The sequence below is a fragment of the Paeniglutamicibacter sp. NPDC091659 genome (genome assembly GCF_044756805.1).
In the GTDB taxonomy this organism is placed as follows: domain Bacteria; phylum Actinomycetota; class Actinomycetes; order Actinomycetales; family Micrococcaceae; genus Paeniglutamicibacter.
In genome coordinates this window covers 57,115-112,772 of record NZ_JBIVTO010000006.1, presented here as the reverse complement: position 1 = coordinate 112,772, position 55,658 = coordinate 57,115, and the positions used below count along the sequence as shown (strand labels likewise).

Genomic DNA, 55,658 nt, shown 5'->3' with positions numbered 1-55,658 from the left:
CCTCGCTCCGTTCGGTGTCACGCCGTCCCCGATCGCGCCGTAGCCAAAAGATTTGACGAGTGGGCCAGGGCTCTTGAACCCTGGCCCACTTTTTTCCTGGAGCGCGTGCTGGTGTGCAAGCGGGTGATGGATGGCGGGGCGGCATGCCATTGCGTGTTTCGCCACACCGCTGGCGTCGGTCAAAGCACGGATAGCCCCGGCATTGAACGCGCAGTGCGGTCGCCATCTTGTCCACGCACCGCCCTGGAGGCAGCTCGGCCTCGGTGTTGGTGTGGGCAAACTAACTAAAGTTGGCACCCAAGGGGATTTCCCTTTAAGCCAGCCACCGCGTAGGCTTGACTGTTGGTTGTCTGTTCCTTGGTGCCCAAAACCAATTGTTTTGGTTTACCGGGAGAACTGCGGCCAGAACCATAAACCTGTCGGTGATAAATGTTGCCGACAACAAAAGTTAGCGGAGGATATGGCCAAGAAAGAGGGTGTCATCGAGGTAGAAGGCACCGTATCAGAGGCGCTGCCCAATGCGATGTTCCGTGTTGAGCTGCCCAATGGACACGTTGTGCTTGCAACTATCTCGGGAAAGATGCGTCAGCACTACATTCGAATCCTCCCAGAGGATCGCGTAGTGGTGGAACTCAGCCCGTACGACCTCAACCGCGGCCGTATCGTCTACCGCTACAAGTAAAGACTTTTCATCGTCCAGGTTCCCCTCGGGAATCCGGTCGACGAAGGTAGTTACGCTCCACTGAACCCGTAACCGCAAAAGGAGTAAGCCGTGAAGGTTAACCCTAGCGTGAAGCCGATCTGCGATAAGTGCAAGGTGATCCGCCGTAATGGTGTGGTCATGGTGATCTGCGAAAACCCACGCCACAAACAGCGTCAGGGCTAATTTCCCTCACGGGAAATGCCCTGCGCGTAGTAATGAAATCGGTAGTACAGCATCCAAACGCGCGATGCATCCCTCGGCACGGAGGCCGGGGCCTGGGTAACCAGGATGTACTGCTTAAGACCTCCGCACATCGAAAGGTAGACATAGCATATGGCTCGTCTAGCTGGCGTAGACATCCCACGCGAAAAGCGTGTGATCATTGCGCTCACCTACATCTACGGCGTGGGCAAGACCCGTGCAGAACAGACCATCGCCGAGACCGGGATCAACCCGGACACTCGCGTGAAGGATCTGACCGACGCTGAGCTGGTTCAGCTGCGTGACTTCATTGAAGGCAGCTTCAAGGTTGAGGGTGACCTCCGCCGTGAAGTGGCAGCTGACATTCGCCGCAAGGTTGAAATCGGCTCCTACGAAGGCATCCGCCACCGCAAGGGCCTGCCGGTCCGCGGTCAGCGCACCAAGACCAACGCTCGTACCCGCAAGGGCCCGAAGCGTACTGTCGCCGGTAAGAAGAAGACCCGCTAAATCTAGCGGCCGTCACTAAGCCAAATTTTTCGTAGGAGTAAGAATGCCCCCCAAGACTCGTGGAGCAGCGGTCCGCAAGCCGCGTCGTAAAGACAAAAAGAATATCCCGCTCGGCCAGGCGCACATCAAGAGCACCTTCAACAACACCATTGTTTCCATCACGGATCCATCCGGTGCTGTAATCTCGTGGGCTTCGGCCGGCGAGGTTGGCTTCAAGGGTTCACGCAAGTCCACCCCGTACGCTGCTCAGATGGCCGCCGAGGCCGCCGCAAAGCGCGCACAGGACCACGGCATGCGCAAGGTTGACGTCTTCGTCAAGGGCCCGGGATCGGGACGCGAAACCGCGATCCGCTCGCTGCAGGCTGCTGGCCTTGAGGTTGGGTCCATCCAGGACGTTTCCCCAAGCGCACACAACGGTTGCCGCCCGCCAAAGCGTCGCCGCGTCTAATTGACTGTCTGGCTTTCCTGCCGCCGTGTTCATCATCCTTCGGGTTTTGACACGGCGGCAGGATCGCCACGGCAAGCCAGACCGAACCAGACGAACGCCGACGAGGCTTACGTCGTTTCCACCCCCTGTGTTGCGTCATATAGCGGACGCTCGCCGAAAGGAAATGTAAGTGCTTATTGCACAGCGCCCCACCCTGACCGAAGAAGTCGTAGCGGAGAACCGCTCCCGTTTCGTAATTGAACCGTTGGAGCCTGGCTTCGGCTACACCCTGGGTAACTCGCTTCGCCGTACCCTGCTCTCCTCCATCCCTGGTGCAGCTGTCACCAGTGTTCGGATCGACGGAGTACTGCACGAGTTCACCACCGTAGCCGGCGTGAAGGAAGACGTCACCGAGCTGATTCTTAACATCAAGAGCCTCTCAGTGTCCTCCGAACATGACGAGCCGGTCGTCGCCTACCTGCGCAAGCAGGGCCCGGGCGTCGTTACCGCAGCCGACATCACCCCGCCAGCCGGCGTTGAATTCCACAACCCGGACCTGCACATCGCGACTTTGAACGCGAAGGGCAAGTTCGACATGGAACTGACCATCGAACGTGGCCGTGGCTATGTTTCTGCATCGCAGAACAAGAACGCGGACGCCGAGATCGGTCGCATCCCTGTGGATTCGATTTACTCGCCGGTAATGAAGGTGACCTTCCGCGTGGAGGCCACCCGTGTTGAACAGCGCACCGACTTCGACAAGCTCATTGTCGACGTTGAAACCAAGGATTCGATTGCCCCGCGCGATGCTGTTGCATCCGCAGGCACCACCTTGGTTGAACTGTTCGGCCTGGCACGCGAGCTGAACACTGCCGCTGAAGGTATCGAGATCGGCCCGTCCCCGACGGACGCCGCACTCGCAGCCGACATGGCGCTGCCGATCGAAGACCTCGAATTGACCGTTCGTTCGTACAACTGCCTCAAGCGTGAGGGCATCCACTCCGTGGGTGAACTCGTTGCTCGCTCCGAGGCCGACCTGATGGACATCCGTAACTTCGGTGCGAAGTCCATCGACGAGGTCAAGGCGAAGCTGATCGATCTGGGTCTGGCCCTGAAGGATTCCCCTCCGGGCTTTGATCTGGCCGCACGTGCCGCAGCCATTGGCGACGATGACGTCTACGGTGACGAAGAAGTCTAAGGCTTCTTAGCCACCCGCTACAGAACTTAAACCTTCACACCCGGGCTTGCCCGGGTTGTGGAGGCCACCATATTAGGAGAACACTATGCCTACCCCGCCAAAGGGTCCGCGTCTCGGCGGCAGCGCAGCTCACGAGCGTTTGATGCTCGCGAACCTGTCCGCGCAGCTGTTCGAGAACAAGTCCATCACCACCACGTTGACCAAGGCCAAGCGCCTTCGTCCGCACGCTGAGCGCCTGATCTCGTTCGCAAAGCGTGGCGACCTGGCCTCGCGTCGTCGCGTCCAGGCTGTCATTGCCTCGCGCAGCCGCACCAACAAGTCGATCGTTCACGAGCTGTTCGAGAACATCGCACCGCTCATGGCCGAGCGCCCGGGTGGCTACACCCGCATCACCAAGATCGGCAACCGTAAGGGCGACAACGCTCCGATGGCTGTTATTGAATTGGTAATGGAGCCGGTTTCCCCGAAGCAGGCCGTTGTGAAGGAAGCCGAAAAGGCTGCCGCAAAGGCTGCTCCGGTTGAAGAGGTCGTTGAGACCGAAGCAACCGAAGCTGCAGAGGTTATAGAGACCGAAGCCGCAGAGGAGAACAAGGCCTAGTCCTTGTCTACTCGGCAATAGCTGAATCATTGGCCCGGTGCACTTATGCACCGGGCCAATGTTTTAAGTATTTATCTAAGCCCTCAAGGACGGTTGTCCAAGACTTGATGCCGGCCGAGGGGTATTGGTTTGTGGTTGTCTCCAAGAGCTGCTTGGCAACCGGACGGGGAAAAGGTCAATGAATATTCCGGAGCTGAACATCGCCAACCCGGCCCTTGCGCCGATGGGAAGCGCCGTTGAACCCGCCTTGGTGCGCATGTGCCTTCGCCTGGGATATGACGGCAGCTCGTACAACGGATGGGCGCTGCAGCCGGGCCTGCCAACGGTGCAGGGCATCCTTGAGGACGCCTTGAACATGCTGATTCGGCGCCCCATCAGAACCACCGTTGCCGGACGCACCGACGCCGGCGTCCACGCCCGCCACCAGATGGTCCACTTTGACCTGACCGAGACCGAGTACGCCGGTCTGGCCCGAGGCGCCGCATTGGAGCCCGGATACGCTTTGGTGCGCCGCCTGCGTGGGGTCCTGGGACGCGAAGGCGGAAGCATCCTCGTCCACGAGGCATACAGGGCACCCGAAGGTTTCGACGCCCGCTTCTCAGCGCTGTGGCGTCGATACTCATACCGCATTGCCGATGGCCCGGCCCGGTTCGACCCGCTGACCCGGGCATTCACCATGTGGCACAAGAAGGACGTCGATCTCGACCTGCTGAACGACGAGGCGGAAAGCCTGTTGGGCCGTCATGACTTCCTGTCCTTCTGCAAGCCGCGGGAGCGTGCCACAACCATCCGGACTCTCACCGAATTCAATTTTGACCGAGATGAATCCGGGATCATCGTGGCGCATTTGAAGGCAGACGCCTTCTGCCACAACATGGTCAGGGCCATGATCGGTGCATGCCTGATGGTTGGCGACGGCCGCGAAAGGCCGGGATGGGTTGCACTCAGGTTGGAAGCCGCAGTGCGTGACTCCAAGAACATGCTTGCAGACCCGCGCGCCCTGGTTCTTGAGGAAGTCGCATATCCCGATGACGTGGAAGAAATTGCGATGCGCGCGGAACTGACTCGAACCCGCCGCAAGCCGCACGAGATCACCACCGATCTGCCGGAACTACGCGCAACCAACGAGTAATACATACCGTGCGGTGAGCTGCGCGGGAAACATCCGAGCGGTGATTGAGTTCTCAACACCCTCGGATTACCTGCACTCGTTGCCTCCTCCGGAGAAACGTAGGCGGACTCACGCCACGCGCTTTGGTACACGTGGGGTTAATCCGATAGACTATTGGCTGTTGTGCGTGTCCTTTGTTCGACACAACCTTCTTCGCGTGACGGCTCAGTTGCAGAGCCACTGGTCTGCGGGGATTGCGAACATTCATGGACGGCCGGTCTTTTCAGTCCTCACCTGGCGAACTGGTTACAGCGCATCGAAACACGGCACATTCTAAGGATTGTGGATCTCACAGCCACTTTCCTAAGATGTGCTTGACCAGTAACCAATAAACAAAGGCAATTACAGTGCGTACGTTCACTCCAAAGCCGGCCGACCAGACTCGTCAGTGGCACATCATTGATGCTTCAGACGTTGTACTTGGTCGCCTCGCCGTCCAGGCCGCAACCCTGCTGCGCGGCAAGCACAAGGCTACCTTCGCCCCCCACATGGACATGGGCGATCACGTCATCATCATCAACGCCGAGAAGGTTGCCCTGACCGGCGCCAAGCTCGAAAACAAGCGCGCTTACCGCCACTCGGGCTTCCCGGGCGGCCTGAAGTCCGTTACCTACGCCGAACTTCTTGAGAAGAACCCGGTTCAGGCAGTGGAGAAGGCCATCAAGGGCATGCTTCCGAAGAACTCCCTGGCTGCACAGCAGCTGTCCAAGTTGAAGGTCTACCGCGGTGCCGAGCACCCGCACGCTGCACAGCAGCCGACGACCTTCGAAATCACCCAGGTCGCGCAGTAGCGCTGGGCCCCGAGAAAAAGACTTTAGGAGATTATCGTGGCTCAGAACACTGAAGAGATCACCGAATTCGAGGGTGAAGCTCCGGCTTCGTACACCTCGGAATCCGCATCGGCAGAAGCCGTTGTTGTTAAGGAACGCCCGGCCCTGACCGTTGCAGGCGCAGCTGTTGGCCGTCGCAAGCAGGCTATCGCCCGCGTTCGCGTTGTTCCGGGTACCGGCCAGTGGACCCTCAACGGTCGCACGCTGGAAAACTACTTCCCGAACAAGCTGCACCAGCAGGATGTCAACGAGCCGTTCAAGCTGCTCGAACTGGATGGCGCCTACGACGTCATCGCTCGCATCCACGGTGGCGGCCCTTCGGGCCAGGCCGGCGCTCTGCGTTTGGGCATTGCCCGTTCGCTGAACGAAATCGACCGCGACAACAACCGCGCGCCGCTGAAGAAGGCTGGCTACTTGACTCGTGACGCACGCGTCATCGAACGCAAGAAGGCTGGCCTCAAGAAGGCTCGTAAGGCTTCGCAGTTCTCCAAGCGCTAAATCGCTTGCGTCGGGTTTTCGCCCGACACGAAGGGCCCAGGGATTATTCCCTGGGCCCTTCGGCCGTTAAAACACCTTTGTTGTGGGGAATATCGCTAGCGAATTGGATACTCAGCTGCCGCCGGGGCCTGCACATACCGGCCGCGGGGGAGTTGTGGCCCTATGATGGATGACGATGGCAAGGTTATTTGGGACCGACGGTGTCCGCGGAAAAGCAAACGAACTCTTGACCCCAGAATTGGCGATGGCGCTTTCACAGGCCGCCGCAATGGTGCTGGGGCATGAACAAATAAAAGATGGGCGTAGGCCCATGGCGGTGGTGGCCAAGGATCCCCGGATCAGTGGCGACTTCCTTTCGGCTGCCATCGAGGCGGGGCTTGCCGCGTCCGGCGTCGATGTGCACGAGGCCGGAACACTGCCGACCCCGGCCGCCGCATACCTGGTCGCGGACCTCGGCGCGGACTTCGGCGTGATGATCTCCGCCTCGCACAACCCGGCGCCCGACAACGGCATCAAGTTCCTGGCCCGTGGCGGCAAGAAGCTTGACGACGCGCTCGAAGACGCCATTGAAGCAGCGATGGACAAGCCCAAGTATCGTCCCCTCGGCGGCGACGTGGGACGGGTGACTCGCTTCGCGGATGCCGAAGACCGCTACATCATGCACCTCTTGCAGTCCCTGCCGAACCGCCTGGACGGCATGAAGATCGTCCTGGATTGCGCGCACGGCGCTGCAAGCGGTTGCTCCCCGGAGGTTTTTGCCGCCGCGGGTGCCAAGGTGGTTGTCATCGGTGCCGAACCAGATGGCATCAACATCAACGACGGCTACGGTTCAACACACCTTGAGAACCTGCAGGCAGCTGTGGTTGAACACGGCGCAGACCTGGGAATCGCGCACGACGGCGACGCCGACCGCTGCCTGGCCGTGGACCACGAGGGAACCGTCGTCGACGGCGACCAGATCATGTCAATCATGGCCATGGCCATGAAGGACCTCGGCACGTTGAAGGACAACACCCTGGTTGCCACGGTGATGAGCAACCTGGGCCTCAAGATCGCCATGCGCGAAGCCGGAATAACAGTCAAGGAAACCGGCGTGGGGGACAGATACGTGCTCGAGGGCATGCGCGAAGGCGACTACAACCTGGGTGGCGAACAATCCGGCCACGTGATTTTTGCCGACTACGCCACGACGGGCGACGGCGTGTTGACCGGCTTGCAGATCGCTGCGCGTGTCAATGCAACCGGCAAGACGCTGAAGGAGCTCGCCGGCGCCATGACGGTCTTGCCGCAGATCTTGATCAACGTCAAGGGCGTGGACAAGGCAGCGGCTCCGTCCAATGTGGTGCTTGCCGACGCCGTCGCTGCGGCCGAGGCCGAGCTTGGCGATTCGGGTCGGGTGCTGCTGCGCCCGTCCGGCACCGAACCCGTTGTTCGTGTCATGGTTGAGGCAACCTCACAGTCCGTTGCCGAGGCCATTGCAAAGTCCCTGGCGGATGTAGTTTCGCGAGAGCTTGCGCTCTAGGAAACCAAGTAGTTGGGTGTGGCCGGGCGGGGCGGACGGAGGTCCGTTTCGCCCGGCCACATTGCTGATGGTTGCGCCGCAGAATGCGTGCGCAAGAGTTTGAGAAAGGGTGTCCCACGGGCATGACGTTGAAAATATCGGTGGTGGGCACCGGGTATCTGGGCGCAACCCACGCCGCATGCATGGCTGAATTGGGTTTTGAAGTCATCGGCTTGGATATTGACCAAGCCAAGATTGATTCGCTGGCCCTGGGCCAACTGCCTTTCCATGAACCGGGCTTGCCCGAGCTGCTGCGAAAGCACGTTGCAACCGGCCGGCTGCGATTCACCACCGACTACGACCTGGTCGCCGAATGGGCGGACATCCATTTCGTCGGAGTCGGCACACCCCAGCGGGCTGACGGCCACGGCGCTGACCTGCGCTACGTCGATGCGGCAGTCCGCGAACTGGCCCAACGCATTCGCGGGGAAGCCCTCATCGTGGGCAAATCGACGGTGCCCGTGGGAACGGCGCGACGCCTGAAGTCATTGATAGAGGCCGAGGCGCACCCGGACTCCAAGATCATGTTGGCCTGGAATCCCGAATTCCTGCGCGAAGGCTTTGCCGTGGCAGACACCATGACCCCGGACCGGCTTGTCATCGGCGCGCAGGACACAGAACCTGTGGAGATCCTGCGCAAGGTCTACGCAAAGGCCCTGGCCGCGGACACCCCGTTGATTGTCACGGACTTCGAGACGGCCGAATTGGTAAAGGTGGCAGCCAACGCCTTCCTGGCCACGAAGATTTCCTTCATCAATTCGTTTGCAGAGGTCACCGAGACCATCGGCGGGGACATCACGACGCTTGCCGATGCTCTGGGCCATGACGTGCGCATCGGGCGCAAGTTCCTTAACGCCGGGGTAGGCTTCGGCGGCGGCTGCCTTCCCAAGGACATTCGGGCGCTGCAGGCACGCGTCAGCGAACTTGGACTGACGCACACGATGGGATTCCTGGCCGAGGTCGACGAGATCAATCTCCGCCGTCGCGAACGCGTGGTGCGCTTGACCCATGCAATGCTCAACGACGACTTGGTCGGCAAGAAGATCGCCGTGCTCGGGGTGACGTTCAAGCCGGATAGCGACGACGTGCGCGATTCGCCGGCCCTCGACATTGCCGTGCGACTTTACAACGCCGGAGCCGAGGTGTCCGTCTACGACCCCAAGGGCAACAAGAACGCCGCCGCACGCTTCCCGCGCTTGGCATATGCCAAGGACCTTGCCGATGCCGTCGGCGGCGCCGACGTGGTCTTGCTGCTGACAGAGTGGGCCGAGTTCAGGCAGTTGACACCGGGGGACCTGAACCCCTTGGTCGGTTCACGCCGCATCATCGACGGCCGAATCGTACTGGATCGCAAGGCATGGGAATCGGAAGGGTGGGAAATCATCGGCATGGGCCAGCACTATGCCCCGTTGGACGCGCAACCTTAGTCCATTCCCGAACCCACGACCACCGGATGGACGACGGGCCTTGCATTTGACTTCACGAAGCCAAAAGCAAGGCCCGTCGTTTTGGCTGGAGCAAAAGCGGCTGGAGAGGTATCTCAGAGCCCCAAGTCCCGCGCTGCTCGTGGAAGTGCCCGGAGGAGGTCCACGGCGCTTAGCGTGCCTTCCAGCGCCGCCAGCGCGCCGGCGTGGGCGTGAATGAGCGCCCCGCTTGCAGCTATGTCAGTCAGCCGGTGCATGAGATTGGCCTCGGACTCCTTGGCGGGGAACCGGGTTGCGGCCACCAGCGTTCCAAGCAAACCGGTCAACACGTCACCGCTGCCGGCCGTCGCCAAATCCGGTGTGGCGGCGTGCACGATCAGGGTGTAGCCATCGGGTGCCGTGCAGATTGTCGCCGAACCCTTCAGCAGGATCACGCAGTCGTAGGCGACCGCCGCCCAGCGCGCCCAGCGTACCGGGTCCTCCGCAATGTCTGTTGCGCTCACCCGGACACCGGCCTTGGACAACAGGGTATGCAGCTCGCCGGTATGCGGGGTCAGGATCCGAAGCTGGTGGTTTTCGCCCGGTTCAAGCATGCCCAGCGCCCCGGCATCGACCACGCATGGAGTATCTGCCGCCAAGATCTGTGCAAGCGTATTGCGGTTGTCCGGGGTATCGTCCAGCCCCGGGCCGACTGCCCAGGCGCCGATGCGCTTGGCGCTTTCACGGTCGTTGCGGCGGCTGTGGGTGAGCAATGCGGTGAGTTCCTGCGGCGACAGGGGCACAGCTTCGGGCACGGCTCCGGCCATTGCCGGTGCCACCTGCTCCGGGACCATGGTTCGCAGCAACCCCAGGCCGCTGGAGGTCGCGGCCCGTGCGGTCAGCACCGCCGCCCCCGGGTAGCGCGGGGAACCCGCAAACAGGCCCAGGACGCCCCGTTGGTATTTGTGCTGACCCGATACCTGCCAGTCCGACGGGCGGTTCAACAGCACTTCAAGATCGTCGCCCTGCACCACCCAGGCCTCCGGCACGGGCAGGGTCTTACGCAGTCCGATGTCGACCACGTTGATTTGCCCGGATACCAAATGCCCGGGGCCTACGACCAATCCGGTCTTCAGCGCGCCGAAGCTCACGGTGCGATCGGCGGCAATCACCGTGGGGGCGACTGCTCCGGTATCGGCATCGACACCGCTGGGCAGGTCACACGCCAGTACGGGCACATGTTGCGGAATCTTCGGCAGGACCACGCCTGGGCGGACTCCGGTGCCGTAGACGGCATCAATTAGCAGGTCGCAGTCTTCAAGCAGTCGGGGGAGGTGCGCGGCGTCCGAGGAGCGCCCGCCTGCACGTCCGAATGCTTTCAAGGCTTCGGGATGGGCACGTTCGTCGAGTAAAACTGCGGTGCATCTAACGCCGCGCTTCGCCAGGGAAGCCATGGCGTACAAGCCGTCACCGCCGTTGTTTCCCGGTCCGATGAGTCCGACCACACGTGAGCCGTAGAGTTTCCCCGAATACTCGCGCAACATCAGCACCGCGTGGTGAGCCAGTGCATCCGCTGCCAAACGCATCAGCCGGAATGATCCGGAATCACGCACCAAGGGGATTTCTGCCGTACGTACCTGGGAACCTCTGTACACGGGAATCATATTGACAGAATACCGACTCCGTCCGGTACATGCCCCATCTGTGGCCTTGCGCCTGAAATGAGAAGCCGGTTCCCACCAGCAAATTTGGTGAACCGTCTAGCGTTCGGCGACGACCATGGCGGTGGCAAGATCCCCGTCGTGGCTCATGGAAAGATGCCAATAGAGAATGCCCTTGGCCGCGGCGACTTCGGCGACGGACCCGTCGAGCAGTACATGTGGATCGCCAGCATCGTCCTTGACGATTTGGCAGTGCTGCCAATTCATTCCGGCCGGTGCGCCCAGGGCCTTGGCTATGGCTTCCTTGGCGGCAAAACGGGCAGCCAGGGACCGAACATGCAGATCCCGTTCCGCCGGAACGAAAAGCCGTTCGATGAGTGCAGGCGTGCGTTCCAGCTGCGCCTTGAACCTAGATACCTCGACAACATCTACACCAATTCCCACGATCATGGATTCGAGTTTATCCGTGAACGTCGTGGCGGATCGAAACGGCCATTGAACTCTTAGGAAGGTTGGACGAGTCTTGTTTATTGGACGACGTGAAGATCAGGGGCGTCCGGAATCAAAGGGGCAAGGGACTCATGGAGCATTCAGCGGCATCGGTTACAGAGGCCAACGCACTCCTGCGCGACGGTTTCGCTCGGGTCCTGGAGGGGATCGAAGCCCTGCTTGACCAAGCCGAACCGGAGCTGTTGCGCTTTCGGCCGACGAAGAACACCAACCACATCGGGTGGTTGATTTGGCATCTTAGTCGGGTGCAAGATGACCACTTCGTGCACCTTGCCAACAGTTTGTGGCCCGAGGACCGGGTGGAACAGCGTTGGGTCGTCGACGGTTGGCGTTCAAGGTTTCAGTTGCCCTACAGGGAACTTGATACCGGCTATGGGCACAGCAGCGGGCAGGTGGAAGCGTTCACGATGTTTGAGGGCGAATATCTGCTCGGTTACTACCGTTCGGTACATCGGTTCAGCGGCAGGATTCTTGGCAAACTGGATGACAACGACTTCGACACGATCGTTGATCGGCGTTGGGATCCGCCGGTGACTGCGGGAGTGCGGCTGGTGAGCGTACTCAATGAGACCACCAAGCATTTGGGGCAAGCCGAATTTGTTCAGGGAATTTTCGCGGACCGCGGCTGATCCCTGAAACGGCACCTGGAATGGCCACCGACCAGAACTGGTCGATTGTTCGCCTTTTTTCTCGCCTCACTGCGCGTTCGTTGGCTTCCACTTTATTGCGGTGCCGATCCGCGTCGATCCGTGGTGCGGGCAGGCCCGGGGGTTCAGCGGCCGACAACAGGTTTGTCCGATCCGCGGGGCAGGGGTCGTTAAACGACAACGGTGTTGGTTTCAATCCCCTCGCGGGAAGTGAAACCAACACCGAGCACGTTTGGTCTACTCGACCGTGACCGACTTGGCCAGGTTGCGAGGCTGGTCGACATCAAGGCCCTTGGCCGAAGCCAATTCGCAAGCGAAGAGCTGCAGCGGGACCGTTGCCAGCAACGGCATCAGCAAGGTCGGGGTTTCCGGAACGTAGAAGACGAATTCGGAGAATTCACGCACCGATTCATCGCCGGCCTCGGCAATGACGAGCGTCTTGGCGCCGCGGGCACGTACTTCCTGGATGTTGGAGACGACCTTGGAGTGCAGCGAGTCGCGGCCGCGCGGGGACGGAACAACTACGAAGACGGGCTGTCCTTCGTCGATCAGCGCGATCGGACCGTGCTTCAGCTCGCCGGCGGCAAAGCCCTCAGCGTGGATGTAGGCGATTTCCTTGAGCTTCAGTGCGCCTTCCATGGCGACCGGGTAGCCCACGTGGCGACCGAGGAAGAGCACCGAATTGGCTTCGGCCATGGAGCGGGCCAGTGCCTTGATCTCCTCGCCGCGGTCCAGGATGTCCTGGATCTTTGCGGGGATCTTGCCGAGGTCGGCAAGGATGTCCTTGATCTGTCCGCTGAACAGGTTGCCGCGCAGCTGTGCAAGGTACAGGCCCAGCAAGTAGGTGGCGGTGATCTGAGCCAGGAACGCCTTGGTGGAAGCCACCGCGATTTCCGGTCCGGCGTGCGTGTAGAGCACGGCATCGGATTCGCGCGGGATAGTCGACCCGTTGGTGTTGCAGATCGACAGCGTCTTGGCGCCCTGCTCCTTGGCGTAGCGGAGGGCCATCAGGGTGTCCATGGTTTCGCCGGACTGCGAGATGGACACGATCAGGGTGTTCGCGTCCACGATCGGGTCGCGGTAACGGAACTCGTGGGAGAGCTCGACCTCGACCGGGATGCGGCACCAGTTTTCGATGGCGTACTTGGCGACGGATCCTGCGTAGGCGGAAGTGCCGCAGGCAAGAACGACGATCTTGGTGACCTTGGCGAGTTCCTCGGGGGCGATGCGCATTTCATCGAGCGTCAGGCGGCCGAATGCATCCGAGCGGCCAAGCAGGGTGTCGGCCACCGCGGCTGGCTGGTCGTTGATTTCTTTTTCCATGAAGGACGGGTACCCGCCCTTTTCGGCGCTGGCCGCATCCCAGTCGACCGAGAATTCCTTGCCCTCTGCCGGGTTGCCGAAGAAGTCCGTGATGGTGTGGCTCTCCGGCGTGATGGTGACGATCTGGTCCTGGCCAAGCTCAACGGCACGGCGGGTGAAGTCAATGAATCCCGAGACATCCGAGCCCAGGAAGTTCTCACCGTCGCCAAGGCCCAAGACCAAGGGCGAGTTGCGGCGTGCGGCAACAACGACACCCGGGTGGTCTGCATGAACGGCCAGAAGGGTGAAGGCTCCTTCAAGCTGGCGCGCGGTTAGTTCCATGGAACGGGTCAGGTCGCCTTGGCCGGCGCCACGGTAAACCGAACCGAGCAGTGCTGCCGCGACTTCGGTGTCGGTGTCGGAGAGGAATTCGACGCCTTCCTTGAGCAGCAGCGCCTTCAACTCGGCGAAGTTCTCAATGATGCCGTTGTGGATAAGCGCCAGCTTGCCGTTGTCCGCCTTGTGCGGGTGCGCATTGAGGTCGGTGGGGCCGCCGTGGGTTGCCCAACGCGTGTGGCCAATGCCCGTGACAGATTGTGGCAGTGGGTCCTCTTCGAGGTTCGCGATGAGGTTGGCGAGCTTGCCGGCCTTCTTTCGCGAGTCAACGCCGGCATCGGTGACTACGGCGATTCCGGCCGAGTCATAGCCGCGGTACTCGAGGCGACGGAGGCCTTCGATGATGACTTCGAGCGCGCCGTGAGAGGCCGTTCGTTCTGGGTTACCTACATATCCAACGATTCCACACATGAAAAAAGAGTACATGCCGAAAAGTGCCGAAAAGTGCATTTATGCCGTGAGAGAGCATCGGGGTTTTATGGGCTTTACCATGTCGCCCGAAACGAGCGATCGGTTGAAGTTTGGGTTAATAGGTGCTTTCTTGGCACAATTCAAGGCGTGAATGGACAGCGTACGGTCGACTTCGGTGCGACACCTTTCGTCGAATTAGACCGTCAGACATGGGCGCGCCTATCCAATGAAATGCAGCAGCCCCTCGATGAGGCGGACCTGCAGCGGCTTAGTGGCTTGGGCGAACAGCTAAACCTTGAAGAAATCCGTGAGGTGTATCTGCCTCTTTCGCGATTGCTGAACCTTTATGTCCAAGGTGCAGCGTCCCTTCACCAGGCAACCAACACCTTCCTGGGTGAAAAAACCAGCCGCACCCCGTTCGTGATCGGTGTAGCGGGATCCGTGGCCGTAGGCAAGTCAACGACCGCTCGCGTGCTGCAGGAGCTGCTGCGCCGCTGGCCCGATACCCCCGACGTTCAGCTGATCACCACGGATGGTTTCCTCTATCCAAACGCCGATTTGGAAAAGCGCGGGATCATGCACCGCAAGGGGTTCCCCGAATCGTACGACCGGCGGCGGCTGCTTCGGTTCGTTTCCGAAGTGAAGTCCGGGGCTCCCGAAGTTCGTGCACCGTGGTACTCGCACCTGACCTATGACATTGTGCCGGGCAAGGAGGTCGTGGTCCGTTCGCCGCAGGTACTTATCGTCGAGGGACTCAACGTGCTGCAGCCGGCGCGTGCCCGCATGGATGGCATTGCCGGACTTGCACTGAGTGATTTCTTTGACTTCTCGGTCTTCGTGGATGCACGCACTGCCGACATTGAAGAGTGGTACATCAGCAGGTTCATGAAACTGCGCTCCGGGGCGTTCTCGGATCCTGCATCGTACTTCCACCGCTACGCCAACCTCAGTGATGAGGAAGCAAGGGAAACCGCGCACGGTATTTGGAAGCGAATCAATGAACCGAACCTGCGCGAGAACGTCATTCCAACGCGTGGCCGGGCCCAGTTGGTGCTCAGCAAATCCGCCGACCATTCCATCCGACGAATGCTGCTCCGCAAGATCTAACTCTTGTGGCCTAGATGCCAAAATTTTGTGAAACGGCCGGTCAACCCATGATATTTGGCCTATTTGTATGAAAAGCTGGGCACATGCTTAAGGGATTCAGAGATTTCATAATGAAGGGCAATGTCGTTGACCTTGCCGTCGCCGTTGTCATTGGTGCGGCATTCGGTGCCGTTGTCACCGCGTTGGTTGACAAGATCCTCATGCCGCTGATCGCAGGTCTGGTCGGCTCACCTACCTTTGACGGTTTCCTGGTCTGGACCATACGCGAGGGCGTCAGGGTAGAGTTCGGGGCCTTCCTCACCGTCCTCGTGAACTTCTTGCTCGTGGCCGCGGCCATCTACTTCGCGGTCGTGGTGCCGATGAAGAAGCTCTCCGATATGAGCAAGGCCCGTCTGGGCATCGAAGAACCAGAAGCCAAGGAAGACCCGCAGCTCGCGATCCTCGCTGAAATCCGGGACGAACTCAAGAGCCGAACCAACTAACACGGCCCAAAGCCCCCCGATTCCGATGCTCCGTTGCCTTCCCTTCTGAAGGCAACGGAGCATTTTTCATGTCGGCTCACGCAGGTCCGCGCCCATGGAGAAAGCAGCGGGGCGAAAGTGGGATAATCGTTCGGTGAGTGCGCAATCAAATGAACAGCCCGAGAACCCGACCAGCGACCAGAAGCCGGCAACGACGCCGAACTGGGAACGCCGAGCAATCATCGACCTGGCAAACGTGCGCGAAAACGTCAAACGAGTATCCGAACTTGTGGCCCCCGCAAAAATCATGGCAGTGGTCAAGGCCGACGGGTACGGACACGGTGCCGTCGCGGTGGGTCGCGCGGCTCTTCAGGCCGGTGCCACATGGTTGGGTTGCGCCCACGTCACCGAGGCGCTGAAACTCCGTGAAGCAGGACTCAACGCCCCGCTGCTGGCATGGCTCCACACCGAGGGCACTCCCTTTGAGGAAGCCATTGCCGCAAACATCGACATCGCGGTTTCCGGATGGGAACTGGACTACGTGGCCCGTGCCGCCGAGGCCGCCGCACAGCCCGCCCGCGTCCACCTCAAGATCGACACGGGTCTGGGACGCAACGGCAGCACGCCCGCCGACTGGGATGGCCTCCTGGGGCGTGCCGCGAGCTACCAGGAGGATGGGCTCATGCGCATCGTTGGCGTGTTCTCCCACTTGGCCGTAGCCGATGAACCCGAGCGTCCCGAAACCGACGAACAGCTCACGGCCTTCAACGAAGCCGTGGCGCTTGCCGAGGACGCGGGCTTTGACCTTGAAGTGCGACACATTGCCAACACGCCCGCCATCCTCACCCGCCCCGATGCACACTACGACATGGTGCGGCTGGGTTTGGGGCTCTATGGACTGAGCCCGTTCGAAAACGAAAGCCCCGAGAGCTTCGGCCTACGCCCGGCAATGCGCCTGGTGAGCCGCGTGGCAAACGTGAAGCGTGTTCCGGCGGGACAGGGCGTTGGCTACGGACTTCGCTACCAGACCACCGAAGACACCTACTTGGGGCTTATCCCGATGGGGTATGCCGACGGCATTCCCCGTGTGGCAAGCAATGCGCCGGTCAGCATCAACGGCAAGATCTACCGGGTGCGCGGATCTATCGCGATGGACCAGTTCGTGGTGGACCTGGGGCCAGACGTCGACGTGGAGGAAATCCTTGGGTCGGAAGTCATTCTCTTTGGCGACGGCGGCCCGCAAGTCACCGAATGGGCCGATGCAGCTGGAACTATCAACTATGAAATCGTGACCCGCATTTCCCCGCGCGTGCCCCGCCAGCTGGTTGAAGGAACGTGGGGTGAATCGGGTGAGTGATCCGGTGCGCGGGGGGGCCGCCCTCATGGCGCAGATTGCAGTGGAGGATGTCGCCGAGACGCAACGCTTCGCCCAGCGCTTGGGTGAGCTGCTGCAAGCCGGGGACCTCTTGGTGCTCACGGGAGAACTGGGAGCAGGAAAGACGACCTTCACCCAGGGTCTGGGTCTTGGCCTCGGCGTACGAGAAGGCATTATTTCGCCGACCTTCGTCCTCTCGAGGATCCACCCTTCCCTTGCCCACGGGCCGGACCTTGTCCATGTGGACGCCTACCGGCTCGAAAGTGCGGGGGAGGTGGATGACCTGGATCTGGAAAGCAGCATGGGGTCATCGGTCACGGTGGTCGAGTGGGGGCAAGGAAAAGTCGAACAACTGAGCGACTCCCGCCTGGAAATTACGTTGGTCCGCGCCGGGTCTGCCGACGCCGGCGGGGAACTTGTCTTCGACTTCCACGAAGGTGAAGACGAGGAGCCCCGGACCATCGTCCTTGGCGCATACGGGCCCCGCTGGGAACGCCACGAGGCGCTCGCCGAGCTTCTCAACGACTTCAACAGTTCAAGGAAATAGACAAGTGTATCTACTGGCGATTGACACCTCAGCCAATGCCTCGGCGGCGCTCCTGGATGCCACCAACGTGCACGACGTTCGCGTCATGGATTCATTTACCTCTACGTTCAGCAACGACCACTCCGAGGTTTTGGCTCCGGCCGTTGAACGTCTGTTGAAGAGCGCAGGCATCGGCGGCGACAGTCTCTCGGGCATCGTCGTGGGCGTCGGACCCGGCCCGTTCACCGGCTTGCGTGTGGGACTTGCCACTGCCCGCACACTGGGCTTTGTCTGGAAAATTCCGGTGCATGGGGTGATGAGCCTTGACGCCATTGCGCTTGAAGCCGTGGCAGGCAAACCCGAGACGGAGTTCGTGGTTGCCATTGACGCCCGTCGCAAGGAACTCTACTGGGCCCGCTACACCTGCACTGGCGAACTGCTGGACGGCCCGCATGTCACGGTCGCCGAAGAGCTTCCAGCCCTCCCGGTTTACGGGGCGGGGGCAGGACTCTACGCCGAACGGCTTCAAGCCATCGGGGCAAGCGTGGTTGAAGGGTTTGAAGAATCGCACCCCAATGCCGTGGCAATCGGGACCCGTGCCGCAATACAGCTTGCAAGTGGAGAACGGCCACTCACCACGGAGCCGCTGTACCTGCGTGAATCGGATGCCAAGGTTCCCGCCGTCATGAAGGGGAAGCTGCTGTGAACGAAATCGCGCCGATCGCGGGTCTTCGCACCCGTGCCATGGCCAGCGACGATCTCTCAGAGGTCTGGGCCTTGGAAAAGGAGCTGTTCCCCGTGGACGCGTGGCCCCTTTCAATGTTCGCAGACGAATTGGCCCTCACCGACACCCGCGACTATTGGGTTGTTGAAGACGAGGGCCGAATCGTGGCCTATTGCGGGCTCATGTGCGTGCTGCCCTTGGCCGACGTTCAAACGATTGCCGTCATCCCCGAGTATGAAGGACGTGGAATCGGGACGCATCTGCTGCGCACCATGATTTCACGTGCCATCGACCAAAGTGCAACCGACCTGCTGCTGGAGGTCCGGGCCGACAATCCCCGTGCCCAGGGCCTCTACGAACGCCACGGGTTCGAAGTGATCCACAGGCGCCCGCGCTACTACCGCGACGGAGTGGACGCGATCATCATGCGCAAGGTCTTGATCCCTTCCGAATAGCACCGGCCGGGTGCCCGGCACCCGTCCACTTCGATTAATCAGGGTCAGGAGACCTAAAATTATGGCTATGTCTGTTTCCAATCCCCTTGTTCTTGGCATCGAATCGTCCTGCGACGAAACAGGGGTGGGGATCGTGCGCGGCACCGAGATGCTGGTCAACGCCGTTGCCTCCTCCATGGAAGAACACGTGCGCTTTGGCGGCGTGATCCCCGAGATTGCCTCGCGCGCCCACTTGAACGAATTTGTGCCAACCCTTGAGTCAGCCCTCTCGGCGGCCGGGGTCACGTTGGATGAAATCGACGCAATCGCCGTCACCAGCGGTCCGGGCCTTTCCGGAGCCCTGATGGTGGGGGTGGCCGCCGCCAAGGCACTTGCCCTGGCTAGTGGAAAACCCCTCTATGCGATTAATCATCTAGTTGCACATGTCGGGGTCGGTGTGCTGGACGGCGGAACGCTGCCCGAAAACCTTGGTGCGCTCCTGGTCTCAGGTGGCCACACGGAAATCCTGCAGGTGAATTCACTCTCCGAGGATGTCCGATTGTTGGGTGCGACCATCGACGACGCGGCGGGCGAGGCCTACGACAAGGTGGCCCGCCTCCTTGGGCTGGGCTACCCCGGAGGCCCTGCCATCGACAGGATTGCCAAGGAAGGCGACCCCAAGGCCATCCGTTTCCCGCGCGGGCTGACGATGCCCAAGTTTGTCGGCACCGCTGAAGAGCCCGGCAAGCACCGCCATGACTTCTCGTTCTCCGGTTTGAAGACCGCAGTGGCCCGTTGCGTTGAGCAGTACCAAAAACGCGGAGAGGAAGTGCCGGTGGCGGACATTGCCGCTTCCTTCCAGGAAGCCGTTGTCGATGTCATCACCTCAAAGGCGGTTCGCGCCTGTCAGGAACACGGACTGACCAACTTGTTGCTCGGGGGAGGGGTGGCCGCCAACTCCCGGCTGCGTGAGCTTCTGGCTGCCCGCTGCGCCTCTGCAGGGATTGCGCTTCGGGTGCCGCCCATCAGCCTGTGCACCGACAACGGAGCCATGGTTGCCGCGCTTGGGGCACAGCTTGTCACTGCCGGTGTTAAGCCGACGGGGCTGAAGTTCTCCACGGACTCCGGCCAGCCGGTGAGCCTGATTTCATTGATTGCCTAGTCTCGTGGTTCCGATCCCATCGGGTGGATAAATGAGTTAAACGTTTGGGGGTGTATGCGCCAATGGCGCATACACCCCCAAACGTTTATCGTGGACAGGAATCTAGGCGATGTTCATTCGCCGGATATTGTCCTTGACTACCTCACGCAGATCGCCGCCATGTGCGTCGGCAATCTTGTGCTGCCACTGGTAGCCGGCACCGCCCGTGATAATGCGTTCCACGTCCGCAAGTTCCGCACTGCACCCAAGCTTTTCGGCCACGGGGGCAAGTCGTTCAAGTTCCATGCGCAGATGGTCGGTGACCAGCATTTCATCGCCTTCGGCGTTGAGAATGATGATGGCTTCCATGCCATAACGCGCGGCACGCCACTTGTTCTCCACCCGATACCAAGGCGGCATGACGGGAATCGTGCCACCGTTGTCCAGCGTCGTGGACATGTCATCGACCAAGCACTGTGTCAGGGCGGCAATGGCCCCGATGTCCTGGAGCGAGGAGAGCCCGTCCGAGATGCGCATTTCCACCGTGCCGAAGCGCGGCACCGGGCGCACGTCCCAGCGAATCTCAGAGATGTCATCAATGACGCCGGTGTGCACCATGTCGGCTACGTACGCTTCGTACTGCGCCCAAGTGGAGAAGTGGTACGGAACGCCGGCCGTCGGGAGTTGCTGGAACATCAAGGCCCGTTGCGAGGCATACCCGGTGTCTTCGCCGCCCCAAAACGGGCTGGAAGCCGAAAGTGCCTGGAAATGGGCCTGGTAGTTGATCAACCCGTCCACAATCGGAAGCGCCTTGTCCCGGGAGTCCAATCCAACATGGACGTGGACACCGTAGATCACCATTTGCTGGCCCCACCACTGGGTGCGGTCGATCATCCTGGCATAGCGGTCCTTGTCGGTGACCGGCTGCGACTTGGGTGACGCAAAGGGATGTGATCCAGCACAGTAGAGGTCAATGCCCATCGGGTCCGTGACCTCGCGAATCGACACGATGCTCTCGTGCAGTTCGGTCTTGGCCTCGGCTACGGTGTCGCAGACGCCTGTGACGATTTCCACGGTGTTGAGCAGCAGTTCCTGCTTCACGTGGGGGTGCTCTTCATCCTCTTCGAGGAAACCGTGGCGGGCATGCAGCTGCGCCAAGACGTCGTCGGCAACTGACCGCAGGTCCGCCGTGTTTCGATCCACCAACGCAATTTCCCATTCCACCCCAAGGGTGGACTGGCGTGATGATGCGAATTCAATTTGCATCTAGCCTCCAAATATTTTGCGGTGAACCACCCCAAATTTAATGCACGTTCAATTCTATCGAGTCAGTTGGTGTGGTGGATGACATGAATGTAATAACTGATCCCAACGCCTGACATGAAGAGGAATCCGGCGGCCCTTCCTTAGGCCACGGGCTCCACCTGGATCGCAACACGCTGATCGCCGATGCGGGTGAGGACAAGGGTGGCCTTCTTCTTTGCACTCTTTCCGGAACCGGCAAGAAGCACCTTGCGCAGCTCTTCGGGGGTGACGTCCATGCCGCGTTTCTTGATGTCCAGAACGCCGATCTTTTCCGCCTTGACCCATGCCCTCAGATTCTTGACGTGGTACGGCCGGACTTCCACTACCTTGTATGCCTTGGCCAGCGGCGTTTGGACAAAAGTGTCGGTTCCGAAGTAGGCGATGTGCGGGTCGAGAAGATGCCCGCCGGTGATCTTGAGCAATTCATCGATGAGTCCAGCGCGGATAACGGCTCCATCCGGCTCGTAGATGTACTCAGGAATAGGGCCGACCGGCACATCGCCGCGGAGGGCGGCGTCCGGATCGAAATCGCTGGCACTGGTGATCTCGTTGGCACCGTGCTCGCTGATCACGAGGGCCGCCCGGCGGATGCCGGGGCGTGCAAGCTTGCCGAACCACAGCGCTGCTTCAGTGACATCCCCGTTGACCGAGACCCATTGAACTTCGCAATTGGCGGGTATGGCGTCGTGGGGCAGGCCCGGCCCCATCTTTACGCCAACGGCCAGTCCTCGGTCGGCCAGGTTCTCAACGAACGACAGTGGCGGGCTGAATACCTCGGGATCAAAGATCCGTGAGGTGCCCGAGGTGTCGGTGGTGCGGCGCGCGGGGTCCAGCCACACTCCGTCGAATCCGGTCAGGTCGAATGACGTTGCATCCGCGTTGACCACGCGGGCGTTGGGCCACGGCATGAGGTTGAGGGTTGTTGCAGCGGCCGTGGTTTCATCGAGCTCGACCGCGGTCACATCGATTTCCGCGCTGGCCAGCGCCAAGGAATCCGCTCCGATGCCGCAACCGAGGTCGGCGACCTTCTTGATGCCGGCGCGCGTGTAACGCTGGGCATGCAGGCCGGCAATGTTCAGTCGCGTGGCTTGTTCCAGGCCTGCCTGCGTGAAGACCATGCTGTCGGCAAAGGGCCCGAACTTCGTCCGGGCCTTGAACCGCAGCTGGCTTTGCTGGACGACGGCGGTGGCCAACTCGGCCGGGTGCCCGGCCTTGCGAAGGCTTAGGTTCAGTTGGAAAGCAGCTTCGTTGGTGCCGGCCGACGACGGGTCGACGGAATTCAGCAGCTCCCATCCTGCGGACGTCAACAGGAGTGCAAGCTGGGAACTAGGTACATCGGAACTGTTGGAAGACATGCACTTAAGCCTAGCCGCTCAGGCGGCCGAGCCGTGGCGTGAACCTCCAGCTTCGGCGGCCGGCTTGGAGTTCCTACGCGCCCCGGTAGAGTCGGAATCGGCTAGTGTGGCAGCAGGTGGCGCAGCGGCCATTCCTGGCCCTCGAGAATCACCTGGGCACAATACCCGGTGCCGGCGTTGACCAGAAGGGGCGCGAACAGGTTCACTGTCGCATGGTTGTCCGTGGTGTTCACGATGACCAGGACGCTGTTGTCCCCGGGCGCAGGATCCCCGACCAAGGCCATCTGCTCGTTGGTGAACACAGGGTTGTAGTCGGCAAGGTGGATTGCGGCATCGAGCACAAAGAATCTCAGCTCCGGTGCCTGTGCTGAAACCAGGGAGTAGAGCCCGATTGCTCCCTCAACGGCTTCCAGGGACAGCGTTGTAGCCGTGGGAAAACCCGGAAGTGGAACAACCGGAACCAGCGCGCGGCTCATCGCAGGAAATCCATCAACGAAGGCTGCAGCGTGCGAGCCGCTGCGGAAAGCGCTGCCTGGTAGCCCAATTCCTGTGTCTTGAGCTGAAGAGCAACCGACCCCAAGTCAATGTCCTCAATGAGGCTGCGCTGCGATTCCAGCGACACTGCGTCGCCCAACAGCGTCTCGTCCGCCGCGAGCACGGCGGCATGACTGGCGCCGATGGTTGAATGCACCCCAAGTGCGTTCTGCATGAATTTATCTACTTCCGCTAATCGGTTACCGATATTGGTCCCACCGCGCAAATCGGCAACTATGTTGTTCACCAGCGCAAAAACGCTGGCGTTTCCTTCACCAAAAAGGTCCGCTCCCTCTACATCGACGCGAATGCTGGAGTTGGCTCCGATACGCCGCTCAACGATGCCGGTATTCCCGGTTCCGGAAAAATTGTAGCCCGCGTCTACCGCAGTGGACGCGTCGGAGGTGCCGGCAAAAATGTGCCGCCCCGTGAACTCGGTGTTGGCCACGGCAATCAACGAATCGTGCAGCTGTTCGAGTTCCAACGCGATGGCTTCCCTGGCATTCGGGTCCAAGGCGCCGCTGTTGGCGCCCTTCACGGTGGCGTCACGCAGCTGCTGGAGCAGATCAGTGGTCATGCCCAGGGCCTTGTCGGCTGTGGACAGCCAGCCGTTGGCATCCTGCACATTGCGCACGAGCTGGTCGTTCTGGCGTTGCTGGGCCCGGATGGCCATGGCATTTGCGGTGCCGCTGGGATCGTCGCTCGGACGCCCGATTTCCTTTTGGGTTCCCGCCTTGTTTTGCACGGTGGCCAGGCGGTTCATGGCCACCTGAAGATTGCGTTCCGTCGTGGCGTTCAGCGACGCGGTGGTAATTCTCGTCATGGTCCTTGTTACCTATCGTCCAACGAGTCCGGTGCGGTTGATGAGGGTGTCCAGCATTTCATCGACGGCGGTCATCACGCGTGCTGCACCCTGGAAGGCATGCTGGTGAGCCAGCAATGCGACGTTTTCTTCGTCGAGGGAGACCGCCGACACGGAGTACTGGGCAGCCTGGGCGCTGGCGGCCGAGACCGCCGTGGACACGGCCTGCTGTGCCTCCGACTTGGTTGCAACACCGATCTTGATCACCATGTTCGCCCACAATGCGTCGGGGCCGTCCTTGGCTTTGCCCAACTGGGCCATTGCCGAGGCATTGGACCCGTCCAAGGCTCCGCCGCCGGCCGTACCCGTGGCCAAGTCCTTTGGACCTGTTGCGATCACCTTGATCGACGAGGCAGGGTTGGCCGGGTCGAAACTGAAGAAGTCCTGACCCTGAAGCCCCTCAACAGTGACGCCATTGGACTGGACGTCGTTGACGCGCGTTGCAAGTTCCATGGCAATGGTGTTTAGCGACTTGGCTGACTCCGCAAGGGCGCCACCGGTGCCGGATGCATTGGCAGGTGCAAGGAGGGAGATGACCCCCGCGATTCGACCGGATTCAAGGCCTATCGAATCGCCCGGTCGGTGGGCCCACTGCAGCGTCGGGGCCGCCCCGTCGGCCATCGACAGTCCTCCGGTGATTTCGACGGGTCGTACCGTGTTTCCGCTAACCAGGGCGTTTCCATTAATCAGCACATCAATTGTTCCGTCGGGGGACTCGCGAACCGTGGCTCCGGTAAGTTCCGCGATGCGGTCGCTGAGTAGCGCGCGCTGATCAAGTAGGGCGTTGGGCGTGCCTCCGGCCGCAAGCGAAGAGCGGATCTGGCCGTTCAAATCCGAGATCGCCGTGGCGGCGGCGTTGACTTCGCTGGCCATCGTGTCCAGATTCTGCCTTTGCGCGCCCCATTGGGTGGAGATCTCCGTGTGCGAGACGGAGATCCGATCAACCACGGCCTTTGCCCGTTCCAGCAGGACCGCCGCTGGGGAAGTCGCACCGGGTTGGCCGGCGACATCTTCCCACCCAGCCCAGAAGTCGTTGAGCAATGCGGAAAGCCCGTTTTCTCCAGGTTCGCGGAGGACTCCTTCAAGATTGGAAAGGCCCTCGGCGCGCACGTCGGACTGCGAGGCAAAGGCCGATGTCCCGCGGACGCGGGCTTCCAGGTGCGCATCGGAAAGTCGTGCAATGCCGGTAAGCGCAACGCCTTGCCCTACGCCGTTGCGAGAAGTGAGAAGCCCTGTATGTGCAAGGGACCCGACGGATGCAAAGTCGGCGCGCTGGCGCGTGTATCCCTTTGTACCCACGTTGGCCAGGTTGTTGCCGGCCGTTTCCATTGCCAAGCGTGCCGCATTCAGGCCTGTCATAGCGGTATTCAGGCCACTGAACGTGCTCACAGGGACTCCTTATAGATTGGTGTCGATGATGTGTGCCCCGACGTGTTGCGTCGAGGATGAGCCCTTGGGCCCATAAAGTGATGAGTCCTCACCCAAGGTGGCAAGTGTCTCTTGCGTCGAACGATATGCCGCGCGCAGGTACTGCTCGTTTGCGTCTCGAAGGCTGGCTATTTCGGTGCTCGTGGACCGTAATGCGCCAAGGTGGGCCGTGAAGATTTCCTTCCATGGGCCCTCTGGCGCCGACTCGATAATTTCTGCCAGCGATGAATCGTTGGCAAGTCCCCAGGCATTTGCAACACCTGCTGCTTCCACTGCGCGGGCCAAACCCGCAGCGTGGACCTTTTCCAGAACACTTTCAATTTCTCGGGTTGCCAGGTCTATCCAACGCGATTTTCCTGCAACGAGTAGCAAGTGCTGCTCTTCCAATTTGAATTGAAGCAGTTCGAGTAATTCGCGTTCTTTCCATAACAGCACCGAAAGCTCATTGGTTCCCATGGATGTTTTCCTCCCAAAGCTCTAGGTACCCCCAAACATTTCCCCAGTTGTTCGACACTATCGGCTCCTTAACAACGCGCGTTAGCCAAGAGGGCTCCGAAAATATCGACACGCATTGGCCAAAATAGCCCCGCAAAGCGGAATTTGCCGCTAATATCTCATGTGGCGAGGTTCTTTGGGGAGAAATAGCCAGTTGGCCAGTGACAATACGCACCGGTCTGGGACTCTCATCTAAGCGGTAAGGAACGCCCCAGTGGATCAAGAAGCACGCAACCTCATGGTTGTTGAGAATTTGCCACTTGTTGGCTATCTCGCGGCGGAAATGTGCGCAAAAGCTACGCACCTTTCCCGCGAAGATCTCGCTTCGGTTGGCGCCATTGCCCTCATTACTGCTGCCGAGGCATTTGACCCAGCGGTTGGCGTCCCGTTTGGCGCCTATGCCCGACGGCGCATTGTTGGTGCCTTCGCGGATGACATGCGTTCCAACGATTGGGCAACACGAGGTGCCCGCAAGCGCATCACGGAAACCCGCACCATCCAAGCAACATTGACCGCGGCCATGGGCCGTACTCCCACCGTTGCCGAACTTTCCGAAGCCATGGGCACGGACCAGGAATCAACAATTGCCGCACTCACGGATTCTGCGCGCACTGTCGTTGGCATCGATGATGCGATGAACGATTACCTGAGCTCGAACAATCTCACGCCTGAAGAATCCGTCCTCGAAGTCGAGCACGTTCAGGTGGTGCGTGAAGCGGTGGCAGCGTTGCCGGAGAATCTGCGCGTGGTCATTGAGCGCATTTATTTCCAAGGGTCCACAGTCAAGGAATTGGCAGTCGAAATGGGAATCACTCATTCGGCGGTGTCTCAGCGCCGAACGACTGCCATGAAGCTGTTGCAAGAGGGATTGCAAAGGAACTATCTCCCCGAGGCAACACCGGTGGCTGCCGAAGCCTTGACCCGCGCAGCGGCGCAGCGACGGGACTCCTACCTGCATGAGTTCCAAGAGCGGGCAGCTGGGGGAATCACCCGACCGGCGGATTCCGCCGAGTCATTGGTGCCCGCTATTTAGCCACCCTTCCAAGAATTTTTTGGAATCCGCTAACACGAAGTTGATGACTGCCGATAGTCGGTGATTGAGGTCCATGGATGGACCTTGGTAACCAAACCCGTCTCACGGAGGAATTCAACATGGGTATGCAGATCAACACCAACATTTCGGCGCTTAACGCTCACCGAAACCTGTCCAACACGCAGAACGACCTGTCGAAGTCGCTCGAGAAGCTCTCCAGCGGCCTTCGCATCAACCGTGCAGCCGATGACGCTGCTGGCTTGGCAATTTCCGAGGGTCTGCGTTCGCAGGTCAACGGTCTGGGTGTTGCAGCACGTAACGCCCAGGACGGCATCTCGGTCATCCAGACCGCTGAAGGCGCACTGACCGAGGTTCACTCGATCCTGCAGCGCGTTCGCGACCTGGCGGTCCAGGCCGGCAACGACTCGAACAACGCTGATTCCCGCGCTGCAATCAAGGGCGAATCGGACGCTTTGGCCGACGAGCTGACCCGTATCAGCGGAACCACGAACTTCAACGGAATCAACCTGTTGGACGGTTCCGCGAACCTGACCTTCCAGGTCGGCGCCGGTTCCACCGCTGCCAACGACCAGATCGCTGTCGACCTGTCCGCTGCCGACATCGCCGCACTGGGAACCACCATCAAGGCGCTGACCTTCGACACGGCCGCCAACGCCCTGACGAGCATCGGTTCCGTTGATACCGAAATCACCGCGATCTCCACCGAGCGCGCCAACATCGGTGCCGTGCAGAACCGCTTTGAATCTGCAATCAACTCGCTGAACGTTTCGCGCGAGAACCTCTCTGCTGCAGAGTCCCGCATCCGCGACGTCGACATGGCCGGCGAAATGGTCAAGTTCACCGCCAAGAACATCCTGTCCCAGGCCGGTACCGCCATGCTCGCGCAGGCAAACCAGTCGACCCAGGGCGTCCTGTCGCTGCTCCGCTAGAAATTCTGGCACGGACTAGCAACATCGTTTTCCAGACCTGCATGCCGAGTTGGCATACCCCCAAGCTGCCAACAGGCCAGTCAGTGGTTTAGGAAACGCAAAGCATCACTCAAGGATCTCCCGTGGCATCAGCGCAGCACCAAGTGCGCTCTTGCCGCGGGAGATTCTCGGTATACACACGAGACTGAAGAAGCGGAGACGGCATGGGCCTGTCACTCGATGGACTCGCCAGCGGACTAGACACCGCGGCGCTGATCAAATCGCTCATGCAGGTTGAAGCGATTCCACAGAACATCCTGAAGAACAAGGTCAAGTCGACCCAGACCATGGTCAGCGCCCTGCAATCGCTGAACACCAAGGTCGCCGACCTGGCCACCCTGGCCAAGAAGCTGGCAAAGCCGGATTCCCTCCAGCTCTTCACCACCTCCAGTAGCTCCGATGGCGTCAAGGCAACCGCCGGGGCGGGTGCCAGCCCCGGCTCGTTGGACGTCACGGTCACCAAGCTTGCACAAAGCCAGATCCATGTATCGGGTCCGGTGACTGAATGGGCCAGCTCGGGTTTCACCATCAAGGCAGCCGACGGAACCGAAACTGCCATTGTGGCCAACTCGAATTCCCTCGACGATGTCATCAAGGCGGTCAATGCATCGGACGCCGGCGTCAAGGCCGTCAAGGTCGCAACAGGCGACGGAAAGTTCCGTGTGCAGTTCTCTGCAACGGAAACCGGCGCCAAGAATGCATTCACGGTCCTCAACCAGGACGGCACGAATGCTCCGCTCACGGAGATTCGTGGGGCTCAAGACGCGGAGCTCACGCTTTGGGCCGGAACCGGCGCGGAGCAAGTCGTCAGCTCCGCAACCAATACGTTTGCGTCGCTGCTCCCGGGCGTAGACGTCACGGTTTCCAAGACATCGACGGATCCGGCAACGGTTTCGGTGGCCCGGGATACCAAGGCTACCTCCGATGCCGCTTCGGAACTGGTGACTTCACTCAATGACCTTTTCAAGTTCATTGCCGCAAACTCGGCAGTCACGAGTGGTGCCGGCGGTGCGACGTCCGCCAAGATCTTCACTGGCGACAGCACAGCTCGGGACGTCAAGAAGCTGGTCATGGATGCCGTCGTCTTGCCAATCGATGGAAAGTCGCCATCGGAAATCGGCATCTCGATCACCAAGGACGGCAAACTGGAATTCAACGCAGAGAAGTTTGCAAAGGTTCTGGCCGAGGACCCTGCCCGCATCGAATCCGTGGTGCAAACCGTCGCCTCTCGCGTTTCAACCGTCACCTCGAACCTGTCCGACAAATACGACGGAGCAATCACTTCGCGCATCAAGGGCCAGGAATCCATGGTTTCCCGGCTCGACGCCCAGGTTCTGGATTGGGATCGACGACTTGCCACACGCGAAGCCACGCTGAAGCGAACCTATTCCGCGTTGGAGGTGCAGTTGAGCAAGCTCAACTCCCAGCAGTCCTACATGTCCTCGCAGCTTAGCTCCCTGAACACGGGGGCCCAGGGCCAGTGATGATGAACCCCGCCCAGAAACGCGCACAGCTGAACCGGGAGGCAATCCTCTCTGCCAGCCCGGCACGCCTGCTCACAATGCTCTTTGACCGGTTGCTGCTTGACTTGAATCGGGCTGAGACAGCGCAGCAGGCGCAGGATTGGATTGCCGCCTCCGACCACCTCGTGCACGCCCAAGACATCATCTCCGAGCTGGTTTCATCCCTGAACACGGAAGCGTGGGACGGAGCCCAGGGCCTGCAGAGCCTCTACGCTTTCGCGACCCAAACGTTGGTCAATGCAAATATCCGTCGCGATCCGGCACTGACTCGCCAGGCAATCTCCCTGCTGGAGCCACTGCGGCAGGCGTGGCATGAGGCAGCTGCCGTTCCGGTGGCGACTCCTGCGTTCGATGGCGGTACGTTCGTTGGCTAACACTGGCATTCTCAGAACAACCGAAGAATCCTGGGTTGCCGTTCTGGAGCAAATGGAAGCCGACCTGGCCCAGTTGCGACGATGCACTTTAGACAGCGAAGAGCTATTTGAGTTGCCCACCAGCTGGGACCCCCCGGAAGATGCGGGTCCGCTGCCGCTGAGTCTTGCACCACGAGCACAGGCTGTCTTCACGGAAATGCAGGAACTCGCCGTGGTCCTCAAGGGCCGCCTGGATGAAACCGCTCGGCAATTGCGCGCGATTGATTCGGTACCTCGGTCCGAGACTCCCACGGCCGTCTACCTAGATCTGATTGGATAATCATAAATAGCTAACGGCTAGTAGTTTTTAGCCGATTGTCTATTTTGAGAGCACGGATTGCTCACATTCCTTTGTGCCCAAGGATGGGCCGCATTACGATACTGGAGCAACTCGTCGTGTTCGATTCCGTCACGTCCTTGGCGCTGGAAAGTGCACTGGATGGATTGGCGCTGCGTCAGCGTGCCATTGCAAACAACATTGCCAACGTCAATACCCCTGGCTACCACGCCCGACGCGTTGAATTCGAATCCGCGTTGGCCAATTCAGTGGCACGCGGCGATGGAAAAAGTGTGGCCACCACGCAGACGTCGTTGGAACCCACGCGCCTCGACGGCTCGAACGTCAACATTGATACAGAGACCCTGTCCAACATTGACACCGTCCTGCGCTTCCAGTTCGCGACCCAGGCGGCCTCCGGCCCGTTCAACAGCATCCGCACCGCTCTGAGGAACAACTAATGCCCGACGCAATCGGAATAGCCGGCACGGCACTGACTGTGCACCGCAAATGGTTGGACGCTGTCTCGGACAACCTCGCCAACGCAAACACCGCAACCGCCACGAGTGGTGAGGCCTTCCGCGCACGCTACATCGTGGCGCAGGCCAGCGGCGACGAGCAGGGCGTGTTTGTCTCGGGTGCGGAATTCGGCAGTGCAGAGGGCCGAATCGTGCACGAACCAAACCACCCACTGGCGGATGCCGAAGGAAATGTTCGTTACCCGGACATCGACATGGCCGAACAGATGGGTGCCCTCATCATGGCGCAACGCGGCTACCAAGTGAATGCCGCCGTTGTCGACCGCGCCAAGGAAACTTACCAGGCAGCACTGCAGATCGGACGCAACTAATGCCCATGAACATTGCCCCTGTCACAGGAGTGAGCCCAACCACGGCCACCGGATTCATCCAGCCGACTGCAAAGACCGGAACAGACGGTTCGGCCTTTGCAAACTCGCTCGGAAGCGCCGTGAACGAGGTCCAAAACTTGCAGGGAATCTCCAACGACCTTTCCGTCAAGGCCGTCACCGGGGACCTGACCGACATCCACGCCGCGACGCTTGCGTCCACTCGAGCCTCCTTGGCCGTGGAAATGGTGTCGACCTTCCGCAATCGCGGGGTTGAAGCCTTCAACGAGATCATGAGGATGCAAGCCTGATGGCCGCAGTTCCCGCACCGCTGGGCAAGTTGGTGGACACCGTGCGTGGGTTCACCGTGGCTCAACGCACGATCATGATCATTGGCGTAGCCATTTTGGTCATGGGCGCCGTTGCCCTCACCACCTTTCTGAGTCAGCCGAAAATGACACCGCTGTACTCGGGGCTTGCCCCCGAGGATGCCGCGGGCATCGTGGAACAGCTCAAGACCGACGGCGTGTCGTATGAACTCACGGGCGGCGGCGGAACCATCCTGGTGCCCGAGGGCAGCGTGTACGAGGCCCGGCTCAAGGCAGCTGCCTCTGGCCTGCCCAGCTCGGGAACCAGCGGTTACTCCCTGCTCGACCAGATGGGTGTAACCTCCAGCGAATTCCAGCAGAGCGTCACCTACAAGCGTGCGCTGGAAGGCGAGCTCGCTTCCACGATCCAGGCCATGGACGGCGTGAAGCTGGCTTCGGTGAAATTGGCCATTCCGGAACAGACGGTCTTTGTTGATTCAAAGACCAACCCCACGGCCTCGATCTTTGTCGAAACCAAGCCGGGCGTCACGCTGAGTCGCGACCAAGTCCAATCCGTTGTCCACCTGACCTCTGCGGCAGTCGACGGCCTGAATCCCGAAGATGTCTCTCTCGTTGACTCGGCGGGCAATCTGCTCTCTGCGGCAGGCGTCGGATTGACCGGGGGAGTAAGTCAACAAACCTCCGACTATGAAACCCGTGTCGCCAGCTCCATCCAGGGCATGCTTGACCGCGTGGTGGGCCCCGGCAACGCTACAGTCGCCGTGGCTGCAGACATGAGCAAGGAATCCGCCGAACGCACCGAGGAATCCTTCACCGATCCCAAGGGCAAACCGGCACTTGTCGAATCGGAAAAGAAGGAAAACTACGAAGGCAACGGCAGCGGAGGACCAGCAGCGGGGGTCTTGGGCCCCGACAACATTGCCGTGCCCAACGGCACCAATGGCACCGGCACGTTCACCTCAACGGACAACCAGCGCACCAACGCCGTCAACAAGGTCACAGAGAACCGCACGATCCCCGCCGGCACCTTGCAACGCCAGACCATTTCGGTTGCTGTGAGCGACAAGGCCGCCCAGGGGTTGAGCGTTCCCCAGCTCACCGAAATGATCAGCAACGCCGCAGGAGTCGACGCGACCCGCAATGACCAGGTCAGCGTCTCGGTCGTGCCATTCAACACGGATGCCGCAACCGCAGCCCAAAACCAGCTGGCCGCGGCAGATGCAGCCGAAACCGCCGCACGAAACGCGGCCCTGATGCGCACGCTGATCATTGCGGGCGTCGTCGCCCTGGCCCTGATCCTGATTGCCGCCTACGCACTGTATGTTCGTCGCAACAAGCAGAACCGCGAACCCATCGACCTGGGCGAGTTGCGCGACTACCCATCGATTTCCGCGGTGCCGATGGAAAACCCGAACCCGGAGACCGTAGCCATCTCCCAGGTGGTGTTGCCGCCACCAGTCGCGACATTCCCCATCTCACACAACGTCAAACGCGAAGAACTATCGGCACTGGCGGCCAGCGACCCGGCGAAAATGGCCGAGTACCTGCGCACCGTCATGGATGATCGGAAGCACGAATGAAAGCGCTAGGTTCCGGCGGCACCGCGATGCTCAGCGGCACCCAAAAAGTCGCAATCGTGCTCATGCAGATGGAGAAGGAACACGCCGCCGAGGTCATGAAGCAGTTCACCGAGTTCGAGGCGGATGAAATCGCCGGCGAATTGGTGCGACTGCGCCGGGTCGATGCCGCGACCGTCGAAGACACCATCCACGAGATCCACGAACTTGCCACGTCCGGGCGCTTGAACGCCCGCGGCGGACGCGAAATGGCCGTGGGACTGCTGGAGGCCTCCTTCGGCAGCGACAAGGCCAACACCGTCATGGACAGGCTTTCGTCGTCCCTCGCCGGGATGACCTTTGAGTTCCTCGACAGTGCGGACCCCGCGCAAATCGTTGCGCTGCTCGACGGCGAACTGCCGCAAACCACCGCGCTGGTCGTTGCCCACCTGCGCCCGGAAATCGGGTCGGCGGTGCTCGCCAGTTTCGAGTCGACCCTCCGCACCGACATTGCCCGCGCCCTGGCAACCATGGGATCGGCTTCCCCCGAGGCCGTGCGCGTGGTCGCCGAAGCACTGAAGAAGCGAACGGGCGCCGTCATGACCCCTCGCGAACCGATCGAGGCTGTCGGCGGAATCCAGCCGCTGGTGGAGATCCTGAACCGTTCGGATGTCGCGATCGAAAAGGACCTCCTGCAATCACTGGAACAGCGCGACCCCCAGCTGGCCGAGGAAGTCCGCTCGCGCATGCTCTCCTTCACCGACCTGGTGAAGTTCGACCGCAAGGACGTCCAGCGCGTGCTGCGCGGCATCAACCCGGGAGTCCTGGCCTTCGCGCTCAAGGGCGCCGGCAGTGCGGTCGAGGCTACGATCCGGGAGAACATCTCGGACCGCACCAAGGAAGTCCTGGACGCCGAGATCGAATCGATGGGCAGGGTGCGTGTTTCGCAGGTCGAGGAAGCACGCGCGGATATCGTCCGTGCCATCCGGGAACTGGAAACCGCCGGCGAGATAACGATCCAGCGTGGCGACGAAGATGACTTTGTCCTCTGAGTTGGTTGGCACCGAGGTGCCGGCGTTCGAACCCGCGCGATTCAGCGAACTGAACGCCACGGAAAACGTCAGGCGCCACGAGGCCATGTCCCAGACGCATGGCTACGCGACGGGGTATGCCACGGGCATCCGCGCGGCCGAGTCGGTGGCGCGCGAGCAGCGCGAACAGATTGCCCGGGCGCACGCCGCGGCCGAGGCAACGCGGGCAGCCGAACACGCACTGGCGATCGACGCCTTGCAGGGCGCAGCCCGCGCGCTCAATGCCAGGACGGTGCCCGTGCTGGACGCCGCCTCCACCGTCTTGGCGGAAGCAGCCTTGCTCCTGGCCGAGAAAATCATCGGCAAGGAGTTGTCCAACGACGCTTTCGGCGCCAAGGCAGCCCTTGAACGGGCGCTGGCCGGCATCGAGGTTACTAGCGTGCGCGAGGTCCGGATGAACCCGCAAGACCTGGAACAGCTTGGACTTGCGCATGTCCCCGGCACCGCGATCAAGCTTTCGGCCGACGCCACCCTGGCGCGCGGCGATGCCATGACCGCGTTTGACGAGGGGTTCCTCGACGCGCGCATCTCCACGGCGTTCCAACGTGCTGCACTGGTCCTGCGGGGTGGGTCCTGATGGCCCTGAGCGCACTCGCCTGGCCCGCGCTGGATGAAGCCCTGCTGGCCGCCGAACCGGAACGCGTCGGCGTTGTCAGTTCCGTGGTGGGGCTTGGCCTTGAGGTATCCGGCCTGAACGCGCCGCTCGGCACGGTGCTGGAGATCGGTCTGCAGAAGGTCGCGGCCGAGGTTGTTGCCGCCCGTCGCGAGACCCTGCACTGCATGCCGCTGGGCGAGCTGGAAAAAATCAGCGTCGGGGACCTGGTCAGCAGCAGCGGCCACGGCGCCCAGGTTCCCACGGGCACCGGGCTTCTTGGCCGGGTGCTGGACGGCCTTGGCAAACCCGTTGACGGCAAGGGGCCGCTGGGGGAGCACACCATGGTTCCCATGGAGCACGAAACCCCTGCGGCACTTGAACGCAGCCGCATCACCGCCCCGCTTCACCTGGGGGTCCGTGTCATGGACACGCTCACCGCGGTGGGAGCAGGGCAGCGCATCGGGCTGTTCGCAGGATCGGGCGTCGGCAAGTCCTCGCTGCTGTCGATGATTGCCCGCGGAGCCACCGCCCAGGTCAACGTCATTGCCCTGGTAGGCGAGCGTGGCCGTGAAGTCCGCGAGTTCCTCGAAGAGGACTTGGGCCCCGAGGGGCTTGCCCGTTCCATCGTCGTGGTATCCACGGCCGATGAACCCGCGCGCATGCGACTGCGCGCCGCATTCGTTGCAACCCGCATTGCCGAATCGTTCCGATCCTCCGGTGCGCAGGTGCTGTTGATGATGGACTCGCTGACCCGCGTGGCCATGGCCCAACGCGAAATCGGTCTGTCCGCCGGGGAACCGCCGGCAACACGAGGCTACCCGCCCTCCACCTTTTCCCTGCTGGCCAGGCTCCTTGAACGCGCGGGCAGCGATGCCCACGGGTCGATCACGGGCATCTACACGGTCTTGGTGGACGGCGACGACCACAACGAGCCCATTGCGGACGCAACGCGGTCGTTGCTGGACGGGCACATCGTGCTTGACCGCAAGCTGGCGGTTTCCGGGCACTTTCCCTCGATCGACGCCCTGGCCTCCGTCTCGCGAGTGGCCAACCGGGTCACCACGCGGGAACAGGCGCAAGCCGCAGCAAGCCTGCGCCGTGTGCTCGCTGCCCGGCGTTCGGTCCAGGACCTGCTGGACGTGGGTGCCTACCAGCGCGGAAGCAACCCGCTGGCGGATGCCGCCGTGGACCACGAGAACGCGATCAACAACTTCTTGCGCCAGCGACTGGAAGAGCCCGTCTCGGGCGAACAGGCCTGGGCCGAACTGACAAACCTGCTGCTTACCTTGGGAGTGAACTAATGGCTAGGACCTTTCCCCTGTCGGGGCTGCTTCGCCTGCGCGAGCTTCAGGAAAGCAAGGCCGCCGGCGAATTGGCGGCCGCCAACAAGGCACTGCGTGGCGGGAAGACCGCGGTCAAGAACGTGCAGGACGCCGCCGGAGTCGGTGAAGAATATCCGGTGGACGCGGCAACGATGTTGGCCGTTGCCGCCTCGCGCGCCTCAACCAGCGGGATGCTGCTGGAATTGAACGCCCTGGTCGAAACCCTGAATGAGGCGGCGCAATCCGCCGGGTTTGAACACCAGCGAGCCCGGGCCGAGGTCAAGGCCCTGGAGAAGCTTTCCGACAGGCACGCAACGGCCCTTCGGCTTGAAGACCTTGGCCGCGAACAGGCCCTGCTTGACGATTTGGGTTCGGCTCGATCCCTGGGAAGGAACGCATAGTGAGTTTCAGCGAGATGGCTTCGCGCATCGGTTCGATCCAGGGAACCCTTGCCTCGGTCAGCGGCGGCGTGGCAAGCGAACCTGCCGTCCCGCGGACCAACCAGGCCGTGAACGCGCCCGGTGCGGTTGGTCTGGGCCAAGGCGGTTTGGGTGAAAACCTGTCCGGCGGAACCGCATCAGCCGACTTCACTCAGCTCCTGCAGGAGGCACTGGATCCTGCCCGCGCCGGCGTTTCCGAAACCAAGCGACCGGCAGGCGACGCAGCGGGGATCCCGCGTCTTGAAACAGGCAAGAGCGCCGTTGATGGAGTGGACGATGCGCCGATAGCACGGGACGGAAAAACCGACGGTGGCGACGTCGTCAGGGAGTCGCGCAAGTACCTGGGTGTTCCCTACGTGTGGGGAGGCAACAACCCCAAAATCGGCCTGGACTGTTCCTCGTTTGTCCAGCACACCTTCCGGGACCTCGGCATCAAGCTCCCGCGTGTTGCCCGCGACCAGGCGAAGGAAGGCACAGAGGTTCCCTCGCTGGCGCAGGCCAAACCGGGTGACCTGATTGTCACCCGCGGTGGCGGCCACATCGGCATCTACCTGGGCGACAACAAGATGATCCATGCCCCACGCCCCGGGGAAACCGTCAGCATTCGCAAACTATTTGAAACGGATGCACAAATCATGACCATCCGCCGCATTGTTCCGGCAGAAGCTCCCAGCCAGGCCGTGGCCAAGACCGTTTCCGATACGTCAGCGAGGGACTTGGCAGCGCAGGCCGCGAGGTTCAATGCCTCGGCACAGCGTGCAGCGTTCGACTTGGAGGTTAGAAACGCATGATTCCTTTGCTGGTGGGGGTCCTGCCCGCACAAAACACCGCACAGCCGACCAACGCCGGATCCGGCGGCTCGGGCGGTTCCTTCGAGAACCTCTTGGCCTCGATGCTGCCTGCCGAACAGGACTCGGCACAGGCGCTGGATGAAACCGCCATCGAGCAGGAGACCAAGGAAAAGAATCCGGCCGGAATGGTTGGCGAGGCGTTCGGCGAACTGCAGTTCCAGGAGCGATTGGCGACACTCGGGACCGTCATTCCCTCGATCGCCCCGGCAACTCCTGCACCGGATGGAACAGCCTCGATGGCGATCGGCGATACCGAGGCTCCCGCCGCGGTTCACCCGGCAACTCCGGCGACGGTTGGAGCCGTGGAACCGGGTCAGCCGGAAATGCCGCCGTCCCCGGCAGATGCCCTGGACACGGGAACTTCTGCCCCCGCGATTCCAGCCGCCGCCGTTTCAGGATCCGACGTGGCCACCGGTTCGTCCGCAGCCACCGGAACCACTCCCGGAGTGGTTTTGCTCGCCGGCGGTGCCGCACCGGGCACCCGGACAAATGCCGGCGGGAACGGCCGGCAGGCAACGGAAGCGGTTGAAGAACCGGCAACGGTTTCCGTGGAGGAGGCTCCGGCCGAAGCGCAGGAACCCGCATTCGGACTCGAGGCACGGCCCGCGGGTCTTGCTCCGGAAAGCAAGCCTTCCCAGATGGCGTCGGCACCTGGATTCCCGGTTCCGGTGTCCCTCGAGGCGGCACGGAATTCACGACCGGAGACCCTACTCGGGGTCGGTGCCGTTTCCGGCGGCAGGACGCTTGCCATCGAAAACGTGGTCTCCCGCGAACCACAGGCGCCCCCGATCAACCGGCAACTGCTAGGCCCCATTTCCGCTTTGGCGACGGGTCCGCACGGGGAACGCACGCTGAGCGTCAACATTGCCCCGGAAGCCCTGGGCCCCGTCACGGTCAAGGCCCACCTGGGCCACGAGGGGCTGCGCGTCGAGCTGACCGCCCCCACCGAAGCCGGGCGCGAGGCACTGCGTGCCATGCTTCCGGAGCTTCGCCGTGACCTCGCGGCAACCGGCGCGGGAACGGTGAGCATCGGAACCGCAACCGATGCCGGAACGGGTGCCGGAACGTTCTCCGGGGGAGGGCAGGCCTCGATGGCCAACGACCACCGGTTCGGCGGCGGCAGCTCGGCCACCGCGGCTCCAGGCAAGCAACAGGGCGAGGAAGCAACACAGCTTCCCGCCAACGAAGCCCAGCCGTCCGCACATGCTTCATCCCACCTTGACGTGATGGCTTAGGAAGGAATCGACCACCATGCCAGTTGCACCAATTGACGTGACCCAATTCGGGACCGGGAACCAGCCCGTCCGCGCGCCGAAACAGGCCATGGACGGCGAGGTGTTCATGCACCTGCTGGTGACCCAGCTGGCGAACCAGGATCCGAGCTCGCCCATGGACACCAACGAGATGATCGCGCAGACCACGCAGCTCGCGTCCATGGAAAAACTCAACATGCTCAGCTCCACCCAGAACGTTTCCCTGGCGATCCAGCAGCGCACCGCGGTTGCTGGCCTCATCGGACAAGAGATCACGACGGGCGGCAAGGAGCCCATCACCGGGGTGGTGACAGGTGTTTCATTTGCCGGTCTCGAACCCATGCTCACGGTGGGCGGGAAGCAGGTTCCCTACGGCAACGTCGAGAGCATCCGCCCGGTCAAGACCGATGTCGAGCCCCCGGCCGACAAGGACGAGGCCGTGTCCGATCCCAAGCCGGAACAGCAACCGGCCGACGTCTAACCCCAGCCGGCCAGCAGCATCCCTTTTTTGAACAATTCCACGTCCACGCCACCGTAGAAAAGAGCCAGTCACATGCTTCGTTCACTGTATTCAGGAATCTCGGGCTTGCGCGCCCACCAGACAATGCTTGACACCACCGGCAACAACATTGCCAACGTCAACACCGCGGGCTTCAAATCCTCGTCGATCCAGTTCCAGGACACCCTGTCCCAGATGACCCAGGGCGCAACCACCCCCGGCGCCACCACCGGCGGGCGCAACCCGGCCCAGGTCGGCCTGGGCGTGCAGGTCGCAGGCATCAGCACCAACTTCGGCCAGGGCTCGGCGCAGAACACCGGGCGCTCGTCGGACATGATGATTGCCGGCAACGGCTTCTTCATCACCCGCAGCGGCGGCAGCACCTCGCTGACCCGCGCCGGTGCCTTCGACTTCGACGCCAACGGCCGGCTCACCAGCCCAAACGGCGGGATCGTCCAGGGCTGGATGGCCAACAACGGCGTCATGCCCGCCGGCGGTGCACTGCAGGACATCACCCTGCCGAAGGACCTCGTGGCTCCGGGCGTTGCAACAACCACGGCCTCGCTCATCGGCAACCTGCCCAAGGAAACGGCCGTTGGCGACACCATCGTGCAGGACAAGGAAATCTTCGCGGCTGACGGCACCAGCCGCACCCTGTCCATGACCTTCACCCGCACCGCCGGCGGCTGGGACGTTGCAGCCAATGACGGCGCCGGAGCAACCGGTGCCGCGACCCTGGCGCTGGCCGCAGACGGAACCCTGAACGGCGGAACCATGGCCGTCGGCGGCGTGGCCGTGGACCTGTCCAAGGTCACCGGATACGCCGGGTTGAAGACGGTCTCCATCAGCGCGCAGAACGGCCGCTCCGCGGGCACGCTGGAGTCATATACCCTCGGCTCCGACGGCACCCTCACGGGAACCTTCTCCAACGGTGCCCAGCAGGCCATCGCACAGATCGTCCTGGGTTCGGTGGCAAACCCCGCAGGCCTGCAGAAGACCGGCGGCTCGGGCTACGCGCTCACCGCCAACTCCGGTGCCATCGAATACGGCGCGCCGGGTGCCCCGGGCATGGGCGACATCGCCGGCGGCATGCTCGAAATGTCGAACGTGGACCTGTCCCAGGAATTCACGAACCTGATTGTCGCCCAGCGCGGTTTCCAGGCCAACGCCCGCATCATCACCACCAGCGATGAGGTCCTTCAGGAACTGGCAAACCTGAAGCGCTAGTCGGGTTGGAGGCACCGTTGGCTAACGGTGCCTCCACGCCTGCCGAGAGTGACCTCTGAAAGGACGGGTGACATGATCGTTGTTACAAGGCTCAATACGAGCCGCTTTGCGATCAACCCGGACCTCATCGAACGGATCCAGGAAAACCCGGACACCGTTGTGGTCATGGTCAACGGCGCCACATACGTGGTGACAGAGTCCATGGAAGAGGTCATCGGGCTGGTAATGCGCTATCGAGCCTCCGTGGTTTCAACGGCCCGACTGCAGGGAGCCGAATCCCCGTCCTCTGGATTACCTTCGCATCGACCGAGGACGCCCTAATTGGATCCCGCAACAATCATTGGCCTATTGCTGGCTTTCGGCGCCATGTTCACCATGCTGTTCATGGAGGGCGCCAACATCTCATCAATTCTGTTGCCGGCCCCCATGATCATTGTGTTCCTCGGAACCATTGCCGTCGGGATCGCCAGTGGAACCATCAGCGACACCATCATTGCCTTCAAGGCTCTTCCCTCGGCCTTCCGCGGAAAAATCTCGCCGGTCACGGGCCTGATCGCGCGGCTCGTCGAACTTGCAGACGTCGCCCGCAAAAACGGCCTGCTGGCTCTCGAAGCCGAGGCCCACGCAACCAAGGACCCGTTCCTGAGCCGCGCCCTTCAGTCGATGGCCGACGGCATCGACGGGGACGAACTGCGGGACCAACTTGAGGATGAAATAGCCACTCGCGAACGCACCGACGCCATCGCCCACAAATACTTCGCCACCTTGGGCGGGTATGCGCCAACCGTGGGCATCATCGGTACCGTCATATCGCTGACCCACGTTCTGGAGAATCTCTCCAAACCCGACGAGCTCGGGCACATGATCGCCGCGGCGTTCGTGGCGACCCTTTGGGGCCTGGTCTCCGCAAACTTCATTTGGCTTCCCATCGGAACGCGCCTGCGCCGGCTCGCTGAACTCGAAGTCGAGCGCATGAACCTTGCCGTTGAGGGGCTTCTTGCCATCCAGGCGGGAAGCCAGCCAATCCTTCTGGAGGAGCGACTGCGGGCCATGGTGCCGGCCCACGAACTGCGCGGCAAGGGCAAGGGCGATTCCGCCAAGGTCGAACGCAACGTGCTTGAAGACTTCAAGGAAGCGGCGTGAGTTCCCGCCGCGGTGGACGGCGCGGACGCAAGCCCGCCGGGGAACACCATGGTCCGGATGAGCGCTGGATGGCCTCCTACATGGATATGGTCACCGTCCTCATGTGCCTTTTCATAGTCCTCTATGCAATGTCCACCGTCGACCAGGACAAATTCGAATCCCTGAAGAACTCCCTGGCCACCGGATTTGGAGCCGAAAAAAGCATCAACGCCGATGTTGCCCAAGGAATTGTGGTGCCTCCCGAACTGGTGGGTTCCGAGGGCCTGCTGGCCAGCGCCGAAATCGATGCACAAACCAAGAAGAAGCTCTTGAAGTTGGCCGAGGCCGAGGAAGAAGAGCTGCATGAGCTCAAGGTCCGCATCGACCAGCGGTTGAAGGACTCCGGCCACAAGGGAGCGGCGGACTTCTCCATCAACCAGCGTGGACTCACGGTCCGGTTGGTGAGCGCCGAAACGTTCTTCAAACCCAACAGCGCCGAGCTGACCAAAAATGCCCGCGAGATCATCGACGCGATCGCCCCGGTGCTTGCGCCGACGAACCGCCACTTTGAGATCGAGGGGTTCGCCGACGAGCTGCGTCCCGTCGACCCGTATCCCACCAACTGGGAGCTGTCCGCCAGCCGGGCCACGGGAGTGCTTCGGGCCATGGTGGAAGACGGGGGAGTGAAGGCGCACCGCATCTCCTCGGTCGGATACGGGGACGCGCGTCCGCTGAAGGGCGGCAAGGACATCTCGCTGAACCGCCGTGTAGACATCGTGGTGCTCTCCAACCAGCCCGAAAGCGTCAGAAACCTTTTGCCGAAAGCATAGGCTCCTGCCTGGCCGCACGTGTTTGGGCGGCAAACCCGGAAGTCGAATGGATTCCGGCTAACCATGTGGCTATGCCCTCCGATAGTGGAGGCAGTGACCCCTATGTCTGTGGGCAACCATTAATGGCTGCCTTGAACCCCGAATCCCCAGCAGCGGTAATGGCTGTTGTCTACGACTTCCGTAGGCCCACCACGCTTGCCCGTGAGCACGCACGCGTTCTTGAACTCGCCTTTGAGACATTCGCACGCCAATGGGGCACACAACTCACGGCCAAGATCCGTGTGATGTCCCAAGTCACGCTCGAATACTTGTCCATGCAGTCGTACGACGACTACGTGGCGGGGCTTCCGCCCACCACCGCCATGGTGTTGTGCGAATCCGATGCGACCACCGCGCGGACGGTCATCCAGTTCCCCGCGGCAGACGCGTTGAATTGGGTGTCCCACATGCTGGGCAGCCCCACAGCGACCGACGTGCCGGAGCGCAAGTTCACACGCATTGAACAGACGCTGGTGCGCGGGCTCATGGATGAGGCCCTCGAGGACCTTCACTATTCCCTTGGCGCCCTCCTGCAAAACCAGTTGAGCGTTGCGAGCATCCACCACAACTCGCAATTTGCCCAGGCCGCAACCAAATCCGAACTGGTCATCGCGGTTTCCTTGAGGGTGCGCGTCGGCGAACGCAGCACCCTGGCCAGTATTGCGGTTCCGGCGGAACTGATCCTGCCGCAACTGGGTGAAACAAACCCGACGGGCCCGGCGGAAAACGCAGGCGAGCTGCTCGTCGAATCCCTCGCCGGGATCCCGGTGGACGTTGCCTTGGCACTTGGCACGGCCGTTGTCACCCCGAGCACCATCATGAACCTTGCCGTGGGGGACGTGCTTCCACTGCCGCACCCCACCCACAGGCCATTTGAACTTTCCGTGGAGGGTCGCCGTTTGGGCACCGCCGCGGCCGGTACCCGGAGCGGCCGGATAGCCGCTGTCGTAGTTTCTACCGAGGAGACCCCCGTATGATTCCCGCACCCTCAGGAACCCCCGTGCTGCATTCGACCGCGCTGTATGCCGCGGCGGCCGAGGCCCTTGCCGCAATGCTGCCGACCCCGGCACCGGTGACCGCAAAGCTGCACGCCGGAGCCCGGGATGCTTCGATGCTCACCGCCATGGGCGAAATCGTCGGGGCGACATTCGTCGGCCAGCTCTCCGCCGACGTGCTCATCTGCGTGGATGCGCCGCTGCTTGGCGGCAACCCGGGCGGAAACGGCTCCCTGATTTCCACGGCCGACGTGCTGCGCCCCGCATTGGACGCCGCGACGGGCGTGCTGGGCGTGGGAGTGCTCTCCACCGACGCCGTGGTGAGCCCCGAAGCCCTGCTGGGTGACGCGGAAACCGTGGTCTTCGAACTGATCAGCAACGGCACCGCCATCGGCTGGTTCGCCCTGCGCATCCGCGAAAACGCGGCCGCCGAAGGAGCCAACGCCAAGAACGGCGAGGACCGCGAGGATTTCAACGCCCGCCTGGGCCGCATCAACAACGTCGAGATGGCACTGACCGTGGAGATCGGCCGCACCCGCATGTCGGTGCGCGACGTGCTGAACCTCGAACCCGGCGCGGTGGTGGAGCTTGACCGTTCCGCCGGCGCCCCGGCGGACATCCTGCTCAACGGCAGGCTCATCGCCCTGGGCGAGGTCGTCGTGATGGACCAGGACTACGGCGTGCGCATCACCAAGATCCTCGATGTGAATGAGGGTTTGTCCTAGCTTGGAGAATTTCTTTCTACTGCTGCGGGTGGTCATCTCGCTGGCGGCAGTTCTTGGGCTCTTGTTCTACCTGCGCAAGCGCCTCCTGCATCGCTTTGGCTCGGCAACCGCCAGCCAGGTCACCATCGTCGAACGCCACGGGATCGGACCCAAGTCCACCGTGGTGCTCCTCGACGTGCAAGGACGGCGATACCTGTTGGGCGTCGGCGAATCCTCGATCAATGTGCTGGACAGCTTCGAGGCGCCCGAGCCGCCGGTTGCCGTCGCCGCATCCGGCGCCTTCGAGGACGCTTCCGCAGCCCGGCGTTCGCAGTCCTTTGCGCTGAGCCTGCAGAAGATCGCGGGTTCGCCGACCGCCGGGGCCGGGCGGCCCGATGTGGCGGATCCGGCGGCGACCGACGACGGAACGCGCCACGCCCCGCCCGCCGGCACGGCATCGGGACCGCTGGCCGGTTCGGTGCTGTCGCCGGATACCTGGCGCCAGGCCTGGGTCGCACTGAAAACGGGGCGGTCGGCATGAGCAACGCGACCTTGAAGACATTCCGCACGGCAACTTTCCAGATGGCGAACCCTGGCATGCGGCGCGCGTTCGCGGTGGTCCTGGCTGCGCTTGCCCTGGGCCTGCTGTTCACCGTGCTGGCCGCGGGCGCGGCCTGGGCGGCGCCCGTGGAGCCTGCCCCGGGGACCGGCGGCGGCGTTTCGGTGGAGATCAACGGGCCCAACGGCACGCCGAGCTCCGCGATCGTCACGCTCATCGCCATCACGCTGCTGTCGGTGGCCCCGGCCCTGCTGCTGATGATGAGCTCGTTCACCAAGATCTTCGTGGTGCTGGCGATGACGCGCAACGCGCTGGCGCTGCCGACGATCCCGCCGAACCAGGTGCTCGCCGGGCTGGCCCTGTTCCTCTCGCTGTTCATCATGTCCCCGGTGCTCACCCAGATGAACGACCTGGGCGTGCAGCCCTACCTGGCCGGGACCATCGACTTCCAGAAGGCCCTCGAGGTCGGGGTGAAGCCGCTGCAGGACTTCATGCTGCTGCACACCCGCGAGGCCGACATCGCGCTGATGACCCGCGCCGCGGACCTGCCCAACCCGGCCACTCCGGCGGACGTGCCGCTGACGACGCTGATCCCGGCGTTCATGATCTCCGAGCTGCGCGCCGCGTTCATCATCGGCTTCGTGATCTTCGTGCCGTTCCTGGTCATCGACCTGGTGGTCTCCTCCGCCCTGATGTCCATGGGCATGATGATGCTCCCGCCGGTGATGATTTCGCTGCCGTTCAAGATCCTGCTCTTCGTGCTGGTCGACGGCTGGGGCTTGATCATCACCGCGCTCATCGGCAGCTACAAGATTGCCGGTGGCTGACGTGGACCCGAACGCGGTACTGGACATAGGGCTCTCCGGCCTGGTGGTCGCGGCCAAGCTCTCGGCCCCGGTGCTGGTCACCTCGCTGGTGGTCGGCTTCGCGATCTCGCTCTTCCAGTCGATGACGCAGATCCAGGAAGTCACGCTCTCCTTCGTGCCCAAGGCCGTGGCGGTGGCGATCGCCCTGCTGGTCTGCGGGCACTGGATGATCTCCGAAATGGTGCTCTTCACGCACGAACTCTTCGACAAGATTCCGGCCCTGCTGAGGGGCAGCTGAGATGCAGGCGGTGCTGCCGCTGGAGTCCCTCGAGGCGATGCTCCTGGCGGCGGTGCGGATGACTGCGTTCATCGTCATCGCCCCGCCCTTTTCCCACAACGCCATCCCGGGGCGCATCAAGGCGACCCTCGCGGTGGGCCTGGCGCTGGCCGTGACCCCGCGGCTCAGCACCGGCTACCGGCCGCAGGAGACCGGGCCGTTCCTGGCCGCGGTGGTCCTGGAACTGGTGACCGGGGCGGCCCTCGGCTTCCTGGTGATGCTGCTTTTCGCCGCGGTGCAGAGCGCCGGCGGGCTGATCGACCTCTTTGGCGGCTTCGCCATGGCGCAGGGCTTCGACCCGCAGTCCATGGTCAACGGGGCCCAGTTCTCCCGCTACTTCCACTGGGCCGCGCTGGCCCTGCTGGTTTCCTCCGACGGCTACCAGCTGGTGCTCGCCGGGCTGTTCCGCTCCTTCGACGCGATCCCGCTGGGCGGCGGGATCGGCCTGGACGCGGTGGCCGGGAACCTGGCGCACGGCGTCGGGCAGATGTTCGTCTCGGCGATCCAGATCGCCGGCCCGCTGCTGGTGGTGCTGGTGCTCGCCGACATCGGCCTGGGCCTGCTCACCCGCGCGGCCCCCGCGCTGAACGCCTTTGCCATGGGCTTCCCGCTGAAGATCTTCCTCACGCTCTCGCTGGCCGGGACCGTGTTCGTGCTGCTGCCCTCGGTGGTTTCGGCGCTGGTGCGCTCTGCCCTGAAGGCGCTCGGCGGGGTGTTGGGCGCATGAGCCAGGACTCCGGGGAGCGCAGCGAAAAGGCCACTCCCGAGCGCATGAAGGAGGTGCGGTCCAAGGGCAAGATGACCCGCTCGCAGGACCTCACCGCCTGGCTGGGCATTGCCGCGGCCGCGCTGATGATCCCGGGGCTGGCGACCCTGGCCGAGGAGGCCGGGCGCGGCCAGTTCGTCGCGATCCGGGCCGTCATCGCCAATCCGCAGGAGCAGGCGGCGGTGGACGTGCTGGGGCTGGGTTTCTCCTCGTTGTCGACGACGCTGGCGCCGATGTTCATCGCCGTGCTGGTGGTCATCCTGGCCACCGCGGCACTGCAGGGTGGCATCAGGTTCAAGAAGTTCAAGGTCGACCCGTCGAACCTGAACCTGGTCAGCGGCTTCACGCGGGTGTTCGGGTTCCAGGCGCTCTGGCAGGGCATCAAGGCGCTGCTCAAGGTCGTGGTGATCGGCCTGGTGCTGTGGAGCGTGGTTTCCTCGCTGATGCCGCTGCTCCTGCAGTCCGGCTCGCTGCCGATCGCCTCGCTGCTGGGCGCCGGGGCCGGTGGCGCCGCCGCGCTGATCCGCGCCTCGGTGATCGCCGGGCTGGTGCTGGCGGCCCTGGACGTCTTTGTGGTGATGCGCCGGAACCGGAAGCACACCCGGATGACCCGCAAGGAGGTCACCGACGAGAACAAGCGCTCCGACGGCGACCCGCTGATCAAGTCCCAGCGCCGCTCCCGCCAGATGGCCATGAGCCGCAACCGCATGATGGCCGGTATCGCGGACGCCAACGTGGTGATCGTGAACCCCGTCCACGTGGCCGTGGCCCTGAAGTACGAGCCGGGCAAGTCCGCGCCCAAGCTGGTGGCCAAGGGCGCCGGCAACATCGCCACGCGCATCCGCGAGGAGGCGGCCACCCACAAGGTGCCGATGGTCAAGGACGTGCCGCTGGCCCGGAACCTGCACGCGGTGTGCGAGATCGGGGACGAGATCCCGCCGGACACCTACAACGAGGTGGCCCGGGTGCTCGCGTTCGTGATGACGCTGAAGTCCCGCGGAACCGCCGGCGGCGTGCACACGGTGCCCGGGCCCACGCCGCCGCAGCCCCCGCCGCCCGGTCCCGAACCCACAGCCCCCGCCAACGCCGCCGACCCCCGCCCCGCCCCTAAGGAACAAACCCCATGAAATTTGCGAGTTTCTCCAAGATCGCCGTCCCGCTGGGCGTGGTGGGCATCATCATGCTCCTGGTGGTTCCGATCCCCGCAGCGCTGCTCGACGGGCTGATCGCCGTGTCCATCCTGCTGGCCCTGGTGATCCTGCTGACCACCATGTTCGCCAAGCGGCCGCTGGACTTCTCCGTCTTCCCGTCGCTGCTGCTGGTGGCCACGCTGCTGCGCCTGGGCCTGAACGTCGCCTCCACCCGCCTGGTGCTGGGCAACGGCTACGCCGGCGAGGTGATCGCCGCGTTCGGCCACATCGCCGTGGGCGGGTCGCTGATCATCGGCTGCGTTATCTTCCTGATCCTGGTCGTCATCCAGTTCGTGGTGGTCACCAAGGGCGCCGAGCGTGTCGCCGAGGTCGGCGCGCGCTTCACCCTTGACGCCATGCCGGGCAAGCAGATGGCGATCGACGCCGACCTGAACGCGGGCCTGATCACCGACTCGCAGGCGCGCGAGCGCCGCGCCGAGGTCGCCGCGGAGGCCGACTTCTACGGCGCGATGGACGGCGCGTCCAAGTTCGTCAAGGGCGATGCGATCGCCGGCGTCATCATCATCATCATCAACCTGGTCGGCGGCATCGCGATCGGCATGGTGCAGCGCGGCATGGGCGTCGGCGAGGCGCTGAACACCTACGCGCTGCTGACCATCGGCGACGGGCTCGCCACGCAGATCCCGGCCCTGCTGATGGCCGTGTCCACCGGCATGATCGTCACCCGCTCCAACGCGTCCGACGACATGGGCTCCACGGCCTCGGCCCAGCTGGCGCAGTCACGCACCGCGCTGCTGATCGCCGGTGCCGCAGCGATCGCCCTGGCGCTGGTGCCGGGCATGCCCAAGCTGCCGTTCGTGCTGATCGGCTGCCTGCTGATTTTTGCCGCCCAGCGCATCAAGGCGCAGAAGGCCAAGGACGCATCGCTGGCGGCCGTGCAGGCGCAAAACGAGGCCGCCGTGCCGCAGAAGGAAACCACCGAGGACCTGATCGAGAAGATGCGGGTGCACGCCCTGGAGATCCAGCTGGCCCCGGACCTGGTGGACGTCGTCAACGGGGGAGGCGACGACCTGCTGGCCCGCGTCCGCGCCCTGCGCCGCCGCGTGGCCATGGAACTGGGCCTGGTGCTGCCCCCGGTGCGCACCCGCGACTCGGTGGACCTGCCGCCGGCCACCTACGTGATCCGGATCGCCGGGGTGGAGGCCGGGCGCGGCACGGCCCCGCGCGGCAAGATCCTGGCCCTGGGCGACCACCTGGACGCGCTGCCCGGCGCGTCCGTGGTGGAGCCGGTCTTCGGGCTGGCCGGCAAGTGGGTCCCCGCCGAGCTGCGGCACAACGCGGAGATGGCAGGGGCCACCACGATCGACCGGGTCTCGGTGATCGTCACCCACCTGTCCTCGATCGTGCACACCCATGCTCCGCGCCTGCTCACCCGCGAGGACGTGCGGGTGCTCACCGACTCGGTGCGGGACGTCAACCCCTCGGCCGTGGAGGAGCTGGTGCCCGCGCTGCTGTCCCTGGCCGAGGTGCAGCGCGTGCTGCAGGGCCTGCTGCTGGAGGGCGTGCCGATCAACGACCTGCAGCGCATCTACGAATCCCTGTCCCTGCGGGCCAAGGCCAGCACCGACCCTGAGGGCCTGATCGAGGCCGCCCGCGGCGCGCTGGGGCCCGCGATCGCCGCGACCCACCTGGAGGGCAACACGCTGCGCGTGATCATGATCGACCCGGCGCTCGAGCAGGGCATGCTGGAGGGCCTGCGCCCCTCGGAACTGGGCAGCCAGATCATGCTCGACGCCCACCGGCTGGAGGCCGTGCTGGCCTCGGTGAAGGACATCGTCGGGCAGCTGGAAAACAGCGGGCTCTCCGCCGTGCTGGTCTGCGCGCCGGCGTTGCGCCCCGCGGTTCGCCGGCTGGTCGGCGGGCAGGGCGGCGGCCTTGCCGTGCTGTCCTACCAGGAGGCCACCGTAGGCGGGGCCGACATCGAGACCGTGGGGGTGGTGCGCGGTGCCGACGCAATATCGGCTTGAGGCCGAGAACCTCGAGCAGCTCAGGGAGCGCATCGAGCGCGAGTTCGGGCCCACCGCCCGGATCGCCTCGGCCGAACGCGTGAGCCAGGGCGGCATCGGGAAGTTCATGGCCCGGCGCTACATCGAGGCGATCATCGAGATGCCCGACGACGACCCTGCGGTTCCGCCGGCCCCGGCGGTGCTGCGGCGCGCGGCGAAGCGGGCCGCGGAGCTTCGGAGCACGGCAGCTACGGCACCGGCAGTGAAGAAGGTCGCCCCGGTGCCGGTGCCGGTGCCGGTGCCAGTGCCGGATTCGGGATCCGGGATGAGCGCGTTGCTTGAACGCGCCGATGCGCAGGAGGAACTGCTTGCAACACCGAGCGGAGGCCGCCTGCGCCCGGCGTCCGGGGGCGCCTCCGTGTCCCCGGGCGGGGCCGGAAGCAGCAAGGGCCGCGTCGGGGAGTTCACGCGTTTGCTCGACGGGGAAAGCTTCGCCTTCGAGCCGCCCACGGGCGCCCGCGCCGCTGCCGGTGCCGGGCCCCTGGGTGCTTCGCCGGCCCCACGCACGTCGGGGCCGGCGTCCGCGCGCGTGGAACCCGCAGCCGTTGCGTCGGGCACGGATTCTTCCGGCACCTTTGCGTCGAGCAGGGTTCCGTCCGGTGCAACTCCGTCGCAGGTTCCTTCCCGCCACGAGATCCTGCCCTCGCCGTTGGACGGCCCGGGGGACCTCGTGGCCGTCGTCGGCCTGTGGGGCGACGGCGTCATTGCTGGCGCGCAGCTCGGTGACGAGTCGGCCATGCGGCGACCGGCCGGGGAGCTTGCCGGGAAGTTCGATGCCGATGCGGCAAAGCACCAGACCATCACCGACCGGCGCGGCGTCCTCAAGGCGCGCGCGGCGGCAGTCGAGGCACAGCTGCCGCTCGTCGTCTCCCTGGCGATGAATCCGCTGCAGCCGCTTCGGGACCAGCTGGAATTGCTGGAGATCCTGGGCCCGGACCAGCTGTGGCTCGCCGTGGACGCGGGCCGCAAGAGCGAGGACACCGAGGCATGGGTCAAACACGTCTCCGCACGCCATCGGGTCTACGCGGTGGTCGCGCTGCACTGCAACGAGACGCTCAGCCCGGAATCCGTGCTGGACTTGGGTTTCCCCGTCTTCGACGTCACCGCCCCGACGCCCTAGACGTCCCGGGTCAACGGCGTGTTTGGGCTATGCTTGACCGGTGCTGGTACTTACCCGGAAAGTCGGAGAAAAGGTCCTGATCGGCGAGGACATCGTGGTGACGGTCCTCGACGTACGCGGGGATTCGATCAAGATCGGATTCGACGCGCCCCGGGGCATCAAGATCCAGCGGGCCGAGATGGTTGCCGCGGTGACCGAGGTCAACCGCGAGGCCGCCGCAGCCGTCGACGAGGCCGCCGAGGCGCGCCTGCGCGCACTGTTTGCCGCCGCGCCCAAGCCGACCCGGCCTACTGCGCCGAGCGCGTAAAAGACCCCAAAATTAGCACTCGCCTTGACCGAGTGCTAATGCTTGCCTAGAGTCATTGGTGGCACTCGTTGATTCAACGGATGCCGTAAAGCCTGAGGTAATTCGCCAGCTGGCACCGCGACGACGGTTGGTATCGCCCCAACGGCCCGTAAACCATTGGTAACTCACGCAAAGGAGAGACGATGTCCGTCTCCATTAAGCCTCTCGAGGACCGCATTGTCGTCCAGCCGCTCGAAGCAGAAACCACCACTGCTTCCGGACTGGTCATCCCGGATTCCGCCAAGGAAAAGCCGCAGGAGGGCAAGGTCGTAGCAGTAGGACCGGGCCGCGTCGATGACAACGGCAACCGCGTTCCAGTAGACGTAGCCGAAGGCGATGTCGTTATCTACTCCAAGTACGGCGGAACCGAAGTCAAGGTCGGCGGTGCAGAGTACCTGGTGCTCTCGGCACGCGACGTCCTGGCCATCGTCGTAAAGTAGTTTTTCCTCGTAAAGCCCCGGCCCCTGGCCGGGGCTTTACGTAGCTTATAAGGAGTAACGCATGGCAAAGCAGCTAGCTTTTAACGAAGAGGCGCGACGCGCCCTCGAAGCGGGCATCGACAAGCTCGCAAACACCGTCAAGGTGACCCTCGGTCCCCGCGGTCGCAACGTTGTCCTGGCCAAGGCCTGGGGCGCGCCGACCATCACCAACGATGGCGTGACCATCGCACGTGAGATCGAACTTGAAGATGCCTACGAAAACCTTGGCGCGCAGCTGGCCAAGGAAGTGGCAACCAAGACCAACGACGTTGCCGGCGACGGCACCACCACCGCAACCGTGCTGGCACAGGCACTGGTCAAGGAAGGCCTGCGCAACGTCGCTGCCGGAGCCGACCCGCTGTCCCTGAAGCGCGGCATCGAAGTTGCCGTCGAGGCAGTTGTTGCCCGCCTGGCCGAGAACTCCGTTCCGGTCGAGGGCAAGCAGGTTGCCAACGTTGCGGCCATCTCCGCACAGAGCGAAGAAATCGGCGAGTTGCTGGCCCAGGCCTTCGACACCGTGGGCACCGACGGCGTCATCACGATCGAAGAGTCCTCGACGACCGCCACCGAGCTGGTAGTCACCGAGGGCATGCAGTTCGACAAGGGCTACCTGTCCCCGCAGTTCGTCACCGATCACGATCGCCAGGAAGCCGTCCTTGAGGATGCGCTGATCCTGGTCAACTCCGGCAAGATCTCCACCGTGGCAGAATTCCTGCCGCTGCTGGAAAAGGTGCTGGCCGCAGGCAAGCCGCTGTTCATCGTTGCCGAGGACATCGAGGGCGAAGCCCTCTCCACCCTCGTCGTGAACAAGATCCGCGGCACGCTGAACGTCGTGGCAGTCAAGGCACCGGGCTTCGGCGACCGCCGCAAGGCCATGTTGCAGGACATTGCCATCATCACCGGCGCGCAGGTTGTCTCCCCGGACCTGGGCCTGTCCCTGGACACCGTGGGCCTCGAGGTACTGGGTTCGGCTCGCCGCATCACCATCACCAAGGATTCGACCACCATCGTTGACGGTGCCGGTACCGAGGAAGATGTTGCAGACCGCGTGTCGCAGCTCAAGGCCGAACTGACCCGCACCGATTCCGAGTGGGATCGCGAAAAGCTCTCCGAGCGCCTGGCCAAGCTGGCCGGCGGCATCGGCGTGATCAAGGTCGGCGCAGCCACCGAGGTCGAGCTGAAGGAACGCAAGCACCGCATCGAAGATGCAGTGTCCTCCACCCGCGCGGCCCTTGAAGAGGGAATCGTTGCAGGCGGCGGCACCGCATTGGTCGACGCCCTTGCAGTGCTGGACACCGACGCCTCGGTGCTCGCCCTGACCGGCGACGCAGTTGCAGGTGTCGGCATCGTGCGCCGCGCCCTGGTCCAGCCGTTGCGCTGGATCGCCCAGAACGCGGGCTTCGACGGCTACGTGGTGATCTCCAAGGTCGCCGAGTCGGGCCCCAACGAGGGCTTCAACGCCCTGACCGGCGAGTACGAGAACCTGATCAACGCCGGTGTCATCGACCCGGTCAAGGTCACCCGTTCGGCGCTGCGCAACGCGGCATCGATCGCGGCCCTGGTGCTGACCACGGAAACCCTGGTTGCCGAAAAGCCGGCCGAGGACGACGATTCGCACGCAGGACACAAGCACTAGCACGTAGCCGATACGTGTCAGCGGCATGAATGCCGCCGGCGCCCGGATCCCCGCCAACGGCGGGAGCCCGGGATGCCGGCGGCATTTTGCGTCTGTCCGCGGCGTCGGCAGGGACCGGCCCACGCTGATGGCAAATCGGCGTTTGCTATCGTTGAAAACCCAGGTCCACCGTTCCGGGCCTGCCTGAAGCAACCAACTCCCCAGGATGTACCCCCTGCTTTCCTTATCTCCTGCTGCGCCGGGCACGCCGGTGCGGCCAGCGCCGAGTCCCGCCAGGGCCTCCGCCGCGTTCCGGCCCGAACTCCAGGGCCTGCGCGCGTTGGCAGTCGTCTTGGTGATGGCCTACCACGTCTGGTTCGGCCGGGTTTCCGGCGGCGTGGACGTGTTCCTGATGCTTTCCGCCTTCTTCCTCACGGGCGCCTTCGTCAGAAGGGTCGAGGCCGGCAGGCCACTGGCGCTGGTCTCGTACTGGCTCAATGTCTTCCGGCGGCTGCTTCCGGCCGCTGTCGTGGTCCTGTTGGCGGTCATTGCGGCCAGCATGGCACTGCTGCCCAAGGCGCGGTGGAGTTCCATCATGGAGCAAATCACCGCCAGCCTGTTCTACCAGCAGAACTGGCAACTGGCCCGGGACTCCGTCGACTACTACGCAACCGACCATGCCACGGCAAGCCCGCTCCAACACTTCTGGTCACTTTCCATCCAGGGGCAGATCTTCATCCTCTGGCCCCTGGTCATGGCCGGGGGCCTGCTGCTGTGGAAGACGTTGCGGGCCCGCTTCCCGGCGTTGGGCTACCGCGCGGTCATGGGTGCGCTGTTCTCCGCGGTCTTCGCCGTCTCGCTGGCCTACTCGATCGGCACGACTGCCAGCCGCCAGGAATGGGCGTACTTCGACACCGGGGCACGGCTCTGGGAGTTCGCACTCGGGTCCCTCGTTGCCATTGCGCTTCCGCTGCTGGAAAGGATTCCCCGCTGGGTGGGCGTGCCGATGGGCTGGGGTGGCCTGGCAGCGATCCTCGCCTGCGGCATGGTGCTGCAGGTCGAACAGCAGTTCCCCGGCTACCTTGCACTGTGGCCGACGATGGCCGCCGCCGCGGTCATCCTGGCCCCCGCCAGCCCGTGGGGAGTGCAGCGGCTGCTGGCGTTGCCGGCGCTCGGCTGGCTGGGCAACGTTTCCTACGCACTGTACCTGTGGCACTGGCCGGTCATGGTTTTCTTCCTGGTCGAGTCCGGAAGCCAGGACATTTCCCTGGGGGCGGGACTCGGGCTCATGCTCCTCTCGCTGCTGTTGGCCTGGGGCACCACACGCCTCGTCGAATCGCCCCTGCGTTCCTGGCAGTGGCTCTCGGCCAAGCGCCGGCGGGCCGGACTGGGCATAGCCGTGCTCGTTGCCGTCGTGCTCGTTCCGCTCAATGGCTGGGAACACCAGGTCAGCGCGGAGGAAAGCCGAGCCGCGGCGCAGGTGCCCTATGACAACCCTGGGGCCGCGGCCCTGAAGCCCGGATCCGCCCCGGCCCCCGATCCGCAGGCAGTCATGATCCCGCTGACCAGCAAACTCGATGAACAGTGGTCGAACTTCGGGGAAGACTGCGCGGGGGAGTGGGCGCCGGAGGACGACGTCATCGAGTATTGCCAGCAGGGCGGAGTCCCGGACGCCGAGAAGACCATCCTGCTGGTGGGCGATTCGCACGCCCAGCACTGGAGCGGCGCCGTCGACGTCATGGCGCAAAAGCATGGCTGGCGCTGGATCCTGCTGACCAAGCCCTCATGCCGGTTCGGCGGCCCCTCGGTGACCCGCGGCGAGGAATGCGGCGCATTCAACCAGGCCGCATCCGACTACGTGCTTGGGCGCAAGCCCGACGCCGTCATCACGGTCGGGACGTTCACGGCGCTTGGCCCCGACGCGGAAGGCCGCACCCCGGGGGAACAAGAGCACGTGGTGCCCGACTACGAGGCCGGCATCCGGCCCTTCCTCGACGCCGGGATACCGGTGGTTGGCCTGCGCGACACCCCGCGTTTCGTCCTCTCCCCGCCCGAATGCGTGGACCGGTTCGGGGCGGAATCGGAGAAGTGCTCGGCACCCGAGTCCGAGTTGATGGCCGAGTCCTCCCCGCTGGATGCGCTGGCCGCCGGAGGAACCCTGGGGGAGAACTTCTCGACCATGGACCTGACGGATCTGCTCTGCCCCGAGGGCACCTGCCGCCCGGCGATCGGCAACGTCTTGGTCTACATGGACCAGTCGCATCTCACCGGCGTGTACGCGCGCAGCACCGGCCCGGAGTTCGAGCGGCGCTTCCTCGCCGCCATGGACCCGAACGACTAGAAAAATCGGAGGTCATGGCCGACTTGTGACGTGTTGATGCTTCCGTGGGCCCGGCCGGGTACCTATGCTGGGCCAATGACGCCCCGAGGTTCCCCGGGACGGGCAGAAACCGAAGTGGAGACGCGCCATGTACCTCGACGAACTAGACACGCCACAAGTCCGACCCGAACCGGAACTGCAGCCGGGCTGCAACAGGCGCGGATTCCTCACTGCCGCCTTGGTCGGCGGCGCGCTCAGCCTCCCGCTGACGGGCATTGCGGCTCCGGCGAGCGCGGCCGTGGTCCAAGGACGGATGTACACGGTCGACAAGCGCAGTACCAAACTCGACACCAAGTACCCACGCGCCGAGTTCCGCGGGATGTGGGT

Annotated in this window: 63 protein-coding genes (2 of these 63 only partly in view); 54 read left to right on the top strand and 9 right to left on the bottom strand. The window is 63.0% G+C overall.

Going from position 1 to position 55,658, the window contains the following annotated elements; translation table 11 throughout:
* The 12 genes from map to ACIQLF_RS12455 form a co-directional block, all read left to right on the top strand.
* On the top strand, window positions 1–43 hold the 3' portion of the coding sequence (gene map, locus ACIQLF_RS12510) for a type I methionyl aminopeptidase (protein ID WP_400298739.1). 788 nt of this gene lie to the left of the window's left edge; 43 of the gene's 831 nt are visible here — the last part of the coding sequence; its start codon lies beyond the left edge, outside the window; it ends in the stop codon at window positions 41–43.
* Window positions 44–460: 417 nt separating this feature from the next.
* On the top strand, window positions 461–682 hold the full coding sequence (gene infA / locus ACIQLF_RS12505) for a translation initiation factor IF-1 (protein WP_068731548.1): 222 nt from the start codon (window positions 461–463) through the stop codon (window positions 680–682).
* 90 nt (window positions 683–772) lie between these two features.
* Window positions 773–886: a 50S ribosomal protein L36 gene (gene rpmJ / locus ACIQLF_RS12500; protein WP_013349661.1), complete on the top strand. Its 114-nt coding sequence runs from the start codon at window positions 773–775 to the stop codon at window positions 884–886.
* A 150-nt stretch (window positions 887–1,036) separates the two neighbouring features.
* Window positions 1,037–1,411, top strand: a complete 375-nt coding sequence (rpsM, locus tag ACIQLF_RS12495; RefSeq protein WP_071212955.1) for a 30S ribosomal protein S13 — start codon at window positions 1,037–1,039, stop codon at window positions 1,409–1,411.
* A gap of 43 nt (window positions 1,412–1,454) precedes the next feature.
* Complete coding sequence (gene rpsK, locus ACIQLF_RS12490; protein WP_209998414.1) at window positions 1,455–1,859, top strand: 30S ribosomal protein S11; 405 nt, start codon at window positions 1,455–1,457, stop codon at window positions 1,857–1,859.
* 169 nt (window positions 1,860–2,028) lie between these two features.
* The gene (locus ACIQLF_RS12485; RefSeq protein ID WP_209998403.1) at window positions 2,029–3,036 is read left to right on the top strand and encodes a DNA-directed RNA polymerase subunit alpha; all 1,008 of its coding nucleotides are present in this window, start codon (window positions 2,029–2,031) and stop codon (window positions 3,034–3,036) included.
* An 85-nt stretch (window positions 3,037–3,121) separates the two neighbouring features.
* Window positions 3,122–3,634 carry a 50S ribosomal protein L17 gene (rplQ, locus tag ACIQLF_RS12480; protein ID WP_400298732.1) on the top strand — a complete coding sequence of 171 codons (513 nt, stop codon included), beginning with the start codon at window positions 3,122–3,124 and terminating at the stop codon, window positions 3,632–3,634.
* A 178-nt stretch (window positions 3,635–3,812) separates the two neighbouring features.
* Window positions 3,813–4,766: a tRNA pseudouridine(38-40) synthase TruA gene (gene truA, locus ACIQLF_RS12475; RefSeq protein ID WP_400298729.1), complete on the top strand. Its 954-nt coding sequence runs from the start codon at window positions 3,813–3,815 to the stop codon at window positions 4,764–4,766.
* Between the two features lie 386 nt (window positions 4,767–5,152).
* Window positions 5,153–5,596, top strand: a complete 444-nt coding sequence (gene rplM, locus ACIQLF_RS12470) for a 50S ribosomal protein L13 (protein ID WP_209998382.1) — start codon at window positions 5,153–5,155, stop codon at window positions 5,594–5,596.
* Window positions 5,597–5,632: 36 nt separating this feature from the next.
* On the top strand, window positions 5,633–6,133 hold the full coding sequence (gene rpsI / locus ACIQLF_RS12465; protein WP_387526397.1) for a 30S ribosomal protein S9: 501 nt from the start codon (window positions 5,633–5,635) through the stop codon (window positions 6,131–6,133).
* Between the two features lie 175 nt (window positions 6,134–6,308).
* Window positions 6,309–7,655, top strand: a complete 1,347-nt coding sequence (gene glmM, locus ACIQLF_RS12460; RefSeq protein ID WP_400298725.1) for a phosphoglucosamine mutase — start codon at window positions 6,309–6,311, stop codon at window positions 7,653–7,655.
* A gap of 122 nt (window positions 7,656–7,777) precedes the next feature.
* Complete coding sequence (locus ACIQLF_RS12455; RefSeq protein ID WP_400298722.1) at window positions 7,778–9,121, top strand: UDP-glucose dehydrogenase family protein; 1,344 nt, start codon at window positions 7,778–7,780, stop codon at window positions 9,119–9,121.
* Window positions 9,122–9,234: 113 nt separating this feature from the next.
* On the opposite strand, the gene ACIQLF_RS12450 is transcribed toward ACIQLF_RS12455, so the two are convergent.
* Both ACIQLF_RS12450 and ACIQLF_RS12445 read right to left on the bottom strand, forming a co-directional pair.
* Window positions 9,235–10,710, bottom strand: coding sequence for an NAD(P)H-hydrate dehydratase (locus ACIQLF_RS12450; RefSeq protein WP_400298719.1), 1,476 nt, complete (start codon window positions 10,708–10,710; stop codon window positions 9,235–9,237).
* Between the two features lie 147 nt (window positions 10,711–10,857).
* Window positions 10,858–11,208: a holo-ACP synthase gene (locus tag ACIQLF_RS12445; RefSeq protein ID WP_387526385.1), complete on the bottom strand. Its 351-nt coding sequence runs from the start codon at window positions 11,206–11,208 to the stop codon at window positions 10,858–10,860.
* Window positions 11,209–11,339: 131 nt separating this feature from the next.
* Here ACIQLF_RS12445 and ACIQLF_RS12440 point away from each other — a divergent pair, with 131 nt between their 5' ends.
* Window positions 11,340–11,897: a DinB family protein gene (locus ACIQLF_RS12440; protein ID WP_400298715.1), complete on the top strand. Its 558-nt coding sequence runs from the start codon at window positions 11,340–11,342 to the stop codon at window positions 11,895–11,897.
* A 255-nt stretch (window positions 11,898–12,152) separates the two neighbouring features.
* Here the strand turns inward: ACIQLF_RS12440 and glmS are convergent, their stop codons facing one another.
* Window positions 12,153–14,024: a glutamine--fructose-6-phosphate transaminase (isomerizing) gene (gene glmS / locus ACIQLF_RS12435; RefSeq protein WP_400298712.1), complete on the bottom strand. Its 1,872-nt coding sequence runs from the start codon at window positions 14,022–14,024 to the stop codon at window positions 12,153–12,155.
* A gap of 147 nt (window positions 14,025–14,171) precedes the next feature.
* Between glmS and coaA the strand changes: the two genes are divergently transcribed.
* The 7 genes from coaA (at window position 14,172) to tsaD (ending at window position 19,813) form a co-directional block, all read left to right on the top strand.
* Window positions 14,172–15,131, top strand: coding sequence for a type I pantothenate kinase (gene coaA / locus ACIQLF_RS12430; RefSeq protein ID WP_400299188.1), 960 nt, complete (start codon window positions 14,172–14,174; stop codon window positions 15,129–15,131).
* A gap of 83 nt (window positions 15,132–15,214) precedes the next feature.
* A complete protein-coding gene (mscL, locus tag ACIQLF_RS12425; RefSeq protein ID WP_400298709.1) occupies window positions 15,215–15,613 on the top strand; it encodes a large conductance mechanosensitive channel protein MscL in 399 nt (132 codons plus the stop codon).
* A gap of 133 nt (window positions 15,614–15,746) precedes the next feature.
* Window positions 15,747–16,949, top strand: coding sequence for an alanine racemase (alr, locus tag ACIQLF_RS12420; RefSeq protein ID WP_400298706.1), 1,203 nt, complete (start codon window positions 15,747–15,749; stop codon window positions 16,947–16,949).
* 25 nt (window positions 16,950–16,974) lie between these two features.
* A complete protein-coding gene (gene tsaE / locus ACIQLF_RS12415; RefSeq protein WP_400298703.1) occupies window positions 16,975–17,514 on the top strand; it encodes a tRNA (adenosine(37)-N6)-threonylcarbamoyltransferase complex ATPase subunit type 1 TsaE in 540 nt (179 codons plus the stop codon).
* A 4-nt stretch (window positions 17,515–17,518) separates the two neighbouring features.
* Window positions 17,519–18,199 (top strand): tRNA (adenosine(37)-N6)-threonylcarbamoyltransferase complex dimerization subunit type 1 TsaB, encoded by a 681-nt coding sequence (gene tsaB, locus ACIQLF_RS12410; protein ID WP_400298700.1) that lies wholly within the window; start codon window positions 17,519–17,521, stop codon window positions 18,197–18,199.
* Window positions 18,200–18,237: 38 nt separating this feature from the next.
* Window positions 18,238–18,672, top strand: coding sequence for a ribosomal protein S18-alanine N-acetyltransferase (gene rimI / locus ACIQLF_RS12405; RefSeq protein ID WP_400299186.1), 435 nt, complete (start codon window positions 18,238–18,240; stop codon window positions 18,670–18,672).
* Between the two features lie 67 nt (window positions 18,673–18,739).
* Window positions 18,740–19,813 (top strand): tRNA (adenosine(37)-N6)-threonylcarbamoyltransferase complex transferase subunit TsaD, encoded by a 1,074-nt coding sequence (gene tsaD, locus ACIQLF_RS12400; protein WP_400298698.1) that lies wholly within the window; start codon window positions 18,740–18,742, stop codon window positions 19,811–19,813.
* 102 nt (window positions 19,814–19,915) lie between these two features.
* On the opposite strand, the gene ACIQLF_RS12395 is transcribed toward tsaD, so the two are convergent.
* The 6 genes from ACIQLF_RS12395 to ACIQLF_RS12370 form a co-directional block, all read right to left on the bottom strand.
* Window positions 19,916–21,058: a glutamate--cysteine ligase gene (locus ACIQLF_RS12395; protein WP_400298696.1), complete on the bottom strand. Its 1,143-nt coding sequence runs from the start codon at window positions 21,056–21,058 to the stop codon at window positions 19,916–19,918.
* A gap of 140 nt (window positions 21,059–21,198) precedes the next feature.
* Entirely contained in the window at window positions 21,199–22,452 is a 1,254-nt protein-coding gene (locus tag ACIQLF_RS12390) for a methyltransferase (RefSeq protein WP_400298693.1), read from the bottom strand.
* A 101-nt stretch (window positions 22,453–22,553) separates the two neighbouring features.
* Window positions 22,554–22,928, bottom strand: coding sequence for a flagellar assembly protein FliW (locus ACIQLF_RS12385; RefSeq protein WP_400298690.1), 375 nt, complete (start codon window positions 22,926–22,928; stop codon window positions 22,554–22,556).
* The gene (gene flgL / locus ACIQLF_RS12380; RefSeq protein ID WP_400298687.1) at window positions 22,925–23,809 is read right to left on the bottom strand and encodes a flagellar hook-associated protein FlgL; all 885 of its coding nucleotides are present in this window, start codon (window positions 23,807–23,809) and stop codon (window positions 22,925–22,927) included. The genes ACIQLF_RS12385 and flgL overlap by 4 nt, the downstream gene beginning before the upstream one ends.
* Before the next feature lie 12 nt (window positions 23,810–23,821).
* A complete protein-coding gene (gene flgK, locus ACIQLF_RS12375) occupies window positions 23,822–25,237 on the bottom strand; it encodes a flagellar hook-associated protein FlgK (protein WP_400298685.1) in 1,416 nt (471 codons plus the stop codon).
* A gap of 9 nt (window positions 25,238–25,246) precedes the next feature.
* Complete coding sequence (locus ACIQLF_RS12370) at window positions 25,247–25,732, bottom strand: flagellar protein FlgN (RefSeq protein ID WP_400298682.1); 486 nt, start codon at window positions 25,730–25,732, stop codon at window positions 25,247–25,249.
* Between the two features lie 253 nt (window positions 25,733–25,985).
* On the opposite strand from ACIQLF_RS12370, the gene ACIQLF_RS12365 reads away from it, so the two are divergent.
* The 34 genes from ACIQLF_RS12365 to ACIQLF_RS12200 form a co-directional block, all read left to right on the top strand.
* Window positions 25,986–26,804 carry a sigma-70 family RNA polymerase sigma factor gene (locus tag ACIQLF_RS12365; RefSeq protein WP_400298680.1) on the top strand — a complete coding sequence of 273 codons (819 nt, stop codon included), beginning with the start codon at window positions 25,986–25,988 and terminating at the stop codon, window positions 26,802–26,804.
* A gap of 119 nt (window positions 26,805–26,923) precedes the next feature.
* Window positions 26,924–27,754, top strand: a complete 831-nt coding sequence (locus tag ACIQLF_RS12360; RefSeq protein ID WP_400298677.1) for a flagellin — start codon at window positions 26,924–26,926, stop codon at window positions 27,752–27,754.
* 203 nt (window positions 27,755–27,957) lie between these two features.
* Complete coding sequence (fliD, locus tag ACIQLF_RS12355) at window positions 27,958–29,277, top strand: flagellar filament capping protein FliD (protein WP_400298675.1); 1,320 nt, start codon at window positions 27,958–27,960, stop codon at window positions 29,275–29,277.
* Window positions 29,277–29,690, top strand: a complete 414-nt coding sequence (gene fliS, locus ACIQLF_RS12350) for a flagellar export chaperone FliS (protein ID WP_400298672.1) — start codon at window positions 29,277–29,279, stop codon at window positions 29,688–29,690. The genes fliD and fliS overlap by 1 nt, the downstream gene beginning before the upstream one ends.
* Window positions 29,683–30,009, top strand: coding sequence for a hypothetical protein (locus ACIQLF_RS12345; RefSeq protein WP_400298669.1), 327 nt, complete (start codon window positions 29,683–29,685; stop codon window positions 30,007–30,009). Before fliS ends, ACIQLF_RS12345 begins: the two co-directional genes overlap by 8 nt.
* A 116-nt stretch (window positions 30,010–30,125) precedes the next feature.
* Entirely contained in the window at window positions 30,126–30,467 is a 342-nt protein-coding gene (locus tag ACIQLF_RS12340) for a flagellar basal body rod protein FlgB (protein ID WP_400298666.1), read from the top strand.
* A complete protein-coding gene (locus ACIQLF_RS12335; protein WP_400298663.1) occupies window positions 30,467–30,856 on the top strand; it encodes a flagellar basal body rod protein FlgC in 390 nt (129 codons plus the stop codon). The genes ACIQLF_RS12340 and ACIQLF_RS12335 overlap by 1 nt, the downstream gene beginning before the upstream one ends.
* A 5-nt stretch (window positions 30,857–30,861) precedes the next feature.
* On the top strand, window positions 30,862–31,164 hold the full coding sequence (gene fliE, locus ACIQLF_RS12330; RefSeq protein ID WP_400298660.1) for a flagellar hook-basal body complex protein FliE: 303 nt from the start codon (window positions 30,862–30,864) through the stop codon (window positions 31,162–31,164).
* Complete coding sequence (gene fliF, locus ACIQLF_RS12325) at window positions 31,164–32,762, top strand: flagellar basal-body MS-ring/collar protein FliF (RefSeq protein ID WP_400298657.1); 1,599 nt, start codon at window positions 31,164–31,166, stop codon at window positions 32,760–32,762. The genes fliE and fliF overlap by 1 nt, the downstream gene beginning before the upstream one ends.
* Window positions 32,759–33,790: a flagellar motor switch protein FliG gene (fliG, locus tag ACIQLF_RS12320; RefSeq protein ID WP_400298654.1), complete on the top strand. Its 1,032-nt coding sequence runs from the start codon at window positions 32,759–32,761 to the stop codon at window positions 33,788–33,790. Before fliF ends, fliG begins: the two co-directional genes overlap by 4 nt.
* Window positions 33,774–34,406 carry a FliH/SctL family protein gene (locus tag ACIQLF_RS12315; protein WP_400298652.1) on the top strand — a complete coding sequence of 211 codons (633 nt, stop codon included), beginning with the start codon at window positions 33,774–33,776 and terminating at the stop codon, window positions 34,404–34,406. The genes fliG and ACIQLF_RS12315 overlap by 17 nt, the downstream gene beginning before the upstream one ends.
* Complete coding sequence (locus ACIQLF_RS12310) at window positions 34,406–35,725, top strand: FliI/YscN family ATPase (RefSeq protein WP_400298650.1); 1,320 nt, start codon at window positions 34,406–34,408, stop codon at window positions 35,723–35,725. The genes ACIQLF_RS12315 and ACIQLF_RS12310 overlap by 1 nt, the downstream gene beginning before the upstream one ends.
* Window positions 35,725–36,147 carry a flagellar export protein FliJ gene (locus ACIQLF_RS12305; protein WP_400298648.1) on the top strand — a complete coding sequence of 141 codons (423 nt, stop codon included), beginning with the start codon at window positions 35,725–35,727 and terminating at the stop codon, window positions 36,145–36,147. Before ACIQLF_RS12310 ends, ACIQLF_RS12305 begins: the two co-directional genes overlap by 1 nt.
* Window positions 36,147–36,977, top strand: a complete 831-nt coding sequence (locus ACIQLF_RS12300) for a C40 family peptidase (protein ID WP_400298645.1) — start codon at window positions 36,147–36,149, stop codon at window positions 36,975–36,977. The genes ACIQLF_RS12305 and ACIQLF_RS12300 overlap by 1 nt, the downstream gene beginning before the upstream one ends.
* Window positions 36,974–38,272 carry a flagellar hook-length control protein FliK gene (locus tag ACIQLF_RS12295; RefSeq protein WP_400298642.1) on the top strand — a complete coding sequence of 433 codons (1,299 nt, stop codon included), beginning with the start codon at window positions 36,974–36,976 and terminating at the stop codon, window positions 38,270–38,272. The genes ACIQLF_RS12300 and ACIQLF_RS12295 overlap by 4 nt, the downstream gene beginning before the upstream one ends.
* Window positions 38,273–38,288: 16 nt before the next feature.
* On the top strand, window positions 38,289–38,771 hold the full coding sequence (locus ACIQLF_RS12290) for a flagellar hook assembly protein FlgD (RefSeq protein WP_400298639.1): 483 nt from the start codon (window positions 38,289–38,291) through the stop codon (window positions 38,769–38,771).
* A gap of 72 nt (window positions 38,772–38,843) precedes the next feature.
* On the top strand, window positions 38,844–40,016 hold the full coding sequence (locus tag ACIQLF_RS12285; RefSeq protein WP_400298636.1) for a flagellar hook protein FlgE: 1,173 nt from the start codon (window positions 38,844–38,846) through the stop codon (window positions 40,014–40,016).
* 72 nt (window positions 40,017–40,088) lie between these two features.
* The gene (locus tag ACIQLF_RS12280) at window positions 40,089–40,337 is read left to right on the top strand and encodes a flagellar FlbD family protein (protein ID WP_400298634.1); all 249 of its coding nucleotides are present in this window, start codon (window positions 40,089–40,091) and stop codon (window positions 40,335–40,337) included.
* On the top strand, window positions 40,338–41,159 hold the full coding sequence (locus ACIQLF_RS12275; protein WP_400298631.1) for a motility protein A: 822 nt from the start codon (window positions 40,338–40,340) through the stop codon (window positions 41,157–41,159).
* The gene (locus ACIQLF_RS12270) at window positions 41,156–41,968 is read left to right on the top strand and encodes a flagellar motor protein MotB (RefSeq protein WP_400298629.1); all 813 of its coding nucleotides are present in this window, start codon (window positions 41,156–41,158) and stop codon (window positions 41,966–41,968) included. Before ACIQLF_RS12275 ends, ACIQLF_RS12270 begins: the two co-directional genes overlap by 4 nt.
* 158 nt (window positions 41,969–42,126) lie before the next feature.
* Entirely contained in the window at window positions 42,127–42,984 is an 858-nt protein-coding gene (locus tag ACIQLF_RS12265; RefSeq protein WP_400298627.1) for a flagellar motor switch protein FliM, read from the top strand.
* Window positions 42,981–43,727: a flagellar motor switch protein FliN gene (fliN, locus tag ACIQLF_RS12260; RefSeq protein ID WP_400298624.1), complete on the top strand. Its 747-nt coding sequence runs from the start codon at window positions 42,981–42,983 to the stop codon at window positions 43,725–43,727. The genes ACIQLF_RS12265 and fliN overlap by 4 nt, the downstream gene beginning before the upstream one ends.
* 1 nt (window position 43,728) lies before the next feature.
* A complete protein-coding gene (locus ACIQLF_RS12255) occupies window positions 43,729–44,247 on the top strand; it encodes a FliO/MopB family protein (protein ID WP_400298621.1) in 519 nt (172 codons plus the stop codon).
* On the top strand, window positions 44,244–45,092 hold the full coding sequence (fliP, locus tag ACIQLF_RS12250) for a flagellar type III secretion system pore protein FliP (RefSeq protein ID WP_400298619.1): 849 nt from the start codon (window positions 44,244–44,246) through the stop codon (window positions 45,090–45,092). Before ACIQLF_RS12255 ends, fliP begins: the two co-directional genes overlap by 4 nt.
* A gap of 1 nt (window position 45,093) precedes the next feature.
* Window positions 45,094–45,369, top strand: coding sequence for a flagellar biosynthesis protein FliQ (fliQ, locus tag ACIQLF_RS12245; protein ID WP_400299183.1), 276 nt, complete (start codon window positions 45,094–45,096; stop codon window positions 45,367–45,369).
* A 1-nt stretch (window position 45,370) separates the two neighbouring features.
* On the top strand, window positions 45,371–46,135 hold the full coding sequence (locus ACIQLF_RS12240; RefSeq protein ID WP_400298616.1) for a flagellar biosynthetic protein FliR: 765 nt from the start codon (window positions 45,371–45,373) through the stop codon (window positions 46,133–46,135).
* Window positions 46,132–47,301: a flagellar biosynthesis protein FlhB gene (locus tag ACIQLF_RS12235; protein ID WP_400298613.1), complete on the top strand. Its 1,170-nt coding sequence runs from the start codon at window positions 46,132–46,134 to the stop codon at window positions 47,299–47,301. Before ACIQLF_RS12240 ends, ACIQLF_RS12235 begins: the two co-directional genes overlap by 4 nt.
* Window positions 47,298–49,352 carry a flagellar biosynthesis protein FlhA gene (locus ACIQLF_RS12230; protein ID WP_400298611.1) on the top strand — a complete coding sequence of 685 codons (2,055 nt, stop codon included), beginning with the start codon at window positions 47,298–47,300 and terminating at the stop codon, window positions 49,350–49,352. Before ACIQLF_RS12235 ends, ACIQLF_RS12230 begins: the two co-directional genes overlap by 4 nt.
* On the top strand, window positions 49,330–50,511 hold the full coding sequence (locus tag ACIQLF_RS12225) for a hypothetical protein (protein ID WP_400298608.1): 1,182 nt from the start codon (window positions 49,330–49,332) through the stop codon (window positions 50,509–50,511). The genes ACIQLF_RS12230 and ACIQLF_RS12225 overlap by 23 nt, the downstream gene beginning before the upstream one ends.
* Window positions 50,512–50,551: 40 nt before the next feature.
* Complete coding sequence (csrA, locus tag ACIQLF_RS12220) at window positions 50,552–50,818, top strand: carbon storage regulator CsrA (RefSeq protein WP_400298605.1); 267 nt, start codon at window positions 50,552–50,554, stop codon at window positions 50,816–50,818.
* Between the two features lie 182 nt (window positions 50,819–51,000).
* On the top strand, window positions 51,001–51,297 hold the full coding sequence (groES, locus tag ACIQLF_RS12215; protein WP_071213005.1) for a co-chaperone GroES: 297 nt from the start codon (window positions 51,001–51,003) through the stop codon (window positions 51,295–51,297).
* A 61-nt stretch (window positions 51,298–51,358) separates the two neighbouring features.
* Window positions 51,359–52,972, top strand: coding sequence for a chaperonin GroEL (groL, locus tag ACIQLF_RS12210; protein ID WP_400298602.1), 1,614 nt, complete (start codon window positions 51,359–51,361; stop codon window positions 52,970–52,972).
* A 205-nt stretch (window positions 52,973–53,177) separates the two neighbouring features.
* A complete protein-coding gene (locus ACIQLF_RS12205) occupies window positions 53,178–55,292 on the top strand; it encodes an acyltransferase family protein (protein WP_400298599.1) in 2,115 nt (704 codons plus the stop codon).
* 127 nt (window positions 55,293–55,419) lie between these two features.
* Window positions 55,420–55,658: the 5' portion of a glycoside hydrolase family 10 protein gene (locus ACIQLF_RS12200; RefSeq protein ID WP_400298596.1), read on the top strand. Its footprint extends 1,423 nt past the window's final position; only the first 239 of its 1,662 coding nucleotides appear in the window; it begins with the start codon at window positions 55,420–55,422; the stop codon falls past the right edge of the window.

What these genes read in the sequence shown, in the direction of transcription:
- infA (WP_068731548.1), top strand. Translation starts at nt 461, where the DNA reads ATGGCCAAGAAAGAGGGTGTCATCGAGGTAGAAGGCACCGTATCAGAG.
- rpsM (WP_071212955.1), top strand. Translation starts at nt 1,037, where the DNA reads ATGGCTCGTCTAGCTGGCGTAGACATCCCACGCGAAAAGCGTGTGATC.
- rpsK (WP_209998414.1), top strand. Translation starts at nt 1,455, where the DNA reads ATGCCCCCCAAGACTCGTGGAGCAGCGGTCCGCAAGCCGCGTCGTAAA.
- rplQ (WP_400298732.1), top strand. Translation starts at nt 3,122, where the DNA reads ATGCCTACCCCGCCAAAGGGTCCGCGTCTCGGCGGCAGCGCAGCTCAC.
- truA (WP_400298729.1), top strand. Translation starts at nt 3,813, where the DNA reads ATGAATATTCCGGAGCTGAACATCGCCAACCCGGCCCTTGCGCCGATG.
- glmM (WP_400298725.1), top strand. Translation starts at nt 6,309, where the DNA reads ATGGCAAGGTTATTTGGGACCGACGGTGTCCGCGGAAAAGCAAACGAA.
- ACIQLF_RS12455 (WP_400298722.1), top strand. Translation starts at nt 7,778, where the DNA reads ATGACGTTGAAAATATCGGTGGTGGGCACCGGGTATCTGGGCGCAACC.
- ACIQLF_RS12445 (WP_387526385.1), bottom strand. Translation starts at nt 11,208, where the DNA reads ATGATCGTGGGAATTGGTGTAGATGTTGTCGAGGTATCTAGGTTCAAG.
- ACIQLF_RS12440 (WP_400298715.1), top strand. Translation starts at nt 11,340, where the DNA reads ATGGAGCATTCAGCGGCATCGGTTACAGAGGCCAACGCACTCCTGCGC.
- glmS (WP_400298712.1), bottom strand. Translation starts at nt 14,024, where the DNA reads ATGTGTGGAATCGTTGGATATGTAGGTAACCCAGAACGAACGGCCTCT.
- mscL (WP_400298709.1), top strand. Translation starts at nt 15,215, where the DNA reads ATGCTTAAGGGATTCAGAGATTTCATAATGAAGGGCAATGTCGTTGAC.
- tsaE (WP_400298703.1), top strand. Translation starts at nt 16,975, where the DNA reads ATGGCGCAGATTGCAGTGGAGGATGTCGCCGAGACGCAACGCTTCGCC.
- rimI (WP_400299186.1), top strand. Translation starts at nt 18,238, where the DNA reads ATGGCCAGCGACGATCTCTCAGAGGTCTGGGCCTTGGAAAAGGAGCTG.
- tsaD (WP_400298698.1), top strand. Translation starts at nt 18,740, where the DNA reads ATGTCTGTTTCCAATCCCCTTGTTCTTGGCATCGAATCGTCCTGCGAC.
- ACIQLF_RS12395 (WP_400298696.1), bottom strand. Translation starts at nt 21,058, where the DNA reads ATGCAAATTGAATTCGCATCATCACGCCAGTCCACCCTTGGGGTGGAA.
- ACIQLF_RS12390 (WP_400298693.1), bottom strand. Translation starts at nt 22,452, where the DNA reads ATGTCTTCCAACAGTTCCGATGTACCTAGTTCCCAGCTTGCACTCCTG.
- ACIQLF_RS12385 (WP_400298690.1), bottom strand. Translation starts at nt 22,928, where the DNA reads ATGAGCCGCGCGCTGGTTCCGGTTGTTCCACTTCCGGGTTTTCCCACG.
- flgL (WP_400298687.1), bottom strand. Translation starts at nt 23,809, where the DNA reads ATGACGAGAATTACCACCGCGTCGCTGAACGCCACGACGGAACGCAAT.
- ACIQLF_RS12370 (WP_400298682.1), bottom strand. Translation starts at nt 25,732, where the DNA reads ATGGGAACCAATGAGCTTTCGGTGCTGTTATGGAAAGAACGCGAATTA.
- ACIQLF_RS12360 (WP_400298677.1), top strand. Translation starts at nt 26,924, where the DNA reads ATGGGTATGCAGATCAACACCAACATTTCGGCGCTTAACGCTCACCGA.
- fliD (WP_400298675.1), top strand. Translation starts at nt 27,958, where the DNA reads ATGGGCCTGTCACTCGATGGACTCGCCAGCGGACTAGACACCGCGGCG.
- fliS (WP_400298672.1), top strand. Translation starts at nt 29,277, where the DNA reads ATGATGAACCCCGCCCAGAAACGCGCACAGCTGAACCGGGAGGCAATC.
- ACIQLF_RS12335 (WP_400298663.1), top strand. Translation starts at nt 30,467, where the DNA reads ATGCCCGACGCAATCGGAATAGCCGGCACGGCACTGACTGTGCACCGC.
- fliE (WP_400298660.1), top strand. Translation starts at nt 30,862, where the DNA reads ATGAACATTGCCCCTGTCACAGGAGTGAGCCCAACCACGGCCACCGGA.
- fliF (WP_400298657.1), top strand. Translation starts at nt 31,164, where the DNA reads ATGGCCGCAGTTCCCGCACCGCTGGGCAAGTTGGTGGACACCGTGCGT.
- fliG (WP_400298654.1), top strand. Translation starts at nt 32,759, where the DNA reads ATGAAAGCGCTAGGTTCCGGCGGCACCGCGATGCTCAGCGGCACCCAA.
- ACIQLF_RS12315 (WP_400298652.1), top strand. Translation starts at nt 33,774, where the DNA reads ATGACTTTGTCCTCTGAGTTGGTTGGCACCGAGGTGCCGGCGTTCGAA.
- ACIQLF_RS12310 (WP_400298650.1), top strand. Translation starts at nt 34,406, where the DNA reads ATGGCCCTGAGCGCACTCGCCTGGCCCGCGCTGGATGAAGCCCTGCTG.
- ACIQLF_RS12305 (WP_400298648.1), top strand. Translation starts at nt 35,725, where the DNA reads ATGGCTAGGACCTTTCCCCTGTCGGGGCTGCTTCGCCTGCGCGAGCTT.
- ACIQLF_RS12295 (WP_400298642.1), top strand. Translation starts at nt 36,974, where the DNA reads ATGATTCCTTTGCTGGTGGGGGTCCTGCCCGCACAAAACACCGCACAG.
- ACIQLF_RS12290 (WP_400298639.1), top strand. Translation starts at nt 38,289, where the DNA reads ATGCCAGTTGCACCAATTGACGTGACCCAATTCGGGACCGGGAACCAG.
- ACIQLF_RS12285 (WP_400298636.1), top strand. Translation starts at nt 38,844, where the DNA reads ATGCTTCGTTCACTGTATTCAGGAATCTCGGGCTTGCGCGCCCACCAG.
- ACIQLF_RS12280 (WP_400298634.1), top strand. Translation starts at nt 40,089, where the DNA reads ATGATCGTTGTTACAAGGCTCAATACGAGCCGCTTTGCGATCAACCCG.
- ACIQLF_RS12265 (WP_400298627.1), top strand. Translation starts at nt 42,127, where the DNA reads ATGGCTGTTGTCTACGACTTCCGTAGGCCCACCACGCTTGCCCGTGAG.
- fliN (WP_400298624.1), top strand. Translation starts at nt 42,981, where the DNA reads ATGATTCCCGCACCCTCAGGAACCCCCGTGCTGCATTCGACCGCGCTG.
- fliP (WP_400298619.1), top strand. Translation starts at nt 44,244, where the DNA reads ATGAGCAACGCGACCTTGAAGACATTCCGCACGGCAACTTTCCAGATG.
- ACIQLF_RS12240 (WP_400298616.1), top strand. Translation starts at nt 45,371, where the DNA reads ATGCAGGCGGTGCTGCCGCTGGAGTCCCTCGAGGCGATGCTCCTGGCG.
- ACIQLF_RS12235 (WP_400298613.1), top strand. Translation starts at nt 46,132, where the DNA reads ATGAGCCAGGACTCCGGGGAGCGCAGCGAAAAGGCCACTCCCGAGCGC.
- ACIQLF_RS12230 (WP_400298611.1), top strand. Translation starts at nt 47,298, where the DNA reads ATGAAATTTGCGAGTTTCTCCAAGATCGCCGTCCCGCTGGGCGTGGTG.
- groES (WP_071213005.1), top strand. Translation starts at nt 51,001, where the DNA reads ATGTCCGTCTCCATTAAGCCTCTCGAGGACCGCATTGTCGTCCAGCCG.
- groL (WP_400298602.1), top strand. Translation starts at nt 51,359, where the DNA reads ATGGCAAAGCAGCTAGCTTTTAACGAAGAGGCGCGACGCGCCCTCGAA.
- ACIQLF_RS12205 (WP_400298599.1), top strand. Translation starts at nt 53,178, where the DNA reads ATGTACCCCCTGCTTTCCTTATCTCCTGCTGCGCCGGGCACGCCGGTG.